Here is a 53,873-nt window from a genome sequence, read left to right as displayed (position 1 = left end):
CCCCCCCCCCCCCCCCCCCCCCCCCCCCCCCCCCCCCCCCCCCCCCCCCCCACCCCCCCCGCCCCCACCGAGACCTACACCGAAGGTTAATCGTCGGCAGCGTCAGATGTGTATAACCCCCCCCCCTTGTAGAGGCCGGCACCGTAGATGCCGTGGGCGCGCACGCCCTCCAGCCGATCGCCGGCGACGACCCAGAGCGGCTGCGAGGCCAAGGGGACCCAGACATTCGCCTCGGTGAGCTGGGTCTGGACCGCGCCGATCGCCTGCTTGCGCTTGTCGGCATCGACGGCGGTCGCCGCGGCCTTGAGCAATTCGTCGGTCTTCGGATCCTTCCAGTTCATCCGGTTCGGCGTCGGCGCCTGGCGGCTGGCGAAATAGAGGTTCAGCGCCTCGGTGGCCGTCACATAGGGATAGGCCATGTAGAAGGCGTCGAATTCCTGCGTCGCCAGCTTGCCCCAGGCAACGGTCGCATCCCAGAGCTGGATCTTGAGCTCGATACCGACCTTGCGCAGGTCCGCCTGCATCGCCTCGGAGATGCGCGGGTTCACGTCGTTGCGGATGCCGTAGACCACGAAGGTCGCCCTCTGGCCATCCTTCTCGCGGATGCCGTCGGCGCCGGGCTTCCAGCCGGCCTGGTCGAGCAGCTTGATGGCCCCGGCGGGATCATGCTTCGGCATCTTGCCGGCGGAATCCTTGTCGTAGTCGAGCACGGCCGGATTCAGCAGTGAGGGCAGCACCTGGCCCTTGCCGAAGAAGATCGCCTTGGCGATGGCCTGCTTGTCGGTCGCCATGTTGACGGCCTCGCGGATCACCGGATCCTTCGAGACGGGCTTGTCGACCTTGAAACCCATGAAGATGTCATAGATGTAATTTTCCTGCCGCTGCACCGTCATGCCGGGAATGCGCTGCATCGTGTCGAGCGCGATATAGGGCATGTAGTAGGTCACGTCGGCCTGCTTGGCCTGGATCGCGGCCATCAGCGTATTCGACTCCGGAATGACCTTCCAGACGATCTCGTCGATCTGCGGCTTCGGGTCCTTGTAGATCGGCGGGCCCCACGAATAATGCGGGTTCTTCTTAAGCACGAGCTCCTGGCGCGGGGTCCATTTCGACCAGCAATAGGGGCCGGTGCCGTTGAAGCCCTGAACGCCGAAATTCGGCCCGAGCTTCTCGACAGTCGCCTTGTCGACCACCGAGGCGAAGGACAAAGCGAGCTGGAACATCAGGTCGCTATAGGGCTCCTTCAATTCGTAGATCAGCGTGGAATCGCCGTCGGCGCGGATGTCCTTGACCGGACCGCCGCGGAAGGAGACCGGCGACTTGTTGGTCGGGTCGGTCCAGCGCTTCAGCGAATAGACGACGTCGTCGATCGTCATCGGCCGGCCGTCGCAGAACTTCACGTCCTTGCGGATCTTAAAGGTATAGGTCAGGCCGTCCGGCGAGATCGTCCAGCTATCGGCGAGGCCGGGCTTGATCGTCTTCATGTCGAAATCGACCGTCACCAGCGTGTCGGCCAGCATGTACATGACCTCGGCCGCCGCGGTCGCGGTGGTGCGGATCGGGTCGTAGTTGTCGGCATCGATGACGCGCAGGATCGAAAGCGGCGCCTTCTGCTGGGCAACCGCGGGCACGGCCGCGAAAGTTGTGGCGGCAGCGCCCGCCAGCAGCAGAGTTGAGAGTTTGAACATCGAGCAAGTCCCCTTTTTTGACGCTTCTTGGTTGATATCGGCTGCTATTTGCGCAGCTTGGGATCGAGGGCGTCCCGCAGGGAATCGCCAAGCACATTGAAGGCCAGCACCACCGCGAAGATCACCAGGCTCGGCAGGACCGAGACATGCGGCGCGAAGAACAGGAAGTTGCGCCCGTCCGCCGCCATGGCGCCGAGCTCGGCCGTCGGCGGCTGGGCGCCGAGGCCCAGGAAGGACAAGGCCGCGCCGAGCAGGATGACCTGGCCGAAGCGCAAGGTGACGAAGACGAAGATCGCTGAAAGGCAGTTCGGCAGGACGTAGCGCAGGATGATGCGCAGGTCGCTCAGGCCCAGCGAGCGCGCCGCCTCGATATAGCCCTGCTGCAGAACGACCAGTGCCGAGCCGCGCACGACGCGCGCCATCAAGGGCACGGTCGCGATCGAGAGCGCGATGATCACCGCGAGCAGGCCCGGCCCGAAGATCGCGGCGATGGCGAGGCCGAACAGGATCGCGGGGAAGGACAGGAGCACGTCCATGAACCGCATCAGCACGCCCGATATCTTCGGGTAAAAGGCGGCGGCGAAGCCGATGACGCCGCCGATCGCACAGCCGAAGGCGACGGAGGCCGAGCCCATCAGCAGGGTCGTGCGCAATCCGTAGAGCAGGCGCGTGATCATGTCGCGGCCCTGCCCGTCCGTGCCGAGCAGGCCCATCTCGCCCGGCGGCTTCAGCGTGTTGGCGAGATCGTTGCCGAAGGGATCGGTCGGCGCGAGCCAAGGCGCGAAGACGGCGCCGAGAATCGCGAGGACGACGAGCGCCAGCGCGATGCAGGAGCCGACATCGGAGAGCAGCATCCGCAGCACGGTCTTGCGGCGGACGGGCGTAGCGGCGGCGACGCTGACGGCGGCTTCCACCGTCTTGGCGCCGGGCTGGAGCGCATTGCGTTCGAGCTTCATGGGGGAGCTCATCAGGTGCCCCTCACGCGCGGGTCGAGCACGGCATAGAGGACGTCCACCGCGAGATTGATCAGGATGAAGCCGAGCGAGAGCATGATGATCGTGCCCTGCGCCATCGGCAGATCGCTCGACAGGATGGCACCGACCGCGAGCCGGCCGATGCCCGGCCAGGAGAACACGGTCTCGGTGACGACGGCGCCGCCGAGCAGGAAGCCGATCTGCAGGCCGATCAGCGTCACGACCGGGACCAGCGCATTGCGAAGCGTGTGGCGCAAAACGACCGTGCTTTCGCCGAGGCCCTTGGCGCGGGCGGTGCGGACATGGTCGGCGCCGAGCTCGTCGAGCACCGAGGTGCGGGTCATGCGCGCGACCGGGCCGACGAAGACACCGCCCAGCGTGACCGCCGGCAGAATGATCCCCTGGATGCCCTCCCAAGTCCAGAGCGGGCCGGTGCGGCCGGTGAAGGGCAGGATCGGATAATAGAAGCCGAAGAGCCAGATCAGCCCAAGGCCGAGGAAGAAGACCGGCAGCGAGACGCCCGCGACCGAGAAAGCCATGATCGCGCGATCGATCAGCGAGCCCCGGTAATAGGCACCGACGGTGCCGAGGAACATGCCGAGCGGGATCGCCCAGATCAGCGAGGCCAGCATCAGCTCCAGCGTCGGGCCGATCGTATTGCCGAGTTCCTGCGTCACCGGGACGTTGTTGATGATGGAGACGCCGAGATCGCCCTGCGCGAGACGCCCGATATAGATCGCGAACTGCTTCCAGAGCGGCTGGTTCAACCCGAGTTCCTGGCGGATCGCCTCGACCACGTCCTGCGTCGCGGTCGGCCCGGCGCGGACCTGGGCGGGATCGGTCGGCACCACCTGCATCAGCAGGAAGCCGATCAGCAGCACGCCGAGCATCACCGGCAGGACCAGCACCAGCCTTTGCAGCGTATGTCTGAGCATGAGAGGTCCCCGGCCTATTGCGCGGCGGCCGCGAACTGGCCGTGCCGGTCGAAGACGACCTCGCCGCCGAGCAGCGTCAGGTCGCAACGCACCTCGTTCTCGACCGTCTCGACCGGGATCGCGAAGATGTCGTGCGAGAGCACGGCGATATCGGCGAGCTGGCCCGGCACCAGCCGGCCGAGCTTGTCCTCGGCGAACTGGGTATAGGCGCCGAGCAGGGTATAGGCGTGGACGGCCTCCTCCATGCTCAGCTTCTCGGCGCCGCCGATCTCGGTATGGCGCTTGGTCTGGCGGGTGACCATCGTGAAGAGGTTCTTGAACGGGTCGGTGGCGCAGACCGGGGCATCCGAGCTCGCCGCGGCATGCAGGCCGCCATCGAGCCATTTGCGCATCGGGTAGGAGGCGCCGGCGCGCTCTTCGCCCAGATTGATCACGTAGAGATCGCCGAACTCGTAGATGAAGGCCGGCTGCGGCACCGGGTCGATGCCGGCGGCGGCCATGCGGGCAAGCTGGCCATCGGTCAGGAAGCCGCAATGCTCGATGCGGTGGCGGCGGCCCTTGATCGGGTGCGCGGGACTATCGGCCTTCTCCATCCCGGAGAGGACCTGTTCGATCGCCGCGTCGCCGATCGCGTGGATCGCGAGCTGGTAGCCGAGCTCGTGGTAGTGCCGGAGATAGCGGTGCATGTCGGCATCGGAATAGATGAAGATGCCGCGATTATCGGGATCGCCCACCAGGTAGGGCTCGCTCATCGCGGCGGTCAGACCGCCGGCACTACCGTCACCGAAGACCTTCATCGCACCGTAGCGCAGCAGGCCGGCCTCGCGGCCGAAGCGGTAACCGGCCGCATGGGCCTCGTCGCCGATACCGTCGGCATTGCCGTAGATACAGACCCAGGTGCGGACCGGCAGGGTGCCGGCGCGCGCGACCTCCTCATAGGCCTCGATCTCGGCCATGCCGGCGCCCATGCCGACGCCGGCATCCATGACGCTGGTGAAGCCCTGTGCGAGCATGTAGTGCCCGGCCTTTTCGATCGCGGCTTTCAGCTCCGCGATGCTCGGCTTCGGCATCGCCTGGACAACCAGACGCATGGCGCTCTCGGCCAGCAGGCCGGTGAGCTTGTTGTCGCGGCGCTCGATCAGGCCGCCATCGGGGCTCGGCGTGTTGTGGCCGATGCCGGCCGCCGCCATGGCGCGGCCGTTGACGACGCCGACATGGCCGCAGGTGCGCTTGATATAGACGGGATTGTCGGGCGAGACGCGGTCGAGCTCCTCGGCGGTGGGATGGCGGGCCTCGGCCAGCTCGTTATGGTCGTAGCCGCGGCCGGTCACCCATTCGCCGGGCTTCTTGCCTTTCACGGCGGCGGCGATGCGGCGCAGGATCTCGTCGATGCTGTTGACGCCCTCCTCGGGGCGCAGATTGACCTCGCTCATGGCCAGGCCAAGCGGCAGCAGATGCATATGGGCGTCGTTCAGGCCGGGAATGGCGACGCGGCCGGCGAGATCGACGACCTTGGTCGCCGGCCCTTGCAGGGCGGCGATCTCAGTCGCAGAGCCCGCAGCCAACACCTTTCCGCCCCCGATCGCCAGGGCTTCGACGAAGCCTTCCGCCAAGCCACAGAAGATGCGGCCATTCAACAAAACGGTCTCGGCTTGCGTCATCGGCCCGTCTTACCTTGCTTTCCCTGTTGAATTCTCGCCATGGGGCATTGGCGAAGCGGCAGTGTTCGGCAAGCATCTCCCGTCTCGCGGAAACGAAACATCGTTTCCGCGCAGCCCTATCGTATCGAATGGGGATTTAGTCTGGACGGTGTGCTCTGATCGCGAAAACTATTCCACTCCGCCGGTTCCCCATGACACTATTTTCTTATTGGCTTTCCGGCAGCATCGCTCAGAATATTGAACATGGCAAGCGCCGCCGAGCAGGCGGGCTCTGCATGACGCGCAGTTTCAACAAGGCGCGCAGGATCGGGAGGCAGGGCGGCGATGAGCTTTGACGTCGGCGGAAGGCTCAAGGAAATCAGGCTGGCGGCCGGGCTTTCCCAGCGCGAGCTCGCAGCGCGCTCGGGCGTGACCCATAGCCTGATCTCGTTGATCGAGCAGAACCGCAACAGCCCGTCGGTCGCGTCGCTGCGCAAGATCCTCGACGGTATCCCGATGACGATGGTGAATTTTTTTGACGAGGCGCGGGCGCCGCGCGACAAGGTTTTCTTCGAGGCCTCCGACCTGCTCGACCTGACCTCGCGCCTGCATCAGGTCAATGGCGGCGAAAGCCGGGGCCAGATGTCCTTCCGCCAGGTCGGCGACGCGCAGGCCCATAACCTGCAGATCCTGCACGAATCCTACGATCCCGGCGCCGATACGGGCGCCGCCATGCTCAAGCACGAGTCGCATGAGGGCGGCGTGGTGCTGGCGGGCGAGCTCGAGATCACGGTCGGCGACCAGATCAAGGTGCTGAAGCCGGGCGATGCCTATCTCTTCGACAGCCGCATCCCGCATCGCTACCGCAATATCGGCACGGAACGCTGCATCGTCGTCAGCGCCTGCACGCCGCCTTATCTGTGAGCACCCGACCACCCGCGCAAACCCTCGTCCTGAGGAGCCGCGCGAAGGGCGTCTCGAAGGACGGGGGCTCGGAGCGGGGTTCTCAGCCCTCGCGCACCGCGACGACGAACAGGCGCGGGAAGCGCAGCAGCACCTTCCCGTCGCTCTCGACCGGGTAATGCGGCGCGATGCGCTCGAGATAAAGGGCGAGGAAGTCCCTCTGCTCCTCGGCCGTCAGACGGTCGAGATAGGGCTTCAGGCCGGTGCTCTTGAACCATTCGGCGATGGCTTCGAGATTGGCCAGCGCATGGACATAGGTCGTCTGCCAGATATCGACGCGGCAGCCGGCCTCGATCAGCCAGCGCCGGTAATCACCGAAGGAACCGATCGCCGAGCGCTCGGCCTTGGCGCTCGCAAGCTTCTCCGCCCAGGGTCCTTCCGCCGCGACCTCGCGCATCGCGACATGGGAGGGTTCGTTGAGGTTGTTCGGCATCTGCACGGCGAGGCAGCCGCCTGATGTCAGCGAGCGCGCCAGACGCGGAAACAGGCCCTCATGATCCGGCAGCCATTGCAGCACGGCATTCGCGAAGATCAGGTCGTAGCCGGCCGCATCGGACCATGTGTTCACGTCGCCGAGGACGAAGGAGAGATCGGGCAGGCGCTTGCGCGCCTTCTCCAGCATGTCCGGCGAGGAATCGAGGCCTTCGTTGACGGCGCCGGGGAAGCGGGCGGCGACCAGCTCCGTGCTGTTGCCGGGACCGCAGCCGAGATCGATGCAGCGCTTGGGATCGCTCAGCGGCACGCGGGCGAGGAGATCGGCGGGCGGGCGCGTCCGCTCGTCCTCGAAGCGCATATATTGCGCGGCGTCCCAATCCGGCTTGGCGTTCATCGCTCGCTCCTGTCGCGCAGCGCCGCCTTGCGAAGCAGCACTGTCAAGCTCTTCTAGCGCGAAACGGCGGCGTCCGCAGGCTTGCGCGCGAGAAGGGCGAAACGGGTGGAGGAGGCCAGCCGGATCGCATCGTGCAGCGGTGCCGCGCGCTGCTGCTCACGCACGACTTGGATGTAATCGGCCGGGACGATGTCGGTGAAGCCGGCGGCGGTCAGCATCGTTTCGAGCTGCCGACGGCTCAGGCCGTCCTTGAAATAGAAGCGCTTGGTGATCGAAGCGTGCGTGTCGGCATCGATCTGATGGACGGCGGCGCCGCGCTTCTCGCGCAGCCAGGTGCCGAAGCGGTTGACCAGCGCCTGCCAGCGCGTGCGGTTGACCCAGTCGCCGTCGATCACCAGCAGGCGGCCGCCGGGACGCAGGACGCGGAACCACTCGCCAAGCGCGGCCTCGGGATCGGTCAGGGTCCAGACGAGATGGCGAGTGATCGCAGCGTCATAGCTCGCATCCTCGTCGAGAAGGTGCTCGGCATCGCCGAGACGGAAGCGGGCGGCCTTGCCATGCTTAGCGCGGGCGCGCTCCAGCATTGCCTCGGAGAAGTCGAGCGCCGTGACGCGGTGCTTCAGCGAGAGCAAGGCGCGGGTGATCTCGCCGGTGCCACAGGCGAGATCGAGCACGTCGAGCGGCTCGAGGCCGAAGGAATCGCCGATCAGACGCTGGAAGGCCTTGAGCTCGCGATCGGACTTGATCGCGTGGCCGAAGGACAGATCGAAGCTCTCGGCCCGCGCCGACCAGTAGGCGCGGATCTCTTCCTTCAGGGTGAAATTGTCATGCGGAGCAGGCGCGGACATCTGTCAGTGAACCTGGATATAGGGCTCGACCAGAAGCGTGCCCCGGGCCGAATGCTCCAGATGCACGCCGACGGCATATGTCTCCGAGACCGCCTCATGCGCAAGCACCTCGGCGGGCGCGCCAGCCTGCGCGATGCGCCCGGAATTCATCACCAGCACGCGGTCGGCGAAGCGCGCCGCGAGCGAGAGATCATGGATCGCGACGACCGTGACGATGTCGCGCCGGCGCGTCGCCTCGCGGATCGTCGCCATCACATCGAGCTGGCGGCGCACGTCGAGCGCGCTGGTCGGCTCGTCGAGCAGAAGCACGTCGGGCTCGCGCACCAGCGCCTGGCCGATCGCCGCAAGCTGGCGCTGACCGCCCGAGAGCGTGGCGATGTCGCGCGAGGCGAAAGCGCTAAGGCCGAGCTCCTCGATCACCGCCTCGACGGCGCGCGTATCCTCGGGCGAGGCCGCGAGCGCATAGCCGCGGTGCAGGCTCTTGCGGGCGAGCAGGATGATGTCGAAGACCGAGAGCGCGACTCGCGCGCCGGTATCCTGCGCGAGATAGAACACCTTGTGAGCCCGCTCGCGCTGCGAGAGCTGCGAGAGGTCATGGCCGTCGAGCGCGACCGTGCCGCGCTCGGGCCGCAGCAGGCCAGCGGCGCAGCGGAACAGCGTCGACTTGCCGGAGCCGTTGGGGCCGACCAAGGCGGCGAGCTCGCCGCGCGGCAGGGCCTGGGTGCCGAGACCTTGCAGGACCGGCGTCGCGCCGTAGCGGAAATCGAGATCCCGGATCAGCAGCGCCATCGCTCAGACTCCCCGTCCACGGATCGACATGACCAGACTGATGAAGAAGGGCACGCCGATCAGCGCCGTGATGATGCCGATCGGATAGATCACGCCCGGCGTGATCACCTTCGAGACAGTGGAGGCGAGCGAGAGCAGCACGGCGCTGGCGATCGTCGCCGTCGGCAGGAAAAAGCGCTGGTCCTCGCCGACAAGCAGCCGCGCGATATGCGGCCCGACGAGCCCGATGAAACCGATGCCGCCGACGAAGGAGACCGAGACGGCCGCGAGCAGCGAGGTCGCGATCAGGATTTCCAGGCGCAGGCGATCGACGCGGACGCCAAGGCTCTCGGCCCGCTCGTCGCCGAGGCGGAGCGCCGTCAGCGCCCAGCCGCGCATCAGGAAGAACGGCAGGGCGAGCGCGATCAGGAGCGCGGCGACGCCGACCTTCTCCCAGCTCGCGCGGGCGAGGCTGCCCAGTGTCCAGAACACGATCTGGGTGAGTTGCACCTCGTTCGAGCGGTATTGCAGCAGGGCGGTGATGGCATTGCAGGTGAAGAGCAGGGCGATGCCGACGAGGATCATCGTCTCGGGGCTGACGCCGCGCAGCTTGGTCATGAAGAACAGGACGAGCGAGGCCGCGAGCGCGAAGACGAAGGCATTGGCCGTGACGATGAAGGCACCGGCACCGGGGATGACGCTCCAGCCGAAAACGATCGCGACGGAGGCACCGACCGTCGCGGCGGCGGAAACGCCGAGCGTGAACGGATCGGCCAGCGGATTGGCGAGGATGGTCTGCATGCCCGCCCCGCTCAGCCCCAGCATCGCGCCGACGGCCAGCGCCATCAGCGCGATCGGCAGGCGCAGATCCCAGACGATGACGGAGAGCCGCGGCGTCGCCGATTGCGGATCGACCAGCGTGCGCAGCACGTCACCGAGCGGCAGATTGCCGGGACCGATCGAGACATCGAGCGCCAGCGCGACGGCGAGCGCGACGATGCCGGCCAGCACGAGCTTCAGCCGGCGCGCGTTGCGCCGGCGATAATCCCCGGTGGCGGTCGCCGTCATGGGCAAGGTCGCGGCCATCGTCGCTCAGGCCGCCATCACTGCAGCCTGGCCCAGAACACGCCAGAATAGGAGATCGGCAGGAATTTCTCGTGGAATTCCTTGAAGACCGCTTCCGGGTCGATGTCCTTGAACCGGTCGGGATAGAACTCCTTCGCCATGGCGAGCTCGGCGATGAAGTAATAGGGCATGTCGTAGAACTGATGGTAGAAGGCCATGACCTTCTTGCCCTGCACGGCCTTGAGCTGCTGGAAGCCCGGCCGGTTCATCAGCGCCACCAATTGCTTCTGCACCTGCTCCCGCGTCGCGTCATAGCCGAGAGCGACCGCATTGCTGCCGGGGTTGCTGCCGTACCAGTTGGCGCCCGTGAGGAAATAGATATCCGGGTTGTCGGCGAGCACCTTCTCCTGCGCGGCCTGAGCCTGGAAGGCGGAGAAGAACTGGCTGCCCCAGTTGCGGCCGCCGGCCTCCTCGATATAGCGGCCGAAATTGAACGGACCGAAGGTGGCGCAGCAGGGCAGCAGGCCGGCGGCGCGCTCGACGAAGACCATCGGCTTCTGCTTGTCGGGGATCGCGCCGACGCGGGCATAGATGCTGCGGGTCTGGCGCATGTAGTAGTCGGCGAAAGCGTTCGCCTCCTTCTCGCGGCCGAGGATGCGGCCGAGCAGCTGCACGCTCGGCAGCACGTTCTGGGTCGGGTCCTGGCGGAAATCGACGAAGACCGTGGTGATGCCGGCCTTCTCGAGCTTGGCGAGCAGGCCGGTCTCCTGCGCCTTGAAGTAGTTGGACAGGTCGAGGATGTAGACCTCGGTGCCGAGCGAGGCGATCTTCTCCATGCTGACATCGGCGGCATAGGGATTGCCCATGTTCGCGACGTCTTTGGCCTTGGGGAATTTGGCGAGATATTTCGCCCAGGCGCCCGGATCGTTTTCGATCAGGTCGTTGCCCCAGCCGACGACGCGCTTGAACGGGTCGTCGCGGTCCAGCATCGCGAGCGTATAGAGCTGGCGCCCCTCGCTGAGCACGATCTTCTGGGGGTCGCGCGTGACGTTGACGACGCGCCCGGCGAGATCGGTGACCTCGATCGTCTCGGCGCTGGCGGCTCCGGCAAACAGGACGGACGCGCCGATGAGCACGGCGGAAGACAGACGGGCAAGCCAACGGGGAGCGGGCATCGGACAATCCTGCCGGGAAAGATGCCCTCGCGCTAACACAGCTCGTCTTGGGACGGCAAAGCAATTCTACTTGTTTTGAATCGATCTAAATTAGATTTATTCTAGAATTCATTGAGAGTAACACCACCCAACGAAGATAACGCCCTCGCGAATCCTATCTTCGTCTTGCGCTCAAACAAGGCGATCCGGTCCCTCCATCGCCTCGCGCGCTCGGACCGCGAAGCGCCGGGCGAGCGGCGCGACCTCGGCCGCATTGGCGGCGGCAGCCGTGCCGGCCCGGACCCGATCGGCGATGCCGACGAAGATCACCGCGAAACGGAACAGCGCGAAGACGAGATGGAAGCGCAGGAGCGGCGCCGTCGGCACGGCACGAGCGTAATAATGCGCCAGGAACTCGGGCTCCGCGGGAATGCCGAGCGCGGCCCGGTCGAGGCCGAGGATGCCGCCATATTCGTCGGGCGCGGTATGCCACGGCATGGCGCAATAGCCGAGATCGGCCAAGGGATGGCCGAGGGTGGACAATTCCCAGTCGAGGATGCCGATCACCTCGGGCTTCTCCGGATGGAATAGCAGGTTACCGAGCCGGAAATCGCCATGGGCGATCGAGACCTGGCCGTCGTCATCAGGCAGATGCGCCGGTAGCCAGTCGGCGACGGTCTCCAGTTCAGGGGTGGGCTCGCCCGGCGATTCCCGCAATTGCTTGGTCCAGCGCGCGATCTGGCGCTCGAAATAATTGCCAGGCCTCCCGAAATCGCCGAGGCCGACATCGTCGGGCTTCACCGCATGAAGCTTCGCCAGCGCCTCGGCCATGCCGAGATAGAGGCCGCGCCGCTCCCCGGGAGCGAGACCAGGCAAGGCGGCGTCATGGAAGACGCGGCCGTCCAGCCGCTCCATCAGGTAGAAGGGCGTACCGAGCGGCTCGGGCTCGGCATGGAAGAGGACGGTGCGTGGCACCGGGACGTTCGTCTTCGACAGCGCTTCGAGCACGCGAAACTCGCGGTCGATCGCATGGGCGCCGCGCAGGATCGGCCCGGCCGGCTGCTTGCGCAGGACGAGGCGGCGCGTCCCCCAATCGACGAAATAGGTCGGGTTGGACTGGCCGCCGCCGATGCGTTCGAGCGCGAGTTCGCCAGCACCGAATTGCGCCCGCAACAGGCTTGCTAAAGCGGCCGGATCGAAATCGATTTGGGAGGGCACTGGCGCTGCCATCGCCTCAGCCCTGCGCCTCGCCAGCCACGGGCCAGTGCCAGAAATCCCTCCCCTCCTGGGTCAGGAAGCGGTTCAACACCATCTTGTGGACCTCGTCGGCGCCGTCGACCAAACGGGCCTGCCGGGCATAGCGGTAGATCCATTCGAGCACGGTATCCCTGGAGTAGCCGCGCGCGCCGTTGACCTGGATTGCGACATCGGCGGCATCGTGCAGGACATTGGCGACCTGGACCTTGGCCATCGAGACCTCCTTGCGGGCGAAGCCGCCGCGGTCGAGCTCCCAGGCCGCCTTCATCACCAGCAGGCGGCCGATCTCGATGCGCATGGCGAGATCGCCGAGCTTGAGCTGAATGCTCTCGCGATCGGCGAGGCGCTGGCCGAAACCGTAGCGCTCTGCGGCATAGGCTTGGGCGATCTCGATGCAGCGCTTGGAAAGGCCGAGCCAGCGCATGCAATGGGTCAGGCGGGCCGGGCCGAGGCGGACCTGCGTCACCTTCATGCCCTTGCCCTCGCCGGCCAGCACGTTCTCGGCGGGGATTTCGAGCCCGTCCAATTCGATCTCGCAATGGCCGCCATGCTCCTCCGGCCCCATGATCTCGATGCGGCGCAGGATGCGCCAGCCCGGCTGGTCGGCATGGAAGAGGAAGGCGGTGAGGCCGTTACGCGGATCGTCCGAGGTGCGGGCGACCAGGATGAAGTGCTTGGCCTCCTCCGCGCCAGTGATGAACCATTTGCGGCCGCTGACGACGTACTTGTCTCCCCTGCGCTCGGCCTTCGTCAGGATCATCGAGGGATCGGAGCCGCCGCCGGGATGCGGCTCGGTCATGGCGAAGGCGGAGCGCACCTTGCCTTCGACGATCGGCTTCAGCCAGCGCTCCTTCTGCTCGGGCGTGCCGAGCGCCTCCAGCATCATCATGTTGCCGTCGTCGGGCGCGGCCGAGTTGAACACGACCGGGCCGAAGATCGAGCGGTTCATCTCCTCATAAGCCACCGCCATGCCCATCTTGCCGAGGCCTGCGCCGCCCGTTTCCGGTTTGAGCTGCAGGCACCAGAGGCCTTCGGCACGGGCCTTGGCGCGCATCGTGTCGAGCAAGGGCAGCGCGATATTGCCATGGGGGTCGTAGGAGGCCCGGTCGGCTTCGAGCGGCAGGATTTCGCGCTCGACGAAGGCCGCGATCCGCGCGCGATAATCCTCGATGCGGGGAGAGATCTCGAAATCCATGGCTGTGCTCACAAGGAGGAAACGAGATGGCCGCCATCGACTTCGATGGTGGAGCCGGTGATGTAGCTGCCGGCGGTCGAGGCGAGCAGCAGAAGGGCGCCGTCGAGCTCCTCCGGTTGGCCCAGCCTTCGCTGCGGGATGCGCCTGATTAGGTTCAAGCCGGCTTCGGTCGCGAAGAAATCGCGGTTAATGTCAGTCTCGATATAGCCGGGGCAGAGCGCGTTGACGCGGATACGATCGCGCGCCCATTCGAGCGCCAGCGCCTTGGTGAGCTGGATCACGCCCGCCTTCGAGGCTGCATAGGCGCTGACGCCGCCGGCGACGCGATGGCCGAGGATCGAGGCGATGTTGACGATGCTCCCGCCCCGGCCGCTCTGGCGCATGCCGCGCGCCACGGCCTGGGCGACGAGGAAGACGCCCTTCAGATTGGTGTCGAGCACCGCATCCCATTCGGATTCGGAGAGATCGGCGGCCGGGCCGGCGCCGCTGATGCCCGCATTGTTGATTAGGATGTCGAAATGCCGACCGTCGAGCGCATCGGCGATCGAGGTGGCATCAGCCACGTCCAACTGGATGCTTTTTGCGGCGCCGCCCGCCGCGGCGATCTCCTGCCATGCCTGATCCAGGGCCGACTGCCGGCGCGCCGCGAGCGTGACTTCCACGCCCTGACGGGCGAGCAGCTTGGCGAAATGCAGCCCCAGCCCGCCCGACGCGCCGGTGACCAGCGCGCTCTTTCCTGAGAGATCCTCGAACATCAGCATCCCGCTTCGACCACGGCCAAGTCTCGGCCGCCCGCGCTTCGGGATCAAGGCGCCCAAACGTCGAAGACCCCCGGCGCGGGACGCCGGGGCTCCTTGATTCATGACCGCCGGTCGGCGGCTACCCGGTCACTGCCACGTCTGGCGGCCGTACCAGGCATCGACATCGCTCGTCGCCTTGTCCTTGGCGAGGCCGTAGCGCTCCTGGATCTTGCCTTCAAGCTGGTCGCGCTTGCCGGCGATGACGTCGAGATCGTCATCGGTCAGCTTGCCCCACTGCTCCTTGACCTTGCCCTTGAGCTGCTTCCAGTTTCCTTCGACGCGGTTCCAGTCCATCGGGACCTCCTCGTGTGAGTGTGGATTCACTTGAAGAACGCCTCAGGGGCGCGATTGTTCATGCGAAAATGCGACTACCCGTAAATTACCCGGATAAAATATTGCTTTATTAAAATCCGGGTATTATTGAGCACCCATCGAACAGGATGGGGCGCACCGATGCAGATGGCGGATAGGAAGGCGGCGACGGCCGCCTACAAGGAACGGAAGACGGTGGCGGGCATCTTCGCCTTCCGCTGCGAGGCGGCCGGGCTGACATGGGTCGGACGGGCGCCCGATCTTTCGACGATCGAGAACCGCCTGCGCTTCACGCTGCGCCATGGCAGCCACCGGCAACGCTCGCTGCAGGCTGCGTGGAACGCGCATGGCCCCGAGGCCTTCCACTTCGAGGCGCTTGAGCGGCTGGAGGACGAGGATATCGCCTGTGTGCTCGACCGCGTGCTGAAGGAGCGCCTCGCCCATTGGCAGGCGAAGCTCGGCGCGGGAGCGCTCTAGGAGCTCAATCGCTGCCGATTCGCGCCCCCTGTCATTCCGGGGCGCGCCGAAGGCGTGAACCCGGAACCCACGACTAGGTGAGCCATTTACACCTCGTCGCGGGCGGTCACTCGGTCGTGGATTCCGGGTTCTTCGCTACGCGAAGCCCCGGAATGACAAGCGTGGTTCTGACCAGGGACGAGGCGCTTTTCCTGAATGCGCGGGTGTTTGAGGGCGCCGAAGCGCCCGCTCAATCGTCCATCTTGAGGGCGGCGATGAAGGCTTCCTGCGGGATTTCGACCTTGCCGAACTGCCGCATCTTCTTCTTGCCTTCCTTCTGCTTCTCCAGAAGCTTGCGCTTGCGGGTGGCGTCGCCGCCATAGCACTTGGCGGTCACGTCCTTGCGCAGCGCGCGGATGGTCTCGCGGGCGATGATCTTGCCGCCGATCGCCGCCTGGACCGGGATCTGGAACATATGCGGCGGGATCAGCTCCTTGAGCTTCTCGCACATGGCGCGGCCACGGGCATCGGCGCGCGAACGATGGACCAGCATCGACAGCGCATCGACCGGCTCGGCATTGACCAGGATCGACATGCGCACGAGATCGCCCTCGCGATAATCGGTGATCGCGTAGTCGAAGGAGGCATAGCCCTTCGAGATCGACTTCAGGCGGTCGTAGAAGTCGAACACCACTTCGTTCAGCGGCAGGTCGTAGACGACCTTGGCGCGCGAGCCGACATAGGACAGATCGGTCTGGATGCCGCGGCGATCCTGGCAGAGCTTCAGGACGGAGCCGAGATATTCGTCGGGCGTGAAGATCGTCGCTTTGATCCAGGGCTCCTCGATGAATTCGATCTTCATCACGTCCGGCATGTCGGCCGGGTTGTGCAGTTCCAACGTCGTGCCGTCGCGCAGCTTGAGATGATAGACCACCGAAGGCGCGGTCGAGATCAGGTTGAGGTTGAATTCGCGCTCCAGCCGCTCCTGGATGATCTCCAGATGCAGCAGTCCGAGGAAGCCGCAGCGGAAGCCGAAGCCGAGCGCCGCCGATGTCTCCATCTCATAGGAGAACGAGGCGTCGTTCAGCCGCAGCCGGCTCATGGCGGCACGCAGCACCTCGAAATCGGCGGCATCGACCGGGAAGATGCCGCAGAACACCACCGGCTGCACCGGCTTGAAGCCCGGCAGCGGTTCCGCAATCGGCTTCTTCTCGTCTGTGATGGTGTCGCCGACGGCGGTGTCCGCGACCTCCTTGATCGAGGCGGTGAAGAAGCCGACCTCGCCGGGGCCGAGCTGCTTGACCTCGGTCATCTTGGGCTTGAACACGCCGACGCGATCGACGCCATAGGAGGCGTTGGCCCGCATCATCCGGATCGTCATGCCCTTCTTCAGCACGCCGTCGATGACGCGCACGAGCACGACGACGCCGAGATAGGCGTCGTACCAGCTATCGACCAGGAGGCACTTGAGCGGCGCATCCGGATCGCCCTTGGGTGCCGGCAGCTTCGCGACGATCGCTTCCAGCACGCCCTCGATATTGAGGCCGGTCTTGGCCGAGATCGGCACGGCCTCGGAGGCATCAAGGCCGATCACGTCCTCGATCTGCTGCTTGATGCGCTCCGGCTCGGCGGCCGGCAGGTCGATCTTGTTGAGGACGGTGACGATCTCGTGGTTGGCGTCGAGCGCCTGATAGACGTTGGCGAGCGTCTGCGCCTCGACGCCCTGCGAGGCGTCGACCACCAGCAGCGAGCCCTCGCAGGCTGCGAGCGAGCGCGAGACCTCGTAGGCGAAGTCGACATGGCCGGGGGTGTCCATCAGGTTCAGGACATAGTCCTTGCCGTCCTTGGCCCGGTAGTCCAGCCGCACCGTCTGCGCCTTGATGGTGATGCCGCGCTCCTTCTCGATATCCATCGAGTCGAGGATCTGGTCGCTCATGTCGCGGGCGGCGACGGTGCCGGTCTGCTGGATCAGACGGTCGGCCAGCGTCGACTTGCCGTGGTCGATATGCGCGACGATCGAGAAGTTGCGGATATTGTCGATGGAACGGGTGCTCATGCGCGCGCCATAGCAGTGATGCTGCGTGGCGCCAAGCGATTGCGCGTTTCCAAGCGCGACCGACGACCATTAAACTCTAATGTCATCCCGGGCGAAGCGCAGCGAAGACCCGGGATCCATGCCGGAACCCTTCTCGGAAGCGCTCAGGCATGGATCCCGGATCGGCGCCGCTTCGCGGCTTGTCCGGGATGACCGGCGAGGTTCTACCGGGTTTCAAAATCAAACTTGCAAATTCTATTATCTAAGAATTATTCTCTATTCATGGAGTTCGACCACGATACCGAGATCGACCGGATGCTCGGGCAGCGCCTCAAGGCGGCCCGCCAGCGCCATGGCCTGACGCTCGATGCCCTTGCCGAGCGCAGCGGGGTCAGCCGCGCGATGATCTCCCGCGTGGAGCGTGGCGAATCGAGCCCGACCGCTGCGCTGCTGGTCCGGCTCGGCTCCGGGCTCGGCCTCTCGCTCTCCGCCTTGCTGGAAGAGAATGCAGGAAGCGGACCGCTGGCGCGCCGCGACGCCCAGCCGGTCTGGCGCGATCCGGCGAGCGGCTATCTGCGCCGCAACGTCTCGCCGCGCGGGATGGGCTCGGGCTTCGAGATCGTCGAGGTGGAATTGCCTGGTGGAGCGGAAGTGCGGCTCGACAATGCGACCGGCGCCGCGGCGCTCGACCAGCAGATCTGGGTGCTGCGCGGCCGGCTCGACCTGACTGTCGAAGGCATCCGCCATGAATTGGCCGAGGGCGACTGCCTGCAGATGCATCTGCGCGGCCCGATCATCTACCGCAATCCGGGCGATGCGCCCGTCCGCTACGCCGTCATCCTCGCCGCGAAAGGCGGCGCCTTTCCGGGACATATCGCATGAACGCACGCGCTTTCACCGTCGCCATCGAGACGCTCGACGCCAAGGCTGCCGAGGCCGCCATTCCGGCTCTGGCCGAAATCCTTCGCGACAGTGTCGCCAACGGCGCCTCGGTCGGCTTCATGAACTGGAACACGGCCACCGATTACGAGCGCTTCTGGCGCGATGTCGCGGCCGGCGTCGCGGGCGGGCAGGTCATTCTGCTCGCCGCGTGGAACGATGACGGCATCGTCGGAACGGCCCAGCTTCACCTGATCGGAAAACCCAACCAGCCGCACCGGGCGGAGATCGCCAAGGTGCTGGTGCATTCGCGGGCCCGCCGGCAAGGCATCGGCGAGGCGCTGATGCAGCGCGCCGAGGCGATCGCGCGGGAGAAGGGCCGCGACCTGCTGGTGCTCGACACCGACGAGCATGGAGCGGCGCGGCGGCTCTACAACCGGCTGGGCTGGACAGAAGCCGGCACCATCCCGCGCTACGCGCTGATGCCGGACGGCGCCGATTGCGGCTCGACGTTTTTCTACAAGAGCCTGGCTTGAGCCACCCTTGTCATTCCGGGGCACGCCGCAGGCGTGAACCCGGAAACCACGACTGGGTGGGGCATTTGATACCCAACGACTGACCGCTCACCCGGTCGTGGGTTCTGGGTTCTTCGCTTACGCGAAGCCCCGGAATGACAATGGAAGGCTCAGCCTTCAACCTTGCCGCGGATGTAGGGCTCGACCGGGCCTTTGAGCGTGATCGTCATCGGACGGCCGAAACGGTCCTTGGCGTTGCCGGCGGAGACCTTCACCCAACCCTCGGAGACGCAATATTCCTCGACATTGGTCTTCTCGACGCCCTTGAAACGGATACCGATGTCGCGCGCCAGCACCTCCTCATTGTAGAAGGGGCTCTCCGGATTGACGGAAAGACGGTCGGGAAGCTGCTCGGACATGGCTCGCACCTGAATTGCGGAAAGGGATGCTTTGCCCGCTCGATAGCCGCTTCCGCCCGCAAAGCCAACTTTCCTGGAAAACACGCCGTCATTCCGGACAAGCAGCGAAGCCTCGCCGATCCGGAATCCATCGGAAGGCGACGCGCCCTACGATGGATTCCGGGTCAAGCCCGGAATGACGGCGCATTTTTCAAAGGGAGAGCGCGGGTCTAGCGGCTGCCGTCCAGCAGGCGGCCGACGACCTTGGCGGTGTAGTCGACCATCGGGACGATGCGGGCATAGTTCAGGCGCGTCGGGCCGATGATGCCGACGACACCGACGATGCGCTGCTCGGCGTCGCGGAAGGGCGCGGCGACCATCGATGAGCCGGACATCGAGAACAGCTTGTTCTCCGAGCCGATGAAGATGCGCACGCCGTCGCCATCCTCGGCGCGGGTCAGCAGGTCGATGACGTCGGTCTGCGTCTCCAGGTCGCCGAAGAGCATGCGGATGCGCTCGAGATCCTCCTGCGCCCGGAGATCGTCGAGCAGGTTGGCCTGGCCGCGCACGATGAGATGACGGTCGCTGCCGGGGCCGGCCTGGGTCGCAATGCCGCTTTCGACGAGCCGGGCCGTCAGCACATCGAGCTCGCGCTCCATCAGGGCGCGCTGCCCGCCGATCTCGCTGCGCAGTTCGGCCAGCGTCTTGCCGAGGATGCGGGCGTTCAGGAAATTCGCGGCCTCGCTCAAGGCCGAGGCCGGCAGGCCGGGCGGGAGCGCCAGCAGGCGGTTCTCGACCGTGCCGTCCTCCGAGACGAGCACGACCAGCGCGCGGGCCGGATCGAGGCGGACGAATTCGATATGCTTCAGCCGGACATCGGCCTTGGTGGTGACGACGACGCCGGCGCCGCGCGACAGGCCTGAGAGCAGGGCCGAGGCTTCCGTCAGGGTCTGGTCGAGATTGCGGTTGCTGGCGGCGACCCTGATCTGCGCCTCGATGCGGGCGCGCTCCTCGGTGGTAAGATTGCCGACCTCCATCATCGCGTCGACGAAGAAGCGCAGGCCCCTCTCGGTGGGCAGGCGCCCGGCCGAGGTATGCGGCGCATAGATCAGGCCCGCCAGCTCAAGATCGGTCATGACATTGCGCACCGTCGCCGGCGACAGCGCCATCGGCAGCAGGCGGGCGATATTGCGCGAGCCGACGGGCTCCCCCGTCGTCAGATAGCCGTCGACGATCTGGCGAAAAATCTCGCGCGAGCGCTGGTCGGTCTCGACCAAGCCGCTCATCGTCTCGGGGCGGGGGGTGTGGGCGCTCATGAACCTTTTTCAGGTGAACGGTCGTTCTAACCCTATTGTCGTCATCCAAAGCGCGGGGATCAAGGGGCAGTACCCGTCCGTGCCTTGCCGCGCACGACGCAAACGCCTACAAGCCGCCACTTCCCCGCAAGACAGGAATATTTCATGCGACCCTCCAAACGCGCCGCCGACGAGATGCGCAAGGTCACGCTCGAACGCGGCGTGGTGCGCTATGCCGAGGGTTCCTGCATGGTCACGTTCGGCGAGACCAAGGTGCTCTGCGCCGCGACCGTCGAGGAAAAGGGGCCGCCGTGGCTGCGCGGCACCGGCAAAGGCTGGGTCACCGCCGAATATTCGATGCTGCCGCGCGCCACGCATGAGCGCACGCGCCGCGAGGTCACTTCCGGCAAGCCCTCCGGCCGCACGCAGGAAATCCAGCGTCTGATCGGCCGCTCGCTTCGCGCCGTGGTCGATCTCACCGCGATCGGCGAGCGCCAGATCGTCGTCGATTGCGACGTGCTGCAGGCCGATGGCGGCACCCGCACGGCCTCGATCACCGGCGCCTGGGTCGCGCTGCACGACGCCCTGAAATGGATGGAAGGGCGCGGCCTGCTCAAGGGCACGAACCCGCTCAAGGACCATGTCGCCGCGATCTCCTGCGGCATCGTCGCCGGCAATCCGGTGATCGATCTCGACTATGTCGAGGATTCCGGCGCCCAGACCGACGCGAATTTCGTCATCACCGGCTCCGGCGGCATCGTCGAGGTGCAGGGCACGGCCGAGGGCGCGCCCTTCTCCGAAGAAGAGCTGCTCGCGCTGCTCAAGCTCGCCAAGGGCGGCGTCGCCAAGCTGGTCACGCTGCAAAAGGCGGCGGTGGCGTAAGCCCTATTGATCGCTTCGCTCCTCACCTCCGCGTCATCCCGGACGCAGCGAAGCGAAGATCCGGGATCCATCGTAGATTGCGACGCTCTACGATGGATCCCGGGGCAAGCCCGGGATGACGGCGTGTTTCGTAAGCCTCAAAGGCAAGACCAGTGACCAGCCACCGCCTCCTCACCGGCAAGGTCGTGATCGCGACCCATAACCAGGGCAAGTTGCGCGAGATGCGCGAGTTGCTGGCGCCCTATGGCATCGAGCTCGTCTCGGCCGGAGAGCTCGGCCTGCCCGAGCCGGTCGAGGACGGCTACATGTTCTCGGAGAACGCCGCGATCAAGGCGGTTGCCGCGGCAAGCGCCAGCGGTTTGCCCGCGCTTTCCGACGACTCGGGCATCTGCATCGACGCGCTCGACGGCGCGCCCGGCCTGTTCTCGGCCAACTGGGCCGGACCGGGCAAGGACTTCGCCCCCGCGATCGGGCGCGTACAGATGGAGCTCGCCAAGCGCGGTGCCATCACGCCGGACAAGCGCAAGGCGCATTTCGTCTCGGCGCTGGTGATCGCCTGGCCGGACGGGCATCAGGAATTGTTCGAGGGCCGCGTCTTCGGCACCGTGACCGAGCAGGCGCGCGGCCTGGGCGGCTTCGGCTACGACCCGATCTTCCTGCCTGACGGCCATGACAAGACCTTCGGCGAAATGACGGCGCAGGAGAAGCACGGCATTCCGGCCGATGGCTCGCCCGGCCTGTCGCATCGCGCGCGCGCCTTCCATGTGCTCGCGGCCGCCTGCCTGAGGAAGCCCTCTTGAGTGCCCCGGCCGCCCTCGCGGCGCGGCCATCGCGCCTGCATCCGACCGCGGATGCGGGCTTCGCCGTCTATGTGCATTGGCCATTCTGCCTGGCCAAATGCCCCTATTGCGACTTCAACTCCCATGTCCGGCTGCAGCCGCCGGACCAGCAGCGCTATATCGCCGCCTTCCGCCGCGAGATCGCTCATCGCGCCGCGCTGGTGCCGGGACGCACGGTCTCCTCGATCTTCTTCGGCGGCGGCACGCCCTCGCTGATGGAGGGGGCGACGGTCGGCGCGATCCTCGATGCCATCGGCGAATACTGGGCGGTCGACCCCAATTGCGAGGTCTCGCTGGAGGCCAACCCGACCAGCGTCGAGGCTGGGCGCTTCCGCGATTTCCGCGCGGCCGGCGTCAACCGCGTCTCGCTCGGCGTGCAGGCGCTGAACGATGCCGATCTCAAGGCGCTCGGCCGGATGCATTCCGCCGAGGAGGCGCTCGCCGCCGTCGCGATCGCGCGGCAATATTTCGAGCGCTATTCCTTCGACCTGATCTATGCCCGCTCGCCCTTGCAGACGCCTGCGCTTTGGCGCGCCGAGCTGGAACTGGCGATCAGCCATGCGGCCGAGCATCTCTCGCTCTACCAGCTCACGATCGAGCCCGGCACGGCCTTCGAGCGGCTGTTCCGCGCCGGCAAGCTCGCCATTCCCGACCATGACGCGGGCGCCGCGCTCTACGAGATCACGCAGGAGATCACGGCCAAACACGGCCTGCCGGTCTACGAGATCTCGAACCATGCGCGGCCCGGCGCCGAGTGCCGGCACAATCTCGTCTACTGGCACTATGGCGAATATGCCGGCATCGGCCCCGGGGCCCATGGCCGGCTGGTGACGCGTGAAGGCCGGATGGCGCATTCGACCGAGAAGCGGCCTGAAGTCTGGCTGGAGCGCGTCGAGGCCGAGGGCCACGCGCTGGTCGAGAACGAGCGGCTGTCCGAGGAAGCGCAGGGCGACGAATACCTGCTGATGGGCTTGCGCCTCGTCGAGGGCATCGATCCCAAGGTGTTCAAGGCGCTTGCGGGACGAGACCTCAACGCCAATCGCGTCGCCAGCCTGATCGACGAGAAGCTGCTGATGGAGCGCACCGGCGGCCGGCTCGCGGCAACGCCGGACGGCGCGCTGCTGCTCGACGCGTTGGTGGCCGATCTCGCGGCTTGAAGCTCACCGTCATTCTCGGACGGAGCGAAACGCAGACCCGAGAATCTCGTTCAGGAAGAGGCTCCGGAGCCTCCGCGTCCTGAGATGCTCGGGTCGAGCCCGAGCATGACGGCGCCCTTTCGGCGTCAGCCCTTGCCCAATCGCACGCCCGTCTTCGGGTCGAAGACATGGACCTTGTCGGGGTCGACGGTGATCCAGAGCCGGCCTTCCTGCGCCGCGACTTCGCCGGTCGCCGCCTGCATCACGAAGGGTTGGCCGGAGAGCTTGCCGTGGAAGAGCTGGGTCGCGCCGAGCTCCTCGATGAACTCGACATCGAAGGGCAGCGAGCCCGCCTGCCCTTCCGAGGCGATCTCGACATCCTCGGGACGCAGGCCGACCTCGACCGGCACCTGGGCCGCCAGGTCCTCGCGCAGGTCGCGGACCTCGATGATGGCGTCGCCGAGCGCGATAATGCCGGGGCCATCGACGGCGCCGGGCAGGATGTTCATTGGCGGCGAGCCGATGAAGGTCGCGACGAACTTGCTCGCCGGCTTGCGGTAGACCTCTGCGGGAAGGCCGATCTGCTCGACCTGGCCGGCATTCATCACCACGAGCTTGTCGGAGAGCGTCATCGCCTCGACCTGGTCATGGGTGACGTAGATCGCGGTGACGCCGAGCGCGCGCTGCAGCTTCTTGATCTCGACGCGCATCTGCACGCGCAGCTTGGCGTCGAGGTTGGAAAGCGGCTCGTCGAAAAGAAAGACCTGCGGCTTGCGCACGATGGCGCGGCCCATGGCGACACGCTGGCGCTGGCCGCCGGAGAGCTGGCGCGGCCGGCGCTCCAGGAAGGGCTCGATCGCCAGGATGCGGGCGGCCTCCTTCACGCGCTTGTCGATCTCGTCCTTCGGCGTGCCGCGGTTGCGCAGGCCGTAGGCCATGTTGTCGTAGATGTTCATATGCGGGTAGAGCGCATAGTTCTGGAACACCATGGCGATGTCGCGGTCGGCCGGCTCGATCTCGTTGACGACGCGGTTGCCGATGGCGACCTCGCCCGACGAGATCGTCTCCAGCCCGGCGACCATGCGCAGAAGCGTGGACTTGCCGCAGCCGGAAGGGCCGACGAGGACGCAGAAGCCGCCATCGGGGATGTCGAAGGAGACGCCCTTCACGGCCTCGACGCCGCCGGCATAGACCTTCTTGACGTTGCTGAGAGTGACCTGGGCCATTCGCGGATTACTTCTCGGTTTCGACCAGGCCCTTCACGAAGAGCCTCTGCATGGCGATGACGACGAGGACGGGCGGCAGCATCGCCAGCATGGCAGTGGCCATGGCGAGCTGCCATTCCGTCAGGGCGTCGGCGGTGACGATCATCTTCTTGATGGCGATGACGATGGTCTGCATCGAGTCCTTCGTCGTCACCAGAAGCGGCCAGAGATACTGGTTCCAGCCATAGATGAACTGGATCACGAAGAGCGCCGCGATCGTCGTCATCGAGAGCGGGATCAGCGTGTCCTTGAAGAATTTGAAGGGGCCGGCGCCGTCGATCTTGGAGGCTTCGAGCAACTCGTCGGGGATCGTCATGAAGAACTGCCGGAACAGCAGCGTGCCCGTCGCCGAGGCGATCAGCGGGATGGCGAGACCCTGATAGGTGTCGAGCATGTTGAGATCGGAGACGATCTTGAAGGTCGGGAAGATGCGGACCTCGACCGGGAGCATCAGCGTGATGAAGATGATCCAGAACGCCGCCATGCGGAACGGGAAGCGGTAATAGACCACCGCATAGGCCGAGAGTACCGAGATGAAGATCTTTCCCAGCGCGATCGCCATCGCCATGATGAAGGAGTTCAGCATCATCCCGATCACCGGCTCGCGCGTCGTGCTGGACGTGCCGACGAAGAGGATGCGCTTGTAGTTCTCCAGGAAATACGGGCCGGGATAGAGCGGCATCTCGCCGTTGATCACGGTGGAAGCGTCCCAGGTCGAGGCGACGAAGGTCAGCCAGACCGGGAAGGCGACGATCAGCACCCCGATCGTCAGGATGATATAGGCGATCAGGTCGCCCATGCGGCGGTCCTCGACCATCAGGCGGCCCTCCCCATCTCGCGCAGCAATCCGGCGAGCGCATCGGCGCAAGCCTCGAGGCAGGCCTGGCCCTTGGCAGGCGTCGCCCGGCGGGCATCGCCGATCACGCCGGTCTCGGTCATCTCCTGGAAGGAGCGGTGGCGGGAAACGGTCGGCCGCCCCGGCAGGCCGTTCAGCGCGCCGAAGGCCTCGGCCAAGCGCGGCTCGCGGACCGAGCCCGGCGCCAGCACCATCATCATCGAGGTTTCGACCTCGCAGGCATGCTGGACGCTCTTCTGGTCTTCCAGCAGCGGCGGGAACGCTGCCTCAGCCAGCATGAAATAGGTCGTCGCCTCGACATGCAGCCGGGTCTCGCGGGCGAAATCGGGCAGGAAGGCGGTGAGCGCGGCGATGTTGCCGCCATGACCGTTGACGATCAGCACGCGGTGGAAGCCGTGGCGCTCGATGCTCTTCAGCAACGAGAGCAGCACGGCGCGATAGCTCGGGATGTCGAAGGTGAAGGTGCCGCCGAAGGCCATATGATGCTCGGCCATGCCGCACCACAGCGTCGGCGCGACGACGACATCGACATCGTCAGCGCGCTCGGCCGCCGCCTTGCAGACGCCGCTGCACAGGATCGTATCGACGCCGACGGGCAGATGCGGGCCGTGCTGCTCGATCGAGGCGACGGGCAGGACGACGATCGCGTCTGTCGCGGCCTTGGCACGCAGTTCCTCGGCGGTGAGGTCCATCCAGAGCACGGAGGCCATCAGTAGCTGACCTTGCGCTCGATGAAGCGGAACTGCACCGCGGTGAGCCCGATCACCATGATCAGCAGCATCACCGACTGCGCCGCGGAACCGCCGAGATTGGAGCCGCCCTTGCCGTCGGAGAAGACCTTGTAGACCAGCGTCTCGGTCGCGCCCGAGGGGCCGCCACCGGTGATGGTGTCGATGATGCCGAAGGTGTCGAAGAAGACGTAGACGATGTTGACGACGAGCAGGAAGAAGGTCGTCGGCGAGAGCAGCGGGAAGACGATGGTCCAGAAGCGCCGCATCGGCCGGGCGCCGTCGATCACGGCCGCCTCGATCACGCTCTTGGGGATCGATTGCAGGCCGGCGAGGAAGAACAGGAAATTGTAGCTGATCTGCTTCCAGGTCGCGGCGAGGATGACCAGCAGCATGGCGTGGTTGCCGTTAAGCCGCGGATTCCACGGAATGCCCAGGGATTGAAGGCCGCGGGCGAGCATGCCCAGCGAGGGGTCGAACATGAATAGCCAGAGCACGCCGGCAATGGCAGGCGCCACGGCATAGGGCCAGATCAGCAAGGTCTTGTAGATCTCGGCGCCGCGGATCTGCCGGTCCGCCATCACGGCGAAAAGCAGGGCGATCGAGAGCGAGAACACGCAGACGAAGGTCGAGAAAACAGCCGTGTTGATGAAGGCCTTGAGATAGCCGGGATCAGAGAAGAGCGCCTGGTAGTTCTCGAACCAGACGAACTCCGTCGAGGTGCCGAAGGCGTCCTCGATCAGGAAGCTCTGCCAGACCGCCTGGCTCGCCGGCCAGTAGAAGAACACGACGGTGATGGCGAGCTGCGGCAGAAGCAGCAGGAAGGGGATCGTCAGCCCCTTGAAGTATGCGTTCTTCTGCATCGGCTTCCCTGGAACGAAACGGCCATCCCGAACGCATCTGTCCGGGATGGCCCTGGATATGCAAGCGCTATCAGCGCGCCGCGGAGCGCTCGAACTGGCGCAGCATCTGGTTGCCACGCTCGACCGCCGCGTCCAGCGCCGCCTGCGGCGACTTCTGGCCGTTCAGCGCCGCCTCCAGCTCCTCCGACCAGATGTCGCGGATCTGGACGAGGCTGCCATAGCGCAGGCCCTTCGAGTTGTCGGTCGGGGTCTTGTTGGTCAGTTCGAGGATCGGGGTCTCGAGATAGGGCTTGTCCTTGTAGAAGCCGGACGCCTTGACCTTCTCATAGGCCGCCTTGGTGATCGGCAGATAGCCCGACTCGGTGTGCAGCTTCACCTGGCGGTCGACATCGGAGAGGAAGGTGAAGAACTTGGCGACGCCCTTGTACTCGTTCGCCTTCTTGCCGCCCATCACCCAGAGCGAAGCGCCGCCGATGATCGAGTTCTGCGGGGCGCCCTGCACGTCCGGATAATACGGCATCGGGGCATTGCCCCAGTCGAACTTGGCGTTCGCCTTGACGTTGCCGAAGAAGCCCGAGGAGGTCAGGAAGATCGGGCATTCGCCCGAGGTGAAGCGGCCTTCGCCATTGTTGGTGCGGCCGGAATAGTCATAGGTCTTGTCCTTCTGCAGCTCGACCAGATTGGTCCAGTGCTTCAGGAAGGCCGGGCTCTTGTTGAAGTTCAAGACGGCGTCGAAGCCGGCCATGCCGTTGACCTTGGTCGAGAGCGGAATGTTGTGCCAGGCGCCGAACTGCTCGATATTCGCCCAGGTCGCCCAGGCGTTCGAGACCGCGCACTTGTCGTAGCCGGCGGCCTTCAGCTTCTTGGCGGCTTCGAAGGTCTCGGGCCAGGTCTTCGGCGGCTTGGCCGGGTCGAGGCCCGCCTTCTTGAAGGCGTCCTTGTTGTACCACATCACCATCGACGAGGAGTTGAACGGCATCGAGAGCATGTCGCCCTTGGCCGTCGAATAGTAGCCGGTGATCGCAGGCAGATAGGCGTTCGGATCGAACTTCTCGCCGGCTTCCTTCATGACCTCGTGGACCGGCTTGATCGCGCCCTTGGCCGACATCATCGTGCCGGTACCGACCTCGAAGACCTGCAGGATATGCGGCGCCTGGCCGGCTCGGAAGGCGGCGATGCCGGCGTTCAGCGTGTCGGGATAGGAGCCCTTGTAGACCGGGACAACCTTGTAGTCCTTTTGCGAGGCGTTGAAATCCTCGGAGAGCTTGACGACGACGTCGTTATTGGCGCCGGTCAGCGCGTGCCACCACTGGATCTCGGTCTGCGCAAGGGCGGGCGAGGCGCCAGCCAGCGCAAAGGCCGCGACCGACATCAGGATGCGCGTTTTGATGGTCATGGGGTGTCTCCCTTCCGCGCGCGGGCGCGCTGCGGTTCTTGTCGTTGGTGCGCAAGCTAGCATGAAGCGCAGGCGACATTTCAATGACAAATCGATGACGTCCCGCGCAATCCGCCTATGGTCTCGGTCCGGGTTGCACATTCGCGCATAACCGGTTGATCTGCGCTCCCGATCCGAATCCGTCCGTGGATGCCGCCATGCCCAGCCTCGACCTTGCCTTGACCGCAACCCTGCCCGCGGACGCCAATACCGCCACGCTCGCCGGCCGCGTCTGGCGCCCCGATCTCGGCGGACCGGCCGTGGTGACGGTGCGCGACGGGCAGGTGATCGACGTGACCCGGAGCTTCCCGACCAGCCGCGACCTCTGCGAAAGCGCCGACCCCGCCGCCGCCTTGCGCGCCGCCGAGGGCGAGACGATCGGCGCGCTCGCCGAGATCCTCGCCAACACGCCTGTGGACGGGCGCGATCAGAAGCGGCCCTGGCTGCTCTCCCCGCTCGACCTGCAGGCGGTGAAGGCGGCCGGCGTCACCTTCGCCGTCTCGATGCTGGAGCGCGTGATCGAGGAGAAGGCGCGCGGCAACCCGGCCGCCGCCGCGACGATCCGCGACGAGATCGGCAAGCTGATCGGCGACGATCTCTCCAAGCTGAAGCCCGGCTCGCCCGAGGCGATGCATCTCAAGGAGGTCCTGATCAAGCAGGGCGCCTGGAGCCAGTATCTCGAAGTCGGGATCGGGCCGGATGCCGAGATCTTCACCAAGGCGCCGCCGATGTCGACGGTCGGCACAGGCGCGGATGCCGGGCTGCACCCGGCCTCGAGCTGGAACAATCCGGAGCCGGAGATCGTGCTGATCGTCGCCTCGACGGGCGCGATCGTCGGCGCGACGCTCGGCAACGACGTCAACCTGCGCGACGTCGAGGGTCGCTCGGCCCTGCTGCTCGGCAAGGCCAAGGACAACAATGCCGCCGCCGCGGTCGGTCCCTTCATCCGCCTGTTCGATGCCGGCTTCACGCTCGACCATGTCCGCCGGACCACGGTGACGCTCACCGTCGAGGGCGAGGACGGCTTCCGGCTGGAGGGCTCCTCCTCGATCGCCAAGATCAGCCGCGACCCCGCCGATCTCGCCGCGCAGATGATCGGCCCGCATCACCAATACCCGGACGGGGCGGCGCTCTATCTCGGCACCATGTTCGCGCCGATCAAGGATCGCGATGCGCCCGGCGGCGGCTTCACCCATAAATACGGCGACATCGTTACGATCGCGGCCACCGAGCTCGGCAGCCTCGTCAACCGGATGAAGCGCACCGACGCATGCGCGCCCTGGACCTATGGCGCCTCGCATCTGATGCGCCATCTGGCGAAGCAGGGCCTGCTCTGAGCGGAAGCCGACCCGGGACCCAGCAAACATAGACGCCGTTCGAAACCGCTGGTTCTTGCCGAATTTCGGCGACAACCAGCGGTTTTGTCAGGCTGCTGGTAAGTTTTTTCTGCCACAGAGCAGGCTGGACCAGGAGGGTTCGGCGTGGCGATGAGCGAGATCGGGAGACGGCACTCCCCGGCAGGCAGCAGGAGCGCGGCAGGGCGGATCGCCGCTTCGCCCCTCGCATGGATCATGGCCTTCACGGTGATCGCCGTCGCGGGGCTGATGCTGCCGTTGCGGCTGCCGCTCGGGCCGAATGCCTGGGATACGGTGGTCTATCTCGACGCCATCCAGCGCATCGGCCTCGGCCAGGTCCCGACCATCGATTTCTTCGCGCCGGTCGGTCCGCTCGGCTTCTATCTCGCGGCCGCGCTCGACGCCGTCTTCCCGCATGCCCAGCCGATGCTGCTGATCAACTGGGCGCTGCTGCCGATCATGCTGCCGGCGCTGGCCCTGATCGCCGGCGAGGTGTCCCGACGCTCGCGCCCGCAGGCGCTGGCTCTGGTGCTGCCCTTCCTGCTGTTCGCGGCGCTGCCGATCAACCTGCACGCGCTTTATCCCTCGCCCGGCTTCGACGGATACGGCTTCTACAACCGCCATGTCGCGCTGCTGCTCTACCTGCTGATCGCGACCCTGATCTTCACGCAGCGGCGCGGCTTGCAGATCGCGCTCGTGGCCGTGCTGATGCTGGCGCTGTTCCTGACCAAGGTCACCGGTGCCGTCTCCGGCACGCTGCTCGTCGGCTATGCCACGCTCAGCGGGCGGATGCGTTTTCGCGACGCGGCCGCGGCCGCCGCGCTGGTCCTCCTGGCGCTGGGCGTGCTCGAGCTCGCGACCGGGCTGAGCTCGGCCTATGTCCTGGATATCCTGACCCTGCTCGGGCTCAATACCGGCACGCTGCTGCCGCGCTTCCTCACCGTCGCCTCGGTCAAGTTCAACGTGATCGGGCCGTCGCTTCTCCTGCTCGCCGCGCTCGCCTATGTCACCTGGCGCCAAGGCCTGCCGGCAACGCTCGCCGGCTGGCGGGCGCTGGCGGACGCCCCGATCGGCTGGTTCGCGGCGGGGCTGTTCGCGCTCGCCCTGTTCGAGACCCAGAATACCGGCTCGCTCGAATTCATCGGGCTCTGGCCGATCGTCCTGCCGCTGCTTCTGGACTGGTGGGAGCGTCGCGACGACCGCATGCGGCCCGTGGTTCTCGTGCTCGTGCTCGCGGTCACGCTGCCCAGCGCGGTCATCTGCGCGGAGCGGGGAATGCGCGCGCTGATGAGCGCGCCGAGCTATGTCGCGCTCGATGTGCCCGATCTCGGGCCGCTCGGCCGGGTGAGCGTCAAGCCGGACATCGCCGCGCGTGCCGCCGCGATGCTCGACCACTACGCGACACAGCCCGAGGGCTATCGCGACCTGCTGCGGCGCGACATCCTGCCCTCCTATATCCTTTATTCGGAGATCGACTATCAGGCGACCTGGATGCTCGAAATCCAGCAGGCCATCGGCGCGATCCGGGCCTGGGAGCGCGCCAGCAAGCGCGAGCTCAACGGCTTCTTCACCTTCGATTTCGTCGATCCGCTGAACGTCCTGCTGCAGCGGACGCCGCCGCGCGTCGTGCCCGTTGGCGTCGACCCCGGCCGGAGCACGCCCGATTTGGAGCCGGGTACGCTGGAAGCCCTGCGCCAGACCGACGCGATCCTGATGCCGAAATGCCCGGTGACGACGCCGCGCGAGATGATCCGCAGCCATTTCGCCGCAGCGCTCGAAGGGCGCGAGCGGATCGCGCTCGCGCCCTGCTGGGACATGTATCTCAAGAAATAATCGCCGGATCAGCCGGCCGCCGTCTGGCCGGCTTCCCAGCCGAGGATGGCGCGCTTGCGCGTCAGGCCCCAATGGTAGCCGGTCAGCGCACCGGACTTGCCGATGACGCGATGACAGGGCACCACGAAGGAGATCGGGTTCTTGCCGACCGCCGCGCCCACGGCCCGCGCCGCGCTCGGCTTGCCGATATGGCTGGCGACCTCGCCATAGGTGGTGGCGCAGCCTACGGGGATGCGCAGCAGCGTTTCCCAGACCCGCACCTCGAAATCGGTGCCGATCAGCACCACCCTGAGCGGCGTCTCCGCCGACCAGGCCTTGGGCTCGAAGATGCGACCGGCATAGGGCGCGGTCAGGGCCGGGTCATAATGATAGTCCGCATGGGGCCAGCGCCGCATCATGTCGGCCAGCGCCTCGGCCCGGCCGCCGACGACCTTGCCGCCGTCGACGCTGTTCGAGACCCAGCCGAGGCCGGCCAGGCCGCGGTCGGTGACGACGATCAGCGCTTCGCCGAAGGGCGAGGCATGGAAGCCGTAGGAGAGCTTCAGGCCCTCGCCGCCAGTCTTCCACTCGCCGGGCGACATCGCCTCATGCGTCACGAAGAGATCGTGCAGGCGGCCGGGACCGGAGAGGCCGACTTCGAGCGCCGTGTCGAGGATGCTGGCCGAGGCGGAGAGCAGCCCCTTGGCATGGTCGAGCGTGATCGCCTGCAGGAAGGCCTTCGGCGTCAAACCGCACCAGCGCCGGAAGAGATGGTGGACATCGGTCGGGGTCGCGCCGGCAGCCTCGGCGATCGCCTCGATCGTCGGCTGCTCGCGCCAGTTATGGGTGATGAAGGAGAGAATGCGCCGGACGGTGTCGTAGTCGGATCCGGGGGCGACGGCGGGGAAATCTGCCTCGCTCGGCATGGCATCGGTGGCGCGCGCCAGCACCGCATTGGAGAAGCGCGTCGGGGTCATCGCCGTTTTCATGGAAGCATGAGCGTTCATGGGAGCCTCGCATCATTCGTCATGATGCGAATCTAGGGCGCCCACTATGCCGCTCCCACCCGAAAGCTGGCAAGGGCGGGGTTGCGGGCGCCACCATACATCTCGGATGGAATGCCCTATCCAGACAATGCATCGTCATTCCGGGCTTGACCCGGAATCCATTGTAGGGTGTCGCGCCTTACGATGGATTCCGGATCGGCGCCGCCGACGCGGCTTGTCCGGAATGACGGCGCTGTTCTTGCCGGACGCTATGCTTCATCGTCGGGAACAGACCGAAAGGCGCGTGCATGACCTCCCCCGCCGAAACCGTCATCGATCTCTACCAGCGCCATGCCGCCAGCTATGACCGCCAGCGCGGCAAAACCTTGCACGAGGGAGCCTGGCTCGCGCGATTCCGGCGCCAGCTATCACCCGAAGCCACTATCCTGGATATCGGCTGCGGCACCGGCCAGCCGATCGCCAGCTATTTCCGCGCGCAAGGCCATGCCGTCACCGGCGTCGATTCCGCCCCGGCGATGATCGCGTTGTGCCGGGCGCGCTTTCCGGAGGGCGACTGGCAGGTCGCCGACATGCGCCGGCTCGCCCTCGGGCGCCGCTTCGGCGGGTTGATCGCCTGGGATTCGGTCTTCCACCTGACGCCGGAGGACCAGCGCGGGATGTTCAAGGTTTTCGCGGCGCATGCCGCACCGGGCGCCGCCCTGATGTTCACCAGCGGCCCGGCGCATGGCGAGGCGATCGGCAGCTTCGAGGGCGAGGCGCTCTATCATGGCAGCCTCGATTCCGGAGAGTACCGGGCCTTGCTGGCGGAGAACGGCTTTACCGTCATCGACCATGTCGCCGAGGATCCGGACTGCGGCGGCCATACGATCTGGCTCGCCCAGGCCGCGCCCGCTCAGGGCGCGTTGTAGTCCGGCCCACGGCGGGCGCTCGACAGCGCCGAACCCAGCGCATCGGCGAAGCCCGAGCGCTCATGCGGCGAGAGCGCCGAGGCGATCGCGACGCTCTGCCCGCGCGAGACCAGCTTCAAGCCGAGCAGGCCGTAATCCTCGTCCGTCTGGCGTTCGAGCCGGGTCCAGGCCGGATTGAAGCGCCAGACCGCCTCGCGCCCGTGATGCGAGACCTTGCGCAGCAACACCTCCAGCGGCGTCACCACGATGCGCTCGAAGGCGCGCGCATGCCGGAAATTGACGTGGAAGGCGACGAAGAGCGCGATGACGTCGATGCCGAAGAAGCCGGCGACCGGCCAGGCGCCGAGCACGACGAAGGGAATCGAGGAGACGACGCTCGCCAGGCAGACCAGCGTCATCACGATGCGGAAGCCGTTCTGGCCGAGCGAGCGATGCGGCGTGATCGTGGCGTCGAAGACCGGCCGCTGCAACGCGTCCGCGATCTCGCTGTCAGTCATCTTCGTGCCGGTGCTATTGCCGGGTGTCATGCGACGATTATAACGCCGTCATGGATCAGCGGAACAGGCCCCCTCGCACGGCTGCGCCGGCAAAGCGCATCACGTTGCCGCGCGCGCGCAAGCGGGCGGAGATCTACGAGATCTTCCGCCGTTTCCAGGCCGCCAATCCCGAGCCCAAGGGCGAGCTGGAATCGGTAAACGCCTTCACGCTGCTGGTCGCCGTCGTGCTCTCGGCGCAGGCGACCGATGCCGGCGTCAACAAGGCGACGCGCCCGCTCTTCGCCATCGCCGACACGCCCGCCAAGATGCTCGCGCTCGGCGAGGAGACCGTGCGCGACTACATCAAGACGATCGGGCTCTTCCGCACCAAGGCGAAGAACGTGATCGCGCTCTGCGAGAAGCTCATCGCGGACTATGGCGGCGAGGTGCCGGCGACGCGCGAGGCGCTGGAAAGCCTGCCCGGCGTCGGCCGCAAGACCGCCAATGTCGTGCTCAACATCGCCTTCGGCGAAATCACCCACGCCGTCGACACCCATGTCTTCCGCATCGCCAACCGCCTGCGCATCGCGCCCGGCAAGAACGTGCTGCAGGTCGAGCTCGGGCTTGAGAAGGCGGTGCCGCCGGAATTCGGCCGGCACGCCCATCACTGGCTCATCCTGCACGGGCGCTATACCTGCAAGGCGCTGCGGCCGGAATGCGAACGCTGCATCCAGAACGACCTCTGCGATTCCCCGGACAAACGGATCGCCTGATCCTCCCGCCTGACGCAGCGAGAGCCCTCCCTTCGTCTGCTTGACAGCCCTCGGCGGCTGGGCTGAGCTTCCCACGCCGGATGCCTTCGGGGCTCGGAGAAGCCTGAGAGTCTGCGGCGGAGGAAGCTCGGGAGATCATCCAGATGAAGCGTTTCGTCCTCGCGGCGAGCATCGCCGTCACCGCCCTGTCCGTTCATGCCGGCGCTTTCGCCCAATCCAAAGGACCCGTCGTCGGGGTCAGCTGGTCCAATTTCCAGGAAGAGCGCTGGAAGACCGACGAGGCCGCGATCAAGGCGGCGATCGAGAAGGCCGGCGGCACCTATCTCTCTGCCGACGCGCAGTCCTCGCCGGCCAAGCAGCTCACCGATGTCGAGAGCCTGATCGCGCGCGGCGCCAAGGCGATCATCGTGCTGGCGCAGGATGCGCAGGCGATCCGCCCCGCCGTCGAGAAGGCCGTGAACGAGGGCATAGCCGTCGTCGGCTATGACCGGTTGATCGAGATTCCGCAGGTCTTTTATCTGACCTTCGACAATGTCGAGGTCGGCCGGATGATGGCGCGCGAAATCCAGAAGGCGAAGCCGGCCGGCAACTATGTCTTCATCAAGGGCTCGAGCCAGGATCCGAATGCCGGCTTCCTCTACCAGGGCTCGATCGAGGTGCTGAAGCCCGCGATCGACGGCGGCAAGATCAAGAATGCCGGCGAGGCCTTCACCGATCAATGGCTGCCGGCCAATGCCCAGCGCAACATGGAGCAGATCCTGACGCGCAACCAGAACAAGGTCGATGCCGTGATCGCCGCCAATGACGGCACGGCCGGCGGGGCGATCGCGGCGCTGGATGCGCAGGGCATGGCCGGCTCGGTGCCGGTCTCCGGCCAGGATGCCGACCGCGCGGCGCTCAACCGCGTCGCGTTGGGCACCCAGACCGTGACGATCTGGAAGGATGCGCGCGAGCTCGGGCGAAACGCCGCCGAGATCGCGCTCAAGCTCGCCGGCGGCACCAAGCTCAACGAGATCCCGAAATCGGTGAGCTGGGACCAGGGCCCGTCCAAGCAGAAGATGACCGCGCTGTTCCTGACGCCGGTGCCGGTGACCCGGGAGAACCTCAATGTCGTGATCGATGCCGGCTGGGCGCCGAAGGCGGCGGTCTGCCAGGGCGTCGCGGCCGGCAAGGTCAAGGCCTGTGACTGAAACTGCCCCCGCGCCGGCCAGCCCGGTGCGGGAGGCGCGCGGCCTTGCCGACCGTCTACGCGAGATCGAGTTCGATCCGCGCATGATCGGCATGGTCGCCGCGCTCGCGGTGATCTGGTTCGGCTTCAACTGGCTGTCGGACGGCGCCTTCCTGACGCCGCGCAACCTGTGGAACCTGCTGGTCCAGACCGCCTCGATCGCGATCATGGCCTGCGGCATGGTGCTGGTCATCGTCACCCGCAATATCGACCTCTCGGTCGGCTCGATGCTCGGCTTCGTCGGCATGGTGGTCGGGCTGGTGCAGGTCCGGCTGCTACCGGAGCTCTGGGGCCTGGAACACCCGCTGACCTGGCTGGCCAGCCTGTTGCTGGCGATGGCGCTGGGCGGGCTCGTCGGGCTGCTGCAGGGCGCGCTGATCGCCTATCTCGCCATCCCCTCCTTCATCGTCACGCTCGGCGGGCTGCTGGTCTGGCGCGGCGCGGCCTGGTGGGTGACGCAGGGCCAGACCATCGCGCCGATGGATTCGCGCTTCCGCCCGCTCGGCGGCGGCATCGAGGGCGCGATCGGCACCAGCGCCTCCTGGGCGATCGGCATCGCGCTCTGCGCCGTGATCTGCCTGGGCGCGGCGCTGATCCGGCGCCGACGCAAGCGCTTCGGCTTCGTGCTGCGCCCGCTCTGGGCCGAGATCGCCATCGCCGGGCTCGGCTGCGCCGCCGTGCTGGCCATGGTGCTGGTGGCGAACGCCTATATCCTGCCGGCCGGCGTGGCGCGACGCCTCGTCGAAGCGAAGGGCGGCACCTGGCCGGAAGGCGGGTTCAGCATCGGCCATGGCCTCGCCGTCCCCGTGCTGATGGCGCTCGGCGTCGGCGTCGTCATCACCTTCCTCGCCAAGCGATTGCGCTTCGGCCGCTATGTCTTCGCGATCGGCGGCAACCCGGAAGCGGCGCAGCTCTCCGGCGTGAACACGCGCAAGGTCCTGACGCTGGTCTTCGGGCTGATGGGCGTGCTCGTCGGCATCTCCGCCTGCATTTCCACGGCCCGTCTGAACGCCGCGACCAACGCCGCCGGCACGCTGGACGAGCTCTATGTCATCGCCGCCGCCGTGATCGGCGGCACCTCGCTCGCCGGCGGCGTCGGCACGATCGCCGGCGCGATGCTCGGGGCGCTGGTGATGCAGTCGCTGCAATCCGGCATGGTGCTGATCGGCGTTGACGCCCCCCTGCAGAACATCGTCGTCGGCATCGTCCTCGTGCTCGCGGTCTGGCTCGACGGGCTCTACCGCAAGCGGCTGGGCTAGGAGGAAGCGATGAGCATCGCGGAACCGGCCGTTCTCGCCGAGACCCATCCCGGCCAGGGTAAGCCCCTGATCGAGATGCGCGAGATCTCGATCGCCTTCGGTGGCATCAAGGCGGTCGATGGCGCGAGCGTCGACCTGATGCCGGGCGAGGTCGTCGGCCTGCTCGGCCATAACGGCGCCGGCAAATCGACGCTGATCAAGATCCTCTCGGGCGCCTACAAGGCGGATTCGGGCCTGATCCGGGTCGACGGGGAGGAGGTCACGGTCTCAAGCCCGCGCGACGCCAAGCGCCACGGCATCGAGACGATCTACCAGACGCTCGCGCTCGCCGACAATGTCGACGCTGCCGCCAATATCTTCCTCGGCCGCGAATTGCTGACCGGCTGGGGCACGCTCGACGACGCGACAATGGAGTCCGAGACCCGCAAGGTGATGGGCCGCCTCAACCCGCATTTCCGGCGCTTCAAGGAGCCGGTAAAGGCCCTCTCCGGTGGCCAGCGCCAGTCGGTCGCGATCGCCCGCGCGATCTATTTCAACGCGCGCGTGCTGATCATGGACGAGCCCACGGCGGCGCTCGGCCCTGCCGAGACCAAGCAGGTCGCCGAGCTCATCCTGCAGCTCAAGAAACAGGGCATCGGCATCTTCCTGATCAGCCACGACCTGCATGATGTCTTCGATCTCGCCGATCGCGTCACGGTGATGAAGAACGGCAAGGTCGTCGGCACCGCCCGCACGGCTGACGTCACCCAGGACGAGGTGCTGGGCATGATCATCTCGGGCAAATGCCCGCCGGCCGCGGTGGCGGGGCCGGGGGCGCTCAAGACATAGGCGGGCGCCAGAAGCCGTCATGCTCGGGCTTGACCCGAGCATCTCAGGACAGAAAGGCGCCCTTTACTACATGTGATTCTCGGGTCGAAGCGATGCTTCGCCCGAGAATGACGGCGCTCTACCTGCTGCTCACTTCGCGTCGAGCAGGTCCTTCACCGACAGCAGGACCAGCTCGTTGTCGTCGGCCTTCTTCGGGTCGCGCGAGGAGGAGAAGGGCAGGTTGTTGTCGTTGCCGACGACGATGATGCCGTTGGCGCGATCGACCACGTCGACATTCTCGATGGTGAAGAACGGGAAGGGCAGCACGCCGTCGATGGCACCCTGCTTCGCCTTGCGGTCGGGATCGGCGATCTTCATCAGGTCGATGAAGCCGACCTTGCGCACGGGCTTGCCGACATTCGCCTCGGTCATCTCGATCTTCACGACGCGCTTGAACTTGGCGAGATCGTGGAAGCAGTCCGGACCCTTCTGGCCGGGGGCGCAGGCCTTGTCGGCGGTGCCTTCGCCGTTATCGCGTTCAATAATGAGCGCTGTAGACCCGTCGATCATATTGAAGTCGCCGATGGCGTTGCCCTTCAGCTCCAGCGGGTAGAACCAGGAGCGGCCGGTCCATTTCTCATTGGCGACATCGAATTCAAGGATGCGCAGCACGTCCTTGCCATCGATCTCCTCGTTTCCCTTGGTCTCCGCGTTCCAGAGCGGTCCTTCGAGCAGCGGATAGAGGAAGCGGCCGTCCGGCGACTGCGCCATGCCCTCGAAGCCCTTCGAGCGGCGCACGTTGAAGGCAACGCTCTGGTCCGGCGCCCCCGGCGTCGTGATGGCGTAATGGTCCGGCGAGCGGGCCGGCTTGCCGTCGACCAGCGTCTCGAACACCGCCTCGACCTTGCCATTGGCATCGACGCGGATGAGGTAGGGGCCGAACTCCTCGCCGATCCAGACCTTGCCGCCGATCGGCTGGATCGACTCGGGATCGAAATCCGCGCCGGTCAGGTAGCGCTTTTCCGTGCCCTCATGGACGATGCGGAAGGGGATCTTCTTGTCGGGATCGTGCAGGAAGGTGGTCGAGAGCCGCTCGACCACGCCCTTGCCGAAATCGGCCTTGAGGCGGTGGAAGAACAGCATCGCGTCGGGCGAATTCGCCTTGGCGCCGAAGCCGTTATCGGTCAGCACGAGGAATTCGCTATTGCCGAGCGAGCGGATGCCGGAGAAGCCCTGCACGGGCTGGCCGGCGAAGGGGGTGGAGAGCCCGGTCGGGCGGCCGCCCGAGGTGCCCATAACGCTGCCGACCGCCTCGACCCGCTTGCCCGGCGTGACGAACTTGCCGGAGACCTTGAGGTCGGCCGGCGCATCGGCCGGCGCGGGGATGATGGTGTTCGCCGGCAGCAGGGCATGGCCGACGAGCTTCGACGGGAATTCCTTCTGTGCGTCCTGCGCTCCCGCGAGAACGGTCGAAGAGAGCAACAGGGCGGCGATGAGCGGCAGGCGCATGAGATAGCTCCAGGATGAGGCGAAGCCCTCGCTTCGCCCGCCCGGATTGCGGCGCGACGACAGCGCCGCGACCGTTCCGTGACAGCCTGCCGAACTGAGATTTCGCATCGGCTTTTTCCGACAGCAGCGCTCCCCTTTTCGGGCCGATGCTCTGTGCTCAGTAACCCCGTTCCGGATCAACCACGTTGAGCAGCGGCTCGCCGGCTTCCAGCCGCCGAATCTGCGTGGCGATCGCGGTCGCAATCGCCTCCGGCTCCGACATCGCCGAGTTATGCGGGGTGACCGTCACGCCCGGATGGGTCCAGAGGGCCGAATCCGCCGGCAGCGGCTCGACCTCGAAGACATCGAGCGTCGCGCCCTTGAGCGTACCGGCATCGAGCGCGGCGAGGATGTCGTCTGCGACCTGCAGGCCGCCGCGCCCGGCATTGATCAGGAACGGCCCGCCGAGGCGCCCGCCCTGCGCGAGACCCGCGAGCATCCCGGCATTGATGATGCCACGCGTATCCGGGGTCAGCGGCAGCAGGCTGACGAGAATGTCGGTACGGGCGAGAAAGGCCTTCATGCCGTCCTCGCCGGAGAAAGTCTGGAGACCCTCGATCGTCTTGGGCGAGCGGCTCCAGCCCGCGACATCGAAGCCCATGATGGCGAGCTTGCGGGCTGCGTCCTGGCCGAGTTCGCCAAGGCCCATCACGCCGACGCGGACCGAGCGGGCAGCGGGCTGGTTGCGGTCATCGTCCCAGAGCTTTTCGCGCTGCTGGCGGTCATAGCGGCGCTGCTGACGCAGATAGCTCAGGCAGTGCAGGACGATATATTCGCTCATCCGCGTCGTCAGGTCGGGATCGACGATGCGCGCGATCGGCGCTGACGGCAGCTTGTCGTCGGCAAAGAGGAAATCGACGCCGGCGCCGAGCGAGAAGATCGCGGCGAGATTGGGCAGGCCGGTGAGGCTGCCGGGCGGGTGCTTCCAGCTTGCGACATAGTGGACGGCGCGGCGGTCGAAGGGCTCGCCCAGGACGACGATCGGCATATCCGGCAGCAGCGCCTGGAAGCGCGCACGCCAATCCTCGATATGCCAGCCGCTCATGGCCAGAAGCAAACTCATCCCGTAACCCTCTCCGTAACCCGTTCCGCGACCAGCGGGCCGCGCGCCGCACCCTCTCCGATCCGATAGGCCTTGCGCAAGCGCTCGCTTGCCGCAGCGTAACCGCCCTCATTGCGGGCATGGACGATGCCGAGCGGCCGGTCGGCCCCGACGGTGTCGCCGACGCCAGCCAAAGCGACGATGCCGACGGCATGGTCGATCGGGTCCTGCGGGCGCACGCGGCCACCGCCGAGCGCCACGACGGCGAGCCCGACGGCGCGCGTGTCGATGGACGCGACGCTCCCCGGCACTTCAGGATAGACCGGCTTCGCGATCGGCGCGGCGGGGAGATGCTTCTCCGGCGCCTCCAGCAGGTCGGCCGGACCGCCAAGCGCCACGATCATCCGGGCGAAGCGCTCGGCCGCAGCGCCGGAGGCGAAGGCCTGCTCGATCTTCGCACGGGCGGCATCGAGATCCGGCGCGAGCTTGCCGAGCAGCAGCATCTCGGCCGCGAGCGCCACCGTGACCTCGTGGAAGCGTGGTTCGCGCCGCCGCCCTGTCAGATGATCGAGCGCATAGGCGACCTCGAGCGCATTGCCGGCCGCCGAGGCCAGCGGCTCGTTCATGTCAGTGAGCAAAGCGTTCGTCGGCATGCCCGCGCCATTGGCGACGCCGACCAGCGCCTGCGCCAAAGCCTGCGCCTTGCCGTAATCCGGCAGGAAGGCGCCGGAGCCGAATTTCACGTCCATGGCGAGGCCGTGCAGGCCGGCGGCGAGCTTCTTCGACAGGATCGAGGCGGTGATCAGCGGCAGCGATTCCACCGTCGCGGTGACGTCGCGGATGGCATAGAGGCGCTTGTCGGCCGGGGCGAGATCGGCGGTCTGGCCGATGATGGCGCAGCCGGCCTCGCGCACCACCTTGCGGAAGAGGCTGATGCCGGGCTGCGTGACATAGCCCGGCACCGCGTCGAGCTTGTCGAGCGTGCCGCCGGTATGGCCGAGGCCGCGGCCGGAGATCATCGGGACATGGCCGCCGCAGGCCGCGACCGCCGCCGCCAATGGCAGACTGACGGTATCGCCGACGCCGCCGGTCGAGTGCTTGTCGAGCGCCGGGCCGGGCAGATCGTCCCAGCGCAGCACCGTGCCGGAATCGCGCATGGCCAGCGTCAGCGCCACGCGCTCGCGCTCGCTCATGCCGTTGAAATAGACCGCCATGGCGAAGGCGGCGGCCTGGCCCTCGCTGACCGAGCCGTCAGGCAGGCCGGCGATGAGCTGGCGGATATCGGCCTCGGGCAATTCCGCGCCGTCGCGCTTGGCGGCGATGATCTCCTGGGTCAGGCGCATCAATAGCCCCCACGCGGTGTGGCATCGGGCGCAGCGCCGGCGATGGCCTCGACAAGTGCCGTATAGAGGCCGCTGGCGCCGAAGCGGAAGGTCGTGGGCGCCGCCCAATCCTCGCCCATGATCGCATCCGCAAGGTCGAGATAGCGCCTGGCGTCGGCCAGCGTCCGGATGCCGCCGGACGGCTTCAGCCCAATGGGACGGCCCGCCTCCGCGATGACGTTCAGCATCACGCGGGCGGCAGGGATGCTGGCCGAATTCGCGGTCTTGCCGGTCGAGGTCTTGATGAAATCGGCGCCGGCGGCGATGGCGAGCTCGGACGTGGTCCTGACCTTGTCGAGATTGGGATATTCGCCGGTCTCAAGGATCACCTTCAGCCGCCGCTCGTCGCAGAGCGACTTGACGTTGCGGACCATGGCCGTCGCCGCGGTGGTCTGGCCGGCGAGCACGGCCCGCCAGGGCAGGACGAGGTCGATCTCGTCGGCACCGGCGGCGAGCGCCTCCTCCGTCTCGCGCATGGCCGGCACGATCGGCGTGTCGCCATCCGGGAAATTGACGACGGTCGCGATGCGGACGGGCCCGTCGCCGAGCTCCGTGCGCGCTATCGCGACGAAGCGCGGCCACAGGCACACCGCCGCGACCGGCACGGGGCCGGAAATAGCGCGGTGGCAGAGATCGCGGGTGCCTTCCTCCGTCGCGTCATCGGCGAGATCGGTGAGGTCGAGGAGCGCAAGCGCGCGCCTGGCGAGATCGGCATCGGACATATCTACAACTCCGACAGGAAGGCGCGCATCAGACGCTTGAGCGCGCCGGCCGCGAGGCCTGCGACATCGCGGGTCTCGCTATGATGCGGCGTGCCGCCATGCAGGCCGGCGCCCATATTGGTGACGATCGACAAACCGGCGACGCGCAAGCCGTAGCGCCGGGCCAGGATGACTTCCGGCACGGTCGACATGCCCACGAGATCGGCGCCCAGGGTCTTCGCCATGCGGATTTCGGCCGGCGTCTCGAAGCTCGGCCCGGTGAACCACATATAGACGCCCTCCCCAAGCGGGATCGCCGCCTTCTGGGCCGCGCGCTTGAAGCGGCCGCGCAGATGCGGATCATAGGCATCGACCATCGGCACGAAGCGGCCATCGCCGGTATCGCCGACGAGGGGATTGGGGCCGTTGAGATTGATGTGGTCCGTGATCAGGGCAAGGCTGCCCGGACGCATGTCGAGCGAGAGCGAGCCCGCCGCATTGGTCAGGATCAGCGGCGGCGAGCCGAAGGCGGCGAGCATGCCGAGGGGCACGCGCATCACGGCGGGGTCGCCGCCCTCGTAGTAATGGGCACGGCCCTGATAGATCAGCAGCTTGCGGCCATGCAGCATGCCATAGCAGAGCTGGCGGGCATGGCCGGAGACCTCGCCGCGCGGAAAGCCGGGCAGGTCGGCATAGGGAATGCGGATCGCATCTTGGATATCCTCGGCGACGGCGCCGAGGCCGGTGCCGAGCACGATCGCGCAATCGATCGCGCCGACGCCCCGCTCCGCCAGGATGGACGCCACTTCGTCGAAGGCCGGATCGGCCGCCATCGCACGCTCTCCATTGGCCGCGCAAAGCGGCGCCAAATCACCGCGGCAAATTGGCCGGTCCGAAGGAGGCTGGCAACAGCTCCTCCAGCGTGAAGCGCGCCCGGATGCCCTCGGGGCCGGCGATCGCAATGGGCGTCTCCGGCGCCGCAAATTCGCGGATGCGCTGGCGGCAGGCGCCGCAGGGCGTGACCAGTTCGGCACCCTCGCCGAAGACGACGATAGCGCGGATCGCCTTCGCGCCGGCCGCGATCATCGCGGACATCGCCCCGGCCTCGGCGCAGGAGCCGACGGGATAGGCGGCGTTCTCGACATTGCAGCCGGCATGGACCGCGCCGTCATCGGCGAGCAGCGCAGCGCCGACCTTGAAGCGCGAATAGGGCGCATAGGCGCGCGGCTGGATGGCGGCCGCAGCGGCGAACAGGGCCTCGAAATCGATATCGGCCGGCAAATCAGCGTTCCTTGACATAGGGCAGGCCGGAGGCCTTGGGCGGCGTCGCCTTGCCGATGAAGCCGGCGAGCAGGACGATGGTCATCAGATAGGGCAAGGCCTGGATCGCTTCCACCGGAACGAGGCCGATGCCCGGCAGTGTCACACCCTGGAGCCGGATCGCAACCGCATCGAGCAGGCCGAAGAGCAGGCAGGCGCCAAGCGCGGGCCAGGGCCGCCAATTGGCGAAGATCACGGCGGCCAGCGCGATGAAGCCGCGCCCCGCCGTCATATGCGGCAGGAACCCGGCGGATTGCGCCACAGCGAGATAGGTGCCGCCGATGCCGCAGAGCACGCCGCAGATCGCGACCGCGCCGTAGCGCAGGCCGGCGACCGAGATGCCAGCCGTGTCGACCGCCGCCGGATTCTCGCCGACGGCGCGGATGCGCAGGCCGAAGCGGGTGCGCTTCAGCACGAGGGCGGTGACGAGCACGCAGAGGAAGGCGAGATAGGCCGGGGCGGCATGGCCGGAGACGACCTCGTCGTAGAACAGGCCGAGCCCAGGCAGATTGGCGCGCGCCCAGCCGGCGAAGGGCAATGTGAGCTCGCCGAAGCGGGCCGCGCCTTCCAGCGAAGGGGTGCGCCCGCCCTGCCCGTACCAGGCATTGCCGAGGATGACGGTGAGCCCGGCCGCCAGCATGTTGATGGCGACGCCGGAGACGATCTGGTTGCCGCGCCAGGTGATCGCGGCGAAGCCATGGACCAGCGCCAGGGCCAGCGCTGCCAGAATGCCGGCGCCGAGCCCGATCCAGGCGGAGCCGGTGACGAAGGCCGCGACCGCCGAGGCGAAGGCGGCGACCAGCATCTTGCCTTCCAGCCCGATATCGACGACGCCGGCCCGCTCCGACCAGAGCCCGGCCATCGCCGCGCAGATCAGCGGGATCGAAAGCCGGATCATCGAATCGAACACGACGGCGATCAGCTGGAGCAGGTCCATCGTCAGCTGCTCCCCTTTGTCATTCCGGGGCTTCGCCTAGCGAAGAACCCGGAACCCACGACTGGGTGCATGCTTTCGAAACGGCGACGGACGGGCTCACCCGGTCGTGGGTTCCGGGTTCGGTCCTGCGGACCGCCCCGGAATGACAGAAGGGCTCGCGCCGTCATGATGCCCGCCCCATTCCGAGCACGCCCGCGACGAGTTGGCGGAACAGCCCGTCCAGTGCGCCGGCGAACAGGACGAGCACGCCCCCGATGACCACGACCATGTCGCGGGTGATGGCCGGCTTGTCGAAGGAAAGCTCCGCGCCGCCCTGATAGAGCACGCCGAAGAGCAGGGCGGCGAGGCCGACACCGACCGGATGACCGCGCCCCATCAAGGCGACCGCAATGCCGACGAAGCCGTAGCCGGCGGTGAAATCGAGCACGAGCCGATGCTGGACGCCGAGCGCCTCGTTGACAGCAAGCCCGCCGGCCAGCGCACCCGAGATCGCCATGGCGATCATGGTGACCGCGGCGGGCGAGATGCCGGCATAGGCGGCGGCGCGCGGATTGGCGCCGACGGTGCGGATCGCATAGCCCAATCGCGTGCGCCAGATCAGCAGCCAGACAGCGACAAGCGCCATCAGGGCCAGCAGGAAGGCGGTGTTGAGCGGGGTCGAGGGCAGGTCGATGCCGAGAGGCGCCAGGAATTGGTGCATCGGCGTCAGCACCGCCTGCGCCGGGAAATCCGGCGTCTCCGGCTGCATCGAGCCGGGTTTGCCGATGATCTCGCGGAGCAGATAAACGATCAGCGTGGCCGCGACGAAGTTCAGCATGATCGTGGTGATGACGACATGGCTGCCGCGCTTCGCCTGGAGCCAGCCGGGAATGAAGGCGTAAGCCGCGCCGCCCGCCGCGGCCGCCAGGATGGCGAAGGGCGCGGCGAGGAACCCCGGCAAGGCCGGGACCGCAAGACAGGCGATCGCCATGGCGATGCCGGCCACCGTCGCCTGCCCCTCGCCGCCGATATTGAACAGGCCGGCATGGAAGGCGACGGCGACCGCGAGCCCGGTGAAGATGAAATTCGTGGCGTAGTAGAGCGTGAAGCCGATGCCCTCGGCGCTGCCAAGGGCGCCGCGCAGGAGCAGCGCCGTCGCTTCCAGCGGATTCTCGCCGATGCCGACGACCACGAGCCCGGCGACGAGCAGGGCCGCCGCGACCGAAACCAGCGGCACCAGAGCGACATCGGCCCAGCGCGGAAGGTCGACGGGCGCGGCGCTCATCCGGCGAGCGTCACGTTGCCGGCGGCATCGAGCGGAAAGAACGGGTTGTGTGCGATCTCCCAGAGATGGCCGTCGGGATCGGCGACATAACCGGAATAGCCGCCCCAGAAGACCTTGCGGGGCGATTTCACGGTCGCCGCGCCTGCCGCGACCATCTCCGCGAACAATGCATCGACCTGCGCCTCGCTGCGCAGGTTATGCGCTAGGGTGATACCGGAGAAGCCGGCCGCGCTATCCGCAACCTCTGCATCCTTCGCCAGTTCGGCTCTGGGAAAGAGAGACAGGCCGATCCCGTTCAGCTGGAAGAAGGCGACGCTATCCTGCCGCGGTTCGATCTCCTGCCAGCCCAGCGCGGCATAGAAGCGCCGCGAGCGAGCGATGTCCCCGACGCCCAGCGTCACCAGTGTCAGCCTCTGTTCCATCACGCCGCCTCGTCCGTTACGCCGGCCATCAGCAGGCCGAGATCGCGCTCGTCGGCGGTCTCCGCCACCCGCTCGCCGGTGATCCGGCCGCCGCACATGGCGATGATTCGGTCGGACAACGCCATCACCTCCTCGAGCTCGACCGAGACGAGCAGGATCGCGACGCCGGCATCGCGCAAAGCCACCAACCGGCGATGGATGAACTCGATCGCGCCGATATCGACGCCGCGCGTCGGCTGGCCGACGAGCAGGACTTTTGGGCCGCGCTCGATCTCGCGGGCGAGCACGATCTTCTGCTGGTTGCCGCCGGAGAATTTCGCCGTCTTCAGCGCCGGATCGGGCGGGCGGACATCGTAGGCCGCGAAGGCCGCTCGCGCATGGGCCTCGATGCGGGCCGGCGAGAGCAAGGGGCCGGTACCGAAAGCGGGATCATGCTGGTAGCCGAGGATGGCGTTCTCGGCGGCGGAAAAGGCGGTGACGAGGCCGGTGCGGTGGCGATCCTCCGGGATATGCATCAGGCCGCGTTCGCGCAGCCTCGCCGGATGGCGATCAGCGGCCGCGAGGATCTGCCCGTCCAGCCGGATCACGCCGCGGCTCGGCTGGATCAAGCCAGCCAGCAGCTCCAGCAACTCGCTCTGGCCATTGCCGGCGACCCCCGCGATGCCGACAATCTCGCCTTCATGGAGTGTGAGGTTCACATCCTTCAGGGTCTCGGTGCCGCGCCCGTCGCGGCAGGACAGGCCGACCGCCTCCAGCACCGGGGCGCCGCGCTCGCGCGGCTGCTTCTCGACGCGCAGCAGCACGCGCCTCCCAACCATCGCTTCGGCCAGGGCCGGCGGCGAGGTTTCGGCGGTGGCGACATGGGCGACCATCTCGCCACGGCGCATCACCGAGACCCGGTCGGTCACGTCCATGATCTCGCGCAGCTTATGGGTGATCAGGATCACCGTCTTGCCCTGTGCCTTCAACGCCCGGAGCAGGGCGAAGAGCTGGTCGGCCTCGGGCGGGGTCAGCACCGCGGTGGGCTCGTCGAGGATCAGGATCTCGGCGCCGCGATAGAGCGCCTTCAGGATCTCGACGCGCTGCTGCAGGCCGACGGAAAGCTCGCCGACGATGGCATCGGGATCGATGGCGAGGCCATAGTCCTGCGAGAGCTTTGCGAGCGCTGCGCGAGCTTTGGTGACGCCGCCTTTCAGAAAGGCCCCGCCCTCGGCGCCCAACACGACGTTCTCGACGACGCTCAGCGTCTCAACCAGCATGAAATGCTGATGGACCATGCCGATCCCGGCCGCGATCGCGTCGGCCGAGGAGCGGATGCGGCGCGGCGCGCCCGCGATCCTGATCTCGCCGGAATCGGCCTCGTAGAAGCCGTAGAGGATCGACATCAGCGTCGACTTGCCGGCGCCGTTCTCGCCGACGATGCCGTGAATCGAGCCGGCCGCGACCGAGAGGGAGACGTCCCTGTTGGCGGCGACCGGGCCGAAGCGCTTGGAGATGCCGATCAGTTCGATGGCGGGCGCAGAGCTCAAGGGAACGGCCTGCGCCTCACATCGTGCATTTCTGGTCGGACATGTAGTCGTGGACCTTGACGGTGCCGGCGATGATGTCGGCCTTGGCCTTGTCGGCGGCAGCCTTCATCTCGGGCGTGATCAGGGCCTTGTTGTTGTCGTCCAGCGCCCAGTCGATGCCGTCTTCCTTCAGGCCGAGCACCGAGACGCCGGGCTTCCAGGAGCCGTCTTGCGCCGCCTTGAAGGAATTATAGGCGGCGACGTCGACGCGCTTGAGCATCGAGGTCAGCACCTTGCCGGGATGAAGCGCGTTCTGGTTGGAATCGACGCCGATGCCGAGCTTGCCGGCATCCGCCACCGCCCGGAGCACGCCGATGCCGGTGCCGCCGGCCGCGTGATAGACCACGTCCGCCCCGCGATCGATCTGCGACTTCGCAAGCTCGCCGCCCTTGACCGGGTCGTTCCAGGCGGCCGGCGTCGAGCCGGTCATGTTCTGGAAGATCTCGGCATCGGCCTTGCCGGCCTTGACGCCCTGGACATAGCCGCAGGCGAACTTGCGGATCAGCGGGATATCCATGCCGCCGACGAAGCCGACCTTGCCGGATTTCGAGGCCATCGCCGCGAGCAGGCCGACGAGATAGGAGCCCTCATGCTCCTTGAAGACGACCGACTGCACGTTCGGCAGCTCGACGACCATGTCGATGATCGTGAATTTCAGGTTCGGGAACTCGGCCGCGACCTTCTGCAGGGCGGTCGCCTGCGAGAAGCCGACCGCGATGATCGGCGAATGGCCGTCGCGGGCGAAGCGGCGCAGGGCCTGCTCGATCTGCGCGTCGTTCGTCGGCTCGAAATCCCGGAAATCGACATTCGTCTCCTTCTTGAACTTCTCGGCGCCGATGAAGACGCCCTCGTTGAAGGATTTGTCGAATTTGCCGCCCTTGTCATAGACGATGGCCGGCTTGATCGGCTGCGATTGCGCGCAAGCCGCCACAGCCGAAAGCGCAACGCCGGCGAGCGCCGCCGCGAAAGAACCCAAACGCATCGAACCGATCCCCTGTTGCTGCCGGGCGCCGTTGTCCGGCCCTCGATGGCGCCACGATGGCATGGCCCGGGCGCGGGGCCAAGCCGGCGTAAGGTCATGCCCGTCGCGAGGGAGCGGTCGCGCGGGGATGGCGATTGCCGAAGGGCGGCTAGCGGCCTTAGGCTAGCGGCCATGATGCTCAACGACGACGAGATCGAGCGCTATGCGCGCCATATCGTCCTGCCCGAGATCGGAGGGCCGGGCCAGCAGCGCCTGAAGAACGCGCGCGTGCTGGTGATCGGCGCCGGCGGGCTCGGCGCGCCGCTGATCCAGTATCTGGCGGCGGCCGGCGTCGGCAAGATCGGGATCGTCGACGACGACATCGTCTCGCTCTCGAACCTGCAGCGCCAGACCATCTTCACCACCGAGGATATCGGCGCGCACAAGGCCGTGGTCGCCGCCCGTTTCGTGCGCAACCTCAACCGGAATGTCGTGGTCGAGGAGCATGTCACGCGGCTCGATCCGCACAATGCTCGCGCGCTGATCGCCTTCTACGATGTCGTGGCCGAAGGATCCGACAATTTCGCGACGCGCTATGCCGTCACCGATGCCTGTTTCCACGAGCACAAGCCGGTGGTGATGGGCGCGCTCGGGCGCTTCGACGGCTCGCTGACCACGATCCGCGCCCATGAGAGCGGGCCGGACGGGCGGCAGAACCCGACCTGGCGCTGCCTCTTTCCGGACGCGCCGCCGCCCGGCGCGATCCCGACCTGCGCGGAGGCCGGCGTGCTCGGCGCCCTGCCCGGCGTGATCGGCTCGCTGATGGCGCTGGAGGTGATGCGCGCCGTCACCGGCTTCGGCGAACCGCTCGTCGGCAAGCTGCTGCTGGTCGATGCGCTGACGATGCGCTTCGAGACGCTGCGCTATGGCTGGGATGAGGCCAACCCGCTCAACGGCAGCGGCGTCGCGGCTTGAGTTCCGATGCAGGGCGTCATTCTCGGGCTTGACCCGAGAATCTCTGGAAAGAACGGCGCCGAGCCTCCTTCGGCATGAGATGCTCGGGTCAAGCCCGAGCATGACGACGCGGGTGGCGCAGCCTGTTGCCGGCTGCGCTCAGCGCTTGCTCTCGATCACGTCGAAGAGCTGCGCCGCGAGATCCGGACCGCCGAGCTTCTTGATCGCGCGCACGCCGGTCGGCGCGGTGACGTTGATCTCGGTGAGCTTGCCATGGATCACGTCGATGCCGACAAGCAGCAGGCCGCGCTCGCGCAAGGTCGGGCCGATCGCCTCGCAGATCGCGAGTTCCTGCTTCGACAGGTCGGTCGGGCGCGCCGCGCCGCCGCGCACCATGTTGGCGCGGAGATCACCGACCGCCGGAACGCGATTGACGGCGCCGGCCGCCTTGCCGTCGATCAGGATGATGCGCTTGTCGCCCTCGGTGACCTCCTTGATGAAGCCCTGCACCACCCAGGGCTCGCGGAAGAGGTTGCTGAACAGGTCGAAAAGCGAGCCGAAATTCGGGTCGGTCTTGCTGGTCTTGAACACGGTCGCGCCGCCATGGCCGTAGAGCGGCTTCATGACGATCTCGCCATGCTCGTCGCGGAAGGCCTCGATCTCCGCCTTGTCGCGGGTGATCAGGGTCGGCGGCATCAGTTCCGGGAAATGGGTGACGAGGATTTTCTCGGGCGCGTTGCGCACGGAGGTCGGGTCGTTGACCACCAGCGTCTTCGGGTGGATGCGCTCCAGCATATGAGTGGTCGTGACATAGGCCATGTCGAAGGGCGGGTCCTGCCGCAACAGGACGACGTCCAGCGTCGACAGGTCGATCTTCTCCTCGGCGCCTGCGGTGAAATAATCGCCGTCGACGTCGCGCACCTTCACCGGGCGCATCGGCGCGGTGACCTTGCCGTCGCGCATCGAGAGCTTGTCGGGCGTGTAGGTGTAGAGCGAATGGCCGCGCGCCTGCGCTTCCAGCATCAGCGCGAAGCCGGTATCCCCGGCAATCCGGATGCGCTCGATCGGGTCCATCTGGATGGCGACGTTGAGGCTCATGACAGGCTTCCTATTGCAGGCCGTTCTTATCGGGCCGCGGGCGGGGTTCCTGCAAGTGGGGCGCCCTGCATCAGAGGACAAGCGCGAAGGCGGCGGGGACATGGCGCGGCCGGCACCAGGGCGCCAGGAACACCGCATCGGCCCGCAAATAATGCCCGGCAGCCCAGGGATTGCGCGAGAGCCAGTGCCGGATGCGCCGCTCGACCAGACGCTGCTTTTCCGCGGTGATCGCGATCATGGCGTCTTCGAGCCGGCCTCTCGCCTTGACCTCGACGAAGGCGATGGTGCGGCCGCGCTTCATCACGAGATCGATCTCGCCGCCCTTGCCGCCGAAGCGCCGCTCCAGCAGGCGATAGCCCTTCGCCGTCAGCCAGAGGATGGCGAGCCATTCGGCGCGGCGCCCTGTGAGGCCGGAACGCTGCGCCTTAAGGCTGCGCCCGCCCGGATCGGCGCCTGCCCGGCTCACGGATCGTCGCGGGTGAGTTCGAGGGCGCGGGCATAGACCTTGCGGCGCGGCTGGCCGGTCTCGGCCGCGACCTGCGCCACGGCTTCCTTCAGGGAAACCTTCAATAGCGCCGCACGCAGGCGCTCGTCGATCGCCTCGTCGGTGGGAACGAGGTCGGCGGCACCTGGCGGACCGATGATGACGACGATCTCGCCGCGCGCCTCTTCCTCGCCATCGTAATGGGCGGCTAGTTCCGGAAGCGTGCCGCGCCGGACCGTCTCGTAGAACTTGGTGAGCTCGCGCGCGACGGCACCCGGTCGGGCGCCCAGCACGGCGGCGGCGTCCGTCAGCATCTCGGCGAGGCGCCGGGGCGATTCGAAGAAGACCAGCGTGCCGGGGATCGCGGCGAGCTCGGTCAGACGGGTGCGGCGCCCGCCCGATTTGGGGGGCAGGAAACCCTCGAAGAAAAAGCGATCCGTCGGCAGGCCGGCCAGTACCAGCGCCGCCAGCACGGCGGAGGGGCCGGGGATGCCGGTAACCGGCAAGCCTTCCGCCACCAGTTCGGCGACCAGCTTGTAGCCGGGGTCGGAGACGAGCGGCGTGCCGGCATCGGAGATCAGGGCGAGCTTGCCGCCCTCGCGCAGCTTCGCCAGCACTTTCGGGCGCATCTGCGCGGCATTATGCTCGTGATAGGGCAGGAGCGGCGTCGATATCCCGTAATGCGCGAGGAGCGTCTTCGACGTCCGGGTGTCCTCGGCCAGGATCGCGTCGGCGGCGGCGAGCGTCGCCAGCGCGCGGAACGAGATGTCGCGGAGGTTGCCGATCGGGGTCGCGACGATGTGCAGGCCCGACGCCAGAGGCTCGGCCTCGGCTTTCAGGCCGAAGGCGGTGTAGCTGGGCGGGCGGTGGGCGGCATCGGTCGACATTGGGCCACGCTGCCACAGCGGCCGCGCCCGCGCCATGGCAAGGCGTGCCTGTCTCCCTGCAACCTATAGTTAACAACTTGAAAATAGGCTTCCACACTGGCACGAGAGGTCCGGGGGTAGAACAGTTCCGCAGGACCTATCGCGGGCGGCGCTTCGCCGGCCCGGTCACGACTGGAGATCGCCCGTGTTTCATCGGCACCTCGCACCGACCCTGCGATCCAAGGCACGGGCCTTCGCCGTCCTGCTGCCGCTTGCGCTCGCCGCTTGCGGCGGCGGCACCTCCGGCATGCCGGGCTTCGATTCGGGCGCGCCCGCAGCCGGCGGCGCGGCGCCGACCGGCCAGACCATCGGCACCGGCAAGGTCAAGGTCGGCCTCATCCTGCCGCTGACCGCCGAGGGCCAGGGCGCCGTCGTCGGCAACTCCCTCAAGAACGCCGCCGAGATGGCGCTGGCCGAATTCCCGAACGCCGACCTGACTTTGCTGGTCAAGGACGATCGCGGCACGCCGGAGGGCGCCCGCGCCGCCGCGCAGGAGGCTCTTTCGGAAGGCGCCGAGCTGATCGTCGGCCCGCTCTTCGCGCCGTCCGTCCAGGCCGCGGGGCAGGTCGCGCGTGCCGCCAACAAGCCGGTCATCGCCTTCTCCAGCGATTCCAACGTCGCGACCCGCGGCGTCTACCTGCTCTCCTTCCCGCCCGAGAACGACGTCAACCGCGTCATCGGCTATGCCGCCCAGCAGGGCCGCAAGTCCTTTGCCGCGCTCTTGCCCGACACCGCCTATGGCAAGGTGGTCGAGGCGGCCTTCCAGCAGGCGGCAGCCAGCCGTGGCGTGCGCGTCGCCGCGATCGAGCATTTCGGCGCCGATCCGGCCGCGATGAAGGCCGCGATCCAGCGCCTGATGCCCTCGCTCGCCCAGGCCGATGCCCTGTTCGTGCCGGCCGCCGCCGATACGATGCCGACGATCGGCCAGCTGCTGCAGGAGGCCGGCTACAATCCGGCCAAGGTCAAGCCGCTCGGCACCGGCGTCTGGAACGATGCGGGTATCGCGCGCGTGGCGGGCATCCAGGGCGGCTGGTTCGCCTCGCCCGACACGGCCGGCTTCAACGCCTTCGCGGGCCGCTACCAGCAGCGCTTCAACAGCGCGCCGACCCGCACCGCGACGCTCTCCTATGACGCCGTCTCGCTGGCGGCGGCCCTGGCGCGTACGCAAGGCTCGCAGCGCTTCTCGGAGGCCGTGCTGACCAATGGTTCGGGCTTCGCCGGGGCGGACGGCGTCTTTCGCTTCCGCCCGGACGGGCAGGTCGAGCGCGGGCTCGCGGTGCTGGAGCTGCGCAACGGCCAGATCGTCACGATCAACGCCGCGCCGCGCGATCTCGGGCCGCGGTCGCAGTAAGACCCCACGCCGTCATGGTCGGGCTTGTCCCGACCATCCACGTCTTCGCGGGTCGAGTGTCGTGTTCAAGACGTGGATGCTCGCCACAAGGGCGAGCATGACGAAGCTGGAACAAGGTCGTGTTCCTGTCTCTTATACACATCTGACGCTGCCGACGATTAACCTTGGCATTGAGAAGGGGGGGGGGGGGGGGGGGGGGGGGGGGGGGGGGGGGGGGGGGGGGGGGGGGGGGGGGGGGGGGGGGGGGGGGGGGGGGGGGGGGGGGGGGGGGGGGGGGGGG

At 67.0% G+C, this 53,873-nt stretch carries 53 protein-coding genes; 16 read left to right on the top strand and 37 right to left on the bottom strand.

The genetic code is table 11. The features are described 5' to 3' along the window. Positions 1-86: 86 nt before the first annotated feature. Genes JHD80_RS10635 through JHD80_RS10620 form a run of 4 tightly spaced genes read right to left on the bottom strand, consistent with a single transcriptional unit; the run spans position 87 to position 5,165 of the window. A complete protein-coding gene (locus tag JHD80_RS10635; protein ID WP_199086856.1) occupies positions 87-1,688 on the bottom strand; it encodes an ABC transporter substrate-binding protein in 1,602 nt (533 codons plus the stop codon). A gap of 44 nt (positions 1,689-1,732) precedes the next feature. Continuing rightward, a complete protein-coding gene (locus tag JHD80_RS10630; protein ID WP_199086854.1) occupies positions 1,733-2,656 on the bottom strand; it encodes an ABC transporter permease in 924 nt (307 codons plus the stop codon). Next, positions 2,656-3,597, bottom strand: a complete 942-nt coding sequence (locus tag JHD80_RS10625; RefSeq protein ID WP_199086852.1) for an ABC transporter permease — start codon at positions 3,595-3,597, stop codon at positions 2,656-2,658. Before JHD80_RS10625 ends, JHD80_RS10630 begins: the two co-directional genes overlap by 1 nt. 14 nt (positions 3,598-3,611) lie before the next feature. Next, complete coding sequence (locus JHD80_RS10620; RefSeq protein WP_349237249.1) at positions 3,612-5,165, bottom strand: amidohydrolase; 1,554 nt, start codon at positions 5,163-5,165, stop codon at positions 3,612-3,614. Between the two features lie 417 nt (positions 5,166-5,582). Here JHD80_RS10620 and JHD80_RS10615 point away from each other — a divergent pair, with 417 nt between their 5' ends. After that, a complete protein-coding gene (locus JHD80_RS10615; protein ID WP_199086848.1) occupies positions 5,583-6,161 on the top strand; it encodes a cupin domain-containing protein in 579 nt (192 codons plus the stop codon). An 82-nt stretch (positions 6,162-6,243) separates the two neighbouring features. Here JHD80_RS10615 and tam read toward each other — a convergent pair whose 3' ends face one another. The 9 genes from tam to JHD80_RS10570 all read right to left on the bottom strand — a co-directional run bounded on the left by tam (position 6,244) and on the right by JHD80_RS10570 (position 14,410). Then, on the bottom strand, positions 6,244-7,029 hold the full coding sequence (gene tam / locus JHD80_RS10610; RefSeq protein ID WP_199086846.1) for a trans-aconitate 2-methyltransferase: 786 nt from the start codon (positions 7,027-7,029) through the stop codon (positions 6,244-6,246). Positions 7,030-7,082: 53 nt separating this feature from the next. After that, entirely contained in the window at positions 7,083-7,877 is a 795-nt protein-coding gene (locus JHD80_RS10605; RefSeq protein ID WP_199086845.1) for a class I SAM-dependent methyltransferase, read from the bottom strand. 3 nt (positions 7,878-7,880) lie between these two features. Next, entirely contained in the window at positions 7,881-8,666 is a 786-nt protein-coding gene (locus JHD80_RS10600) for an ABC transporter ATP-binding protein (protein ID WP_199086843.1), read from the bottom strand. A gap of 3 nt (positions 8,667-8,669) precedes the next feature. Next, a complete protein-coding gene (locus JHD80_RS10595; protein WP_211201056.1) occupies positions 8,670-9,713 on the bottom strand; it encodes a FecCD family ABC transporter permease in 1,044 nt (347 codons plus the stop codon). Positions 9,714-9,748: 35 nt separating this feature from the next. Beyond that, a complete protein-coding gene (locus JHD80_RS10590; protein WP_199086839.1) occupies positions 9,749-10,885 on the bottom strand; it encodes an ABC transporter substrate-binding protein in 1,137 nt (378 codons plus the stop codon). A gap of 171 nt (positions 10,886-11,056) precedes the next feature. Then, a complete protein-coding gene (locus JHD80_RS10585; protein ID WP_199086837.1) occupies positions 11,057-12,094 on the bottom strand; it encodes a phosphotransferase family protein in 1,038 nt (345 codons plus the stop codon). Between the two features lie 4 nt (positions 12,095-12,098). Beyond that, entirely contained in the window at positions 12,099-13,316 is a 1,218-nt protein-coding gene (locus tag JHD80_RS10580; RefSeq protein WP_199086836.1) for an acyl-CoA dehydrogenase family protein, read from the bottom strand. A gap of 8 nt (positions 13,317-13,324) precedes the next feature. Continuing rightward, the gene (locus JHD80_RS10575) at positions 13,325-14,071 is read right to left on the bottom strand and encodes an SDR family NAD(P)-dependent oxidoreductase (RefSeq protein WP_465246514.1); all 747 of its coding nucleotides are present in this window, start codon (positions 14,069-14,071) and stop codon (positions 13,325-13,327) included. Positions 14,072-14,203: 132 nt separating this feature from the next. Beyond that, a complete protein-coding gene (locus JHD80_RS10570; RefSeq protein ID WP_199086832.1) occupies positions 14,204-14,410 on the bottom strand; it encodes a CsbD family protein in 207 nt (68 codons plus the stop codon). Between the two features lie 159 nt (positions 14,411-14,569). Here JHD80_RS10570 and JHD80_RS10565 point away from each other — a divergent pair, with 159 nt between their 5' ends. Further along, on the top strand, positions 14,570-14,905 hold the full coding sequence (locus tag JHD80_RS10565) for a GIY-YIG nuclease family protein (RefSeq protein ID WP_199086830.1): 336 nt from the start codon (positions 14,570-14,572) through the stop codon (positions 14,903-14,905). Positions 14,906-15,134: 229 nt separating this feature from the next. On the opposite strand, the gene lepA is transcribed toward JHD80_RS10565, so the two are convergent. Continuing rightward, on the bottom strand, positions 15,135-16,940 hold the full coding sequence (lepA, locus tag JHD80_RS10560) for a translation elongation factor 4 (protein WP_199086828.1): 1,806 nt from the start codon (positions 16,938-16,940) through the stop codon (positions 15,135-15,137). Between the two features lie 261 nt (positions 16,941-17,201). On the opposite strand from lepA, the gene JHD80_RS10555 reads away from it, so the two are divergent. Together JHD80_RS10555 and JHD80_RS10550 are read left to right on the top strand one after the other, a co-directional pair. Continuing rightward, a complete protein-coding gene (locus JHD80_RS10555; RefSeq protein ID WP_199086826.1) occupies positions 17,202-17,801 on the top strand; it encodes a helix-turn-helix domain-containing protein in 600 nt (199 codons plus the stop codon). Further along, positions 17,798-18,334 (top strand): GNAT family N-acetyltransferase, encoded by a 537-nt coding sequence (locus JHD80_RS10550; RefSeq protein WP_199086818.1) that lies wholly within the window; start codon positions 17,798-17,800, stop codon positions 18,332-18,334. The genes JHD80_RS10555 and JHD80_RS10550 overlap by 4 nt, the downstream gene beginning before the upstream one ends. 149 nt (positions 18,335-18,483) lie before the next feature. Here the strand turns inward: JHD80_RS10550 and JHD80_RS10545 are convergent, their stop codons facing one another. Both JHD80_RS10545 and hrcA read right to left on the bottom strand, forming a co-directional pair. Continuing rightward, entirely contained in the window at positions 18,484-18,732 is a 249-nt protein-coding gene (locus JHD80_RS10545; protein ID WP_199086816.1) for a DUF3297 family protein, read from the bottom strand. A 209-nt stretch (positions 18,733-18,941) separates the two neighbouring features. Next, on the bottom strand, positions 18,942-20,027 hold the full coding sequence (gene hrcA, locus JHD80_RS10540; protein ID WP_199086814.1) for a heat-inducible transcriptional repressor HrcA: 1,086 nt from the start codon (positions 20,025-20,027) through the stop codon (positions 18,942-18,944). A 144-nt stretch (positions 20,028-20,171) separates the two neighbouring features. Here hrcA and rph point away from each other — a divergent pair, with 144 nt between their 5' ends. From rph to hemW, 3 genes are all read left to right on the top strand, one after another. Further along, positions 20,172-20,888: a ribonuclease PH gene (rph, locus tag JHD80_RS10535; RefSeq protein ID WP_061970926.1), complete on the top strand. Its 717-nt coding sequence runs from the start codon at positions 20,172-20,174 to the stop codon at positions 20,886-20,888. A gap of 152 nt (positions 20,889-21,040) precedes the next feature. Then, the gene (gene rdgB / locus JHD80_RS10530) at positions 21,041-21,688 is read left to right on the top strand and encodes an RdgB/HAM1 family non-canonical purine NTP pyrophosphatase (protein ID WP_199086812.1); all 648 of its coding nucleotides are present in this window, start codon (positions 21,041-21,043) and stop codon (positions 21,686-21,688) included. Continuing rightward, positions 21,685-22,884 (top strand): radical SAM family heme chaperone HemW, encoded by a 1,200-nt coding sequence (gene hemW, locus JHD80_RS10525; protein ID WP_199086811.1) that lies wholly within the window; start codon positions 21,685-21,687, stop codon positions 22,882-22,884. The genes rdgB and hemW overlap by 4 nt, the downstream gene beginning before the upstream one ends. Positions 22,885-23,009: 125 nt before the next feature. On the opposite strand, the gene JHD80_RS10520 is transcribed toward hemW, so the two are convergent. The 5 genes from JHD80_RS10520 to ugpB form a co-directional block, all read right to left on the bottom strand. Further along, positions 23,010-24,089 (bottom strand): sn-glycerol-3-phosphate import ATP-binding protein UgpC, encoded by a 1,080-nt coding sequence (locus JHD80_RS10520; protein WP_199086809.1) that lies wholly within the window; start codon positions 24,087-24,089, stop codon positions 23,010-23,012. Between the two features lie 7 nt (positions 24,090-24,096). Beyond that, positions 24,097-24,945, bottom strand: a complete 849-nt coding sequence (ugpE, locus tag JHD80_RS10515; protein ID WP_199086807.1) for a sn-glycerol-3-phosphate ABC transporter permease UgpE — start codon at positions 24,943-24,945, stop codon at positions 24,097-24,099. Continuing rightward, complete coding sequence (locus JHD80_RS10510; protein ID WP_199086805.1) at positions 24,945-25,694, bottom strand: creatininase family protein; 750 nt, start codon at positions 25,692-25,694, stop codon at positions 24,945-24,947. Before JHD80_RS10510 ends, ugpE begins: the two co-directional genes overlap by 1 nt. Next, on the bottom strand, positions 25,694-26,575 hold the full coding sequence (gene ugpA / locus JHD80_RS10505; protein WP_199086803.1) for a sn-glycerol-3-phosphate ABC transporter permease UgpA: 882 nt from the start codon (positions 26,573-26,575) through the stop codon (positions 25,694-25,696). The genes JHD80_RS10510 and ugpA overlap by 1 nt, the downstream gene beginning before the upstream one ends. A 70-nt stretch (positions 26,576-26,645) precedes the next feature. Further along, positions 26,646-27,965 (bottom strand): sn-glycerol-3-phosphate ABC transporter substrate-binding protein UgpB, encoded by a 1,320-nt coding sequence (gene ugpB, locus JHD80_RS10500; RefSeq protein WP_465246513.1) that lies wholly within the window; start codon positions 27,963-27,965, stop codon positions 26,646-26,648. Positions 27,966-28,168: 203 nt separating this feature from the next. On the opposite strand from ugpB, the gene JHD80_RS10495 reads away from it, so the two are divergent. Both JHD80_RS10495 and JHD80_RS10490 read left to right on the top strand, forming a co-directional pair. Beyond that, positions 28,169-29,347, top strand: a complete 1,179-nt coding sequence (locus tag JHD80_RS10495) for a fumarylacetoacetate hydrolase family protein (protein ID WP_199086799.1) — start codon at positions 28,169-28,171, stop codon at positions 29,345-29,347. Between the two features lie 150 nt (positions 29,348-29,497). Next, entirely contained in the window at positions 29,498-31,198 is a 1,701-nt protein-coding gene (locus tag JHD80_RS10490; RefSeq protein WP_199086797.1) for a hypothetical protein, read from the top strand. An 8-nt stretch (positions 31,199-31,206) separates the two neighbouring features. Here the strand turns inward: JHD80_RS10490 and JHD80_RS10485 are convergent, their stop codons facing one another. Further along, positions 31,207-32,103 (bottom strand): methylated-DNA--[protein]-cysteine S-methyltransferase, encoded by an 897-nt coding sequence (locus JHD80_RS10485; protein ID WP_248311482.1) that lies wholly within the window; start codon positions 32,101-32,103, stop codon positions 31,207-31,209. Between the two features lie 368 nt (positions 32,104-32,471). Here JHD80_RS10485 and JHD80_RS10480 point away from each other — a divergent pair, with 368 nt between their 5' ends. After that, a complete protein-coding gene (locus JHD80_RS10480; RefSeq protein WP_199086793.1) occupies positions 32,472-33,092 on the top strand; it encodes a class I SAM-dependent DNA methyltransferase in 621 nt (206 codons plus the stop codon). Here JHD80_RS10480 and JHD80_RS10475 read toward each other — a convergent pair. After that, positions 33,077-33,619 (bottom strand): DUF2244 domain-containing protein, encoded by a 543-nt coding sequence (locus JHD80_RS10475; RefSeq protein WP_248311479.1) that lies wholly within the window; start codon positions 33,617-33,619, stop codon positions 33,077-33,079. The two genes, JHD80_RS10480 and JHD80_RS10475, sit on opposite strands and share 16 nt — an antisense overlap. 20 nt (positions 33,620-33,639) lie before the next feature. Here JHD80_RS10475 and nth point away from each other — a divergent pair, with 20 nt between their 5' ends. The 4 genes from nth (at position 33,640) to JHD80_RS10455 (ending at position 37,656) form a co-directional block, all read left to right on the top strand. Next, positions 33,640-34,341 carry an endonuclease III gene (gene nth / locus JHD80_RS10470; RefSeq protein ID WP_199086791.1) on the top strand — a complete coding sequence of 234 codons (702 nt, stop codon included), beginning with the start codon at positions 33,640-33,642 and terminating at the stop codon, positions 34,339-34,341. A 143-nt stretch (positions 34,342-34,484) separates the two neighbouring features. Beyond that, complete coding sequence (xylF, locus tag JHD80_RS10465) at positions 34,485-35,531, top strand: D-xylose ABC transporter substrate-binding protein (protein ID WP_199086789.1); 1,047 nt, start codon at positions 34,485-34,487, stop codon at positions 35,529-35,531. After that, a complete protein-coding gene (locus tag JHD80_RS10460; protein ID WP_199086787.1) occupies positions 35,461-36,828 on the top strand; it encodes a sugar ABC transporter permease in 1,368 nt (455 codons plus the stop codon). Before xylF ends, JHD80_RS10460 begins: the two co-directional genes overlap by 71 nt. A 9-nt stretch (positions 36,829-36,837) precedes the next feature. Beyond that, positions 36,838-37,656 carry an ATP-binding cassette domain-containing protein gene (locus JHD80_RS10455; RefSeq protein WP_199086785.1) on the top strand — a complete coding sequence of 273 codons (819 nt, stop codon included), beginning with the start codon at positions 36,838-36,840 and terminating at the stop codon, positions 37,654-37,656. Positions 37,657-37,785: 129 nt separating this feature from the next. Here the strand turns inward: JHD80_RS10455 and JHD80_RS10450 are convergent, their stop codons facing one another. The 11 genes from JHD80_RS10450 to JHD80_RS10400 form a co-directional block, all read right to left on the bottom strand. Continuing rightward, complete coding sequence (locus JHD80_RS10450; RefSeq protein WP_199086860.1) at positions 37,786-39,144, bottom strand: esterase-like activity of phytase family protein; 1,359 nt, start codon at positions 39,142-39,144, stop codon at positions 37,786-37,788. Positions 39,145-39,301: 157 nt separating this feature from the next. Then, the gene (locus JHD80_RS10445) at positions 39,302-40,246 is read right to left on the bottom strand and encodes a 2-hydroxyacid dehydrogenase (protein WP_199086783.1); all 945 of its coding nucleotides are present in this window, start codon (positions 40,244-40,246) and stop codon (positions 39,302-39,304) included. Then, positions 40,243-41,568 (bottom strand): thymidine phosphorylase, encoded by a 1,326-nt coding sequence (gene deoA / locus JHD80_RS10440; protein ID WP_199086781.1) that lies wholly within the window; start codon positions 41,566-41,568, stop codon positions 40,243-40,245. Before deoA ends, JHD80_RS10445 begins: the two co-directional genes overlap by 4 nt. Continuing rightward, positions 41,568-42,329, bottom strand: a complete 762-nt coding sequence (gene deoC, locus JHD80_RS10435) for a deoxyribose-phosphate aldolase (protein WP_199086780.1) — start codon at positions 42,327-42,329, stop codon at positions 41,568-41,570. Before deoC ends, deoA begins: the two co-directional genes overlap by 1 nt. A gap of 2 nt (positions 42,330-42,331) precedes the next feature. Next, complete coding sequence (locus tag JHD80_RS10430) at positions 42,332-43,141, bottom strand: purine-nucleoside phosphorylase (protein ID WP_199086778.1); 810 nt, start codon at positions 43,139-43,141, stop codon at positions 42,332-42,334. Positions 43,142-43,178: 37 nt separating this feature from the next. Continuing rightward, the gene (locus JHD80_RS10425) at positions 43,179-43,589 is read right to left on the bottom strand and encodes a cytidine deaminase (protein ID WP_248311478.1); all 411 of its coding nucleotides are present in this window, start codon (positions 43,587-43,589) and stop codon (positions 43,179-43,181) included. A 1-nt stretch (position 43,590) separates the two neighbouring features. Further along, a complete protein-coding gene (locus tag JHD80_RS10420; RefSeq protein ID WP_199086774.1) occupies positions 43,591-44,565 on the bottom strand; it encodes an ABC transporter permease in 975 nt (324 codons plus the stop codon). 163 nt (positions 44,566-44,728) lie between these two features. Next, positions 44,729-45,829, bottom strand: coding sequence for an ABC transporter permease (locus JHD80_RS10415; RefSeq protein WP_199086772.1), 1,101 nt, complete (start codon positions 45,827-45,829; stop codon positions 44,729-44,731). Beyond that, entirely contained in the window at positions 45,826-46,251 is a 426-nt protein-coding gene (locus JHD80_RS10410) for a VOC family protein (protein ID WP_199086770.1), read from the bottom strand. The genes JHD80_RS10415 and JHD80_RS10410 overlap by 4 nt, the downstream gene beginning before the upstream one ends. Further along, positions 46,251-47,780: an ABC transporter ATP-binding protein gene (locus JHD80_RS10405; protein ID WP_199086768.1), complete on the bottom strand. Its 1,530-nt coding sequence runs from the start codon at positions 47,778-47,780 to the stop codon at positions 46,251-46,253. The genes JHD80_RS10410 and JHD80_RS10405 overlap by 1 nt, the downstream gene beginning before the upstream one ends. A gap of 16 nt (positions 47,781-47,796) precedes the next feature. Further along, complete coding sequence (locus JHD80_RS10400; protein ID WP_199086766.1) at positions 47,797-48,801, bottom strand: BMP family lipoprotein; 1,005 nt, start codon at positions 48,799-48,801, stop codon at positions 47,797-47,799. 171 nt (positions 48,802-48,972) lie between these two features. On the opposite strand from JHD80_RS10400, the gene JHD80_RS10395 reads away from it, so the two are divergent. Beyond that, positions 48,973-49,755, top strand: coding sequence for a HesA/MoeB/ThiF family protein (locus JHD80_RS10395; protein WP_199086764.1), 783 nt, complete (start codon positions 48,973-48,975; stop codon positions 49,753-49,755). 138 nt (positions 49,756-49,893) lie between these two features. Here the strand turns inward: JHD80_RS10395 and gshB are convergent, their stop codons facing one another. The 3 genes from gshB to rsmI all read right to left on the bottom strand — a co-directional run bounded on the left by gshB (position 49,894) and on the right by rsmI (position 52,203). Continuing rightward, positions 49,894-50,832: a glutathione synthase gene (gshB, locus tag JHD80_RS10390; RefSeq protein WP_199086762.1), complete on the bottom strand. Its 939-nt coding sequence runs from the start codon at positions 50,830-50,832 to the stop codon at positions 49,894-49,896. Between the two features lie 70 nt (positions 50,833-50,902). Beyond that, entirely contained in the window at positions 50,903-51,298 is a 396-nt protein-coding gene (locus tag JHD80_RS10385; protein ID WP_199086760.1) for a YraN family protein, read from the bottom strand. After that, positions 51,295-52,203 (bottom strand): 16S rRNA (cytidine(1402)-2'-O)-methyltransferase, encoded by a 909-nt coding sequence (rsmI, locus tag JHD80_RS10380; protein ID WP_199086758.1) that lies wholly within the window; start codon positions 52,201-52,203, stop codon positions 51,295-51,297. The genes JHD80_RS10385 and rsmI overlap by 4 nt, the downstream gene beginning before the upstream one ends. Before the next feature lie 184 nt (positions 52,204-52,387). On the opposite strand from rsmI, the gene JHD80_RS10375 reads away from it, so the two are divergent. Continuing rightward, a complete protein-coding gene (locus JHD80_RS10375) occupies positions 52,388-53,593 on the top strand; it encodes a penicillin-binding protein activator (protein WP_349237246.1) in 1,206 nt (401 codons plus the stop codon). The last annotated feature ends 280 nt before the right edge of the window (positions 53,594-53,873 follow it).

The organism is Allobosea sp. ASV33 (genome assembly GCF_016428755.1).
Lineage (GTDB): Bacteria > Pseudomonadota > Alphaproteobacteria > Rhizobiales > Beijerinckiaceae > Allobosea.
Note: the sequence above shows the minus strand (reverse complement) of the source record. Positions and strands in the feature narration are given on the sequence as shown.

What these genes read in the sequence shown, in the direction of transcription:
- JHD80_RS10410 (WP_199086770.1), bottom strand. Translation starts at nt 46,251, where the DNA reads ATGGAACAGAGGCTGACACTGGTGACGCTGGGCGTCGGGGACATCGCT.
- JHD80_RS10490 (WP_199086797.1), top strand. Translation starts at nt 29,498, where the DNA reads ATGAGCGAGATCGGGAGACGGCACTCCCCGGCAGGCAGCAGGAGCGCG.
- deoC (WP_199086780.1), bottom strand. Translation starts at nt 42,329, where the DNA reads ATGTCCGATGCCGATCTCGCCAGGCGCGCGCTTGCGCTCCTCGACCTC.
- JHD80_RS10600 (WP_199086843.1), bottom strand. Translation starts at nt 8,666, where the DNA reads ATGGCGCTGCTGATCCGGGATCTCGATTTCCGCTACGGCGCGACGCCG.
- JHD80_RS10520 (WP_199086809.1), bottom strand. Translation starts at nt 24,089, where the DNA reads ATGGCCCAGGTCACTCTCAGCAACGTCAAGAAGGTCTATGCCGGCGGC.
- tam (WP_199086846.1), bottom strand. Translation starts at nt 7,029, where the DNA reads ATGAACGCCAAGCCGGATTGGGACGCCGCGCAATATATGCGCTTCGAG.
- JHD80_RS10395 (WP_199086764.1), top strand. Translation starts at nt 48,973, where the DNA reads ATGATGCTCAACGACGACGAGATCGAGCGCTATGCGCGCCATATCGTC.
- JHD80_RS10450 (WP_199086860.1), bottom strand. Translation starts at nt 39,144, where the DNA reads ATGCGCCTGCCGCTCATCGCCGCCCTGTTGCTCTCTTCGACCGTTCTC.
- JHD80_RS10485 (WP_248311482.1), bottom strand. Translation starts at nt 32,103, where the DNA reads ATGCCGAGCGAGGCAGATTTCCCCGCCGTCGCCCCCGGATCCGACTAC.
- JHD80_RS10580 (WP_199086836.1), bottom strand. Translation starts at nt 13,316, where the DNA reads ATGGATTTCGAGATCTCTCCCCGCATCGAGGATTATCGCGCGCGGATC.
- JHD80_RS10635 (WP_199086856.1), bottom strand. Translation starts at nt 1,688, where the DNA reads ATGTTCAAACTCTCAACTCTGCTGCTGGCGGGCGCTGCCGCCACAACT.
- JHD80_RS10555 (WP_199086826.1), top strand. Translation starts at nt 17,202, where the DNA reads ATGGAGTTCGACCACGATACCGAGATCGACCGGATGCTCGGGCAGCGC.
- ugpE (WP_199086807.1), bottom strand. Translation starts at nt 24,945, where the DNA reads ATGGTCGAGGACCGCCGCATGGGCGACCTGATCGCCTATATCATCCTG.
- JHD80_RS10630 (WP_199086854.1), bottom strand. Translation starts at nt 2,656, where the DNA reads ATGAGCTCCCCCATGAAGCTCGAACGCAATGCGCTCCAGCCCGGCGCC.
- JHD80_RS10545 (WP_199086816.1), bottom strand. Translation starts at nt 18,732, where the DNA reads ATGTCCGAGCAGCTTCCCGACCGTCTTTCCGTCAATCCGGAGAGCCCC.
- JHD80_RS10495 (WP_199086799.1), top strand. Translation starts at nt 28,169, where the DNA reads ATGCCCAGCCTCGACCTTGCCTTGACCGCAACCCTGCCCGCGGACGCC.
- JHD80_RS10510 (WP_199086805.1), bottom strand. Translation starts at nt 25,694, where the DNA reads ATGGCCTCCGTGCTCTGGATGGACCTCACCGCCGAGGAACTGCGTGCC.
- lepA (WP_199086828.1), bottom strand. Translation starts at nt 16,940, where the DNA reads ATGAGCACCCGTTCCATCGACAATATCCGCAACTTCTCGATCGTCGCG.
- JHD80_RS10430 (WP_199086778.1), bottom strand. Translation starts at nt 43,141, where the DNA reads ATGGCGGCCGATCCGGCCTTCGACGAAGTGGCGTCCATCCTGGCGGAG.
- JHD80_RS10590 (WP_199086839.1), bottom strand. Translation starts at nt 10,885, where the DNA reads ATGCCCGCTCCCCGTTGGCTTGCCCGTCTGTCTTCCGCCGTGCTCATC.
- JHD80_RS10455 (WP_199086785.1), top strand. Translation starts at nt 36,838, where the DNA reads ATGAGCATCGCGGAACCGGCCGTTCTCGCCGAGACCCATCCCGGCCAG.
- hrcA (WP_199086814.1), bottom strand. Translation starts at nt 20,027, where the DNA reads ATGAGCGCCCACACCCCCCGCCCCGAGACGATGAGCGGCTTGGTCGAG.
- rph (WP_061970926.1), top strand. Translation starts at nt 20,172, where the DNA reads ATGCGACCCTCCAAACGCGCCGCCGACGAGATGCGCAAGGTCACGCTC.
- JHD80_RS10605 (WP_199086845.1), bottom strand. Translation starts at nt 7,877, where the DNA reads ATGTCCGCGCCTGCTCCGCATGACAATTTCACCCTGAAGGAAGAGATC.
- JHD80_RS10445 (WP_199086783.1), bottom strand. Translation starts at nt 40,246, where the DNA reads ATGAGTTTGCTTCTGGCCATGAGCGGCTGGCATATCGAGGATTGGCGT.
- xylF (WP_199086789.1), top strand. Translation starts at nt 34,485, where the DNA reads ATGAAGCGTTTCGTCCTCGCGGCGAGCATCGCCGTCACCGCCCTGTCC.
- JHD80_RS10625 (WP_199086852.1), bottom strand. Translation starts at nt 3,597, where the DNA reads ATGCTCAGACATACGCTGCAAAGGCTGGTGCTGGTCCTGCCGGTGATG.
- gshB (WP_199086762.1), bottom strand. Translation starts at nt 50,832, where the DNA reads ATGAGCCTCAACGTCGCCATCCAGATGGACCCGATCGAGCGCATCCGG.
- deoA (WP_199086781.1), bottom strand. Translation starts at nt 41,568, where the DNA reads ATGCGCCTGACCCAGGAGATCATCGCCGCCAAGCGCGACGGCGCGGAA.
- nth (WP_199086791.1), top strand. Translation starts at nt 33,640, where the DNA reads ATGGATCAGCGGAACAGGCCCCCTCGCACGGCTGCGCCGGCAAAGCGC.
- JHD80_RS10420 (WP_199086774.1), bottom strand. Translation starts at nt 44,565, where the DNA reads ATGGACCTGCTCCAGCTGATCGCCGTCGTGTTCGATTCGATGATCCGG.
- JHD80_RS10595 (WP_211201056.1), bottom strand. Translation starts at nt 9,713, where the DNA reads ATGACGGCGACCGCCACCGGGGATTATCGCCGGCGCAACGCGCGCCGG.
- JHD80_RS10585 (WP_199086837.1), bottom strand. Translation starts at nt 12,094, where the DNA reads ATGGCAGCGCCAGTGCCCTCCCAAATCGATTTCGATCCGGCCGCTTTA.
- JHD80_RS10550 (WP_199086818.1), top strand. Translation starts at nt 17,798, where the DNA reads ATGAACGCACGCGCTTTCACCGTCGCCATCGAGACGCTCGACGCCAAG.
- JHD80_RS10415 (WP_199086772.1), bottom strand. Translation starts at nt 45,829, where the DNA reads ATGAGCGCCGCGCCCGTCGACCTTCCGCGCTGGGCCGATGTCGCTCTG.
- JHD80_RS10575 (WP_465246514.1), bottom strand. Translation starts at nt 14,071, where the DNA reads ATGTTCGAGGATCTCTCAGGAAAGAGCGCGCTGGTCACCGGCGCGTCG.
- JHD80_RS10400 (WP_199086766.1), bottom strand. Translation starts at nt 48,801, where the DNA reads ATGCGTTTGGGTTCTTTCGCGGCGGCGCTCGCCGGCGTTGCGCTTTCG.
- rsmI (WP_199086758.1), bottom strand. Translation starts at nt 52,203, where the DNA reads ATGTCGACCGATGCCGCCCACCGCCCGCCCAGCTACACCGCCTTCGGC.
- ugpA (WP_199086803.1), bottom strand. Translation starts at nt 26,575, where the DNA reads ATGCAGAAGAACGCATACTTCAAGGGGCTGACGATCCCCTTCCTGCTG.
- JHD80_RS10480 (WP_199086793.1), top strand. Translation starts at nt 32,472, where the DNA reads ATGACCTCCCCCGCCGAAACCGTCATCGATCTCTACCAGCGCCATGCC.
- JHD80_RS10570 (WP_199086832.1), bottom strand. Translation starts at nt 14,410, where the DNA reads ATGGACTGGAACCGCGTCGAAGGAAACTGGAAGCAGCTCAAGGGCAAG.
- JHD80_RS10460 (WP_199086787.1), top strand. Translation starts at nt 35,461, where the DNA reads ATGCCGGCTGGGCGCCGAAGGCGGCGGTCTGCCAGGGCGTCGCGGCCG.
- JHD80_RS10475 (WP_248311479.1), bottom strand. Translation starts at nt 33,619, where the DNA reads ATGACACCCGGCAATAGCACCGGCACGAAGATGACTGACAGCGAGATC.
- JHD80_RS10615 (WP_199086848.1), top strand. Translation starts at nt 5,583, where the DNA reads ATGAGCTTTGACGTCGGCGGAAGGCTCAAGGAAATCAGGCTGGCGGCC.
- JHD80_RS10565 (WP_199086830.1), top strand. Translation starts at nt 14,570, where the DNA reads ATGCAGATGGCGGATAGGAAGGCGGCGACGGCCGCCTACAAGGAACGG.